Origin of the sequence: Sphingomonas sandaracina (assembly GCF_036663695.1) — a bacterium.
GTDB lineage: Bacteria > Pseudomonadota > Alphaproteobacteria > Sphingomonadales > Sphingomonadaceae > Sphingomonas.
In genome coordinates this window covers 112,383-168,738 of the sequence record NZ_JAXOJK010000002.1, presented here as the reverse complement: position 1 = coordinate 168,738, position 56,356 = coordinate 112,383, and the positions used below count along the sequence as shown (strand labels likewise).

Below are 56,356 nucleotides of genomic sequence, written 5' to 3'. Positions count from 1 at the left end.
ATGCAACGGCCCCAAGCAAGGCTAAGATATTGCCCGCCCCCCTTCGTCACGCCATAGCGCGACCGTGACCCGCTTCCCTGCCCTTGCCTGCCTCATCCTTGGTGCGCTTGCCGCGACCGGGTTTGCCCCGCTCGATCTCTGGCCGCTGACGCTGATCGCGTTCGCGCTGTGGATGAAGATCGTCCACGACGCGCCGACGCTGCGCGCGGCGCTCTGGCGCGGGTGGGTGTTCGGGGTCGGGCATTTCACCGTGAACAACAACTGGTTCCAGCACGCGTTCGATTTCCAAGACGTGATGCCGCCGGTGCTCGGCTATTTCGCGGCGGTTGGCCTCGCACTGTATCTCGCCGTCTTCCCGATGCTGGCTGGCGCGCTGGCTTGGCGGATTGCCAGGCGGCCGGGCGCTCCCGATGCTACGTTCGTACTGGTCTTCGCTGCCGCCTGGATCGCGACCGAGTGGCTGCGCGCGACGCTGTTCACCGGTTACGCCTGGGACCCGCTGAGCGTCGTCTGGCTCCCCGCGATCGGTGTCGCGCGGCTGTCCGCGTGGATCGGTACCTATGCTTTGTCGGGCGTCACGATAGTGGCCGCCGGCGCGTTGCTGATGCTCGCAGTACGGCGCTTGATCCTGCCGTTGGTCGCCATCCCTGCCCTCGGCCTTGCCGCACTGTCCGCACTCTGGACCAACGCGCCGCCCCCTGCCCCCGGCACGCCTTTAGTCCGCGTGGTCCAGCCCGACATCGGCCAGGAGGACCGTAGCGAAACCGACGGCGAACGTGTTCTCGCTGCTCTAGAAAAGCTGTCCGGAGAAGGCGGTCCCACCCCGCGCCTCGTCGTCTGGCCCGAGGGCGTCGTCCGCGACTATGTCGAGGACGGCTATCCGTTCTACGCCTATGGCTGGTCGAGCCCGCTCTACCTCCGCCGCCGCATGGCGCGGTTGCTCGGCCGCGACGACATCCTGCTGATCGGCGGCACCGCGTTACAGTTCGACGGCCAGGACCGTATCTCGGGCGCGGCGAATTCGGTGTTCGCGCTCGATGCGCAGGCACGGCTGCGGGGCCGGTACGACAAGGCGCACCTCGTTCCCTATGGCGAATATCTGCCGATGCCGTGGCTGCTGAAGCCGCTGGGCCTCGCGCGGCTCGTGCCGGGCGATATCGACTTCACCTCGGGCAAGGGCCCTGCGAACCTGACGCTGCCCGGCTTCGGCTCGATCGGCATGCAGATCTGCTATGAGATCATCTTCTCGGGCGAGGTCGTTGATCGGGCGCATCGGCCGCGTATCCTGTTCAATCCCTCCAACGACGCGTGGTTCGGCAAATGGGGGCCGCCGCAGCATCTCGCGCAAGCCCGGATGCGGGCGATCGAGGAAGGCCTCCCGATCCTCCGCGCCACGCCGACCGGTATCTCCGCGATCATCGCCGCGGATGGGCGCCTCGTCGCGACCGTGCCGCACGAGACCGCCGGTGCGATCGAGCAGCCGATGCCCTCCGCTTTGCCCCCGACCCTATTCTCGCGCATGGGCAATGCGATGGCGGCGATCGTTGCGGCGCTCATGCTCGTTACCGCGGTTGCCCTGCGTCGTCGCCAACGCTAGAAGGACATATAAAGCTTTCCTTATATGCCGCTCCCCGGACTTTCCTGGGCGAGCCTTTGCGAAGAGGTTTCATGCGCAAGTCCTTTCTCTTCACCTCCGAATCGGTCTCCGAAGGCCATCCCGACAAGGTCGCCGACCAGATCAGCGACACGATCGTCGACCTGTTCCTCGCCAAGGACCCGCAGGCGCGCATCGCCTGCGAGACGCTGACGACCACGCAGCTCGTCGTCCTCGCCGGTGAAATCCGCGGCAAGGGCATTTACGAGAACGACCAGTGGGCCGACGGCGTGCTGGAAGAGATCGAGGCCGCGGTGCGCAACACCGTCAAGGAAATCGGTTACGCGCAGACCGGCTTCCACTGGGAGACGTTCCGTTTCGAGAACAATCTCCACGGCCAGTCCGCGCACATCGCGATGGGCGTCGACGAGAGCGGCAACAAGGACGAGGGCGCCGGCGACCAGGGGATCATGTTCGGCTATGCGACCGACGAGACCCCCGGCCTGATGCCTGCGACGCTGTATTACAGCCACAAGATTCTCGCCAAGATGGCTGAAGACCGCCATTCGGGCGCCGCGCCGTTCCTCGAGCCCGACGCCAAGAGCCAGGTCACGCTGTCGTACGAGAACGAAGTGCCGGTCGGCGCGACCGCATTGGTGGTCTCGACCCAGCACGCACCGGGCTATTGCGAAAAGGGCGACAACGCCGATCCCGCCAAGTACGCCGTGCTGCGCGACTATGTCATGGGCGTGTTCCAGGACGTGCTGCCCGACGGCTTCATCACCGACGAGACCGCGATCTACATCAACCCGACCGGCCAGTTCGAGATCGGTGGCCCCGATGGCGACGCCGGCGTGACCGGGCGCAAGATCATCGTCGACACGTACGGCGGCGCGGCCCCGCATGGCGGCGGTGCGTTCTCGGGCAAGGATCCGACGAAGGTCGATCGTTCGGCGGCCTATGTCGCGCGGTATCTGGCGAAGAACGTGGTTGCCGCGGGTCTTGCGCGTCGCTGCACGATCCAGCTGAGCTACGCGATCGGCATCGCCGAGCCGCTGTCGGTGTATGTCGACACGCATGGCACCGGCACCGTTGACGAAGCCAAGCTCGAGGCGGTCCTGCCGAAGCTCGTTCGTCTGACGCCGAAGGGTATCCGCGAGCACCTCAAGCTGAACGCTCCGATTTACAAGAAGACGGCGGCGTACGGTCACTTCGGTCGCGAGCCCGAGGGTGATACCTTCACCTGGGAAAAGACCGATCTGGTCGACGCACTGAAGGCGGCCGTCGCCTGATAGCGGGGCTTTAGACGCTCACAAAAAAGCCTCCCGCGGACAGGTCTGCGGGAGGCTTTTTCTATTGTTAGCAACCACTTTGCCTGAGCCAGGCTAGTCCCTCTCCCCGCTGGGGAGAGGGAGGGAGGAGCCGCTTGGCGACGGAAGGGTGAGGGGCTTTGGGGAGACGTGCCGAGCCTCACTCCCCCTCACCCTCCCCTTAGGGAGAGGGGCTACGCAGAGCGAGACGCACAGGTCCCGCTAACCCATCCTTCGTTACGCCGCTTCGAAAAGCTCGGCAGCTAGTCGGGACGAAAGGGATGATCAGGGCGAGCGGGAACAGGCACGCGCTCGGCCGCCTGGGCATGGCGCTGCTCGGTCAGTATCTGCCACGCCGTCAGGAACAGCGCCGCGACCAACGGACCGACGACGATACCGCTGAGCCCGACGATCTCGATCCCGCCCAGCGTCGTCACCAGCACGATGTAATCCGGAATCCCGGTATCGCGCCCGACCAGGATCGGCCGCAGGATGTTGTCGGCCAGGCCGATCACCACCACGCCCGAGACGATCACGACCACACCCTGCCATATCGCGCCCGTCGCCAGCAGATAAACCGCGACCGGGACCCAGACGAGCGCGGGGCCCAATGCGGGCAGTAGCGACGTCAGCGCCATCAACAGACCCCACAGCAACGCCGCCGGCACGCCGACGATCCAGAACGTCACCGCGCCGAGCGCACCTTGGACGAGCCCGACGATCACCGATCCCTTGATCGTCGCGCGCACCACCGCGACGAACTTGTCGACCAGTTTCACCGCCACCGAATGCTCGAACGGCAGCGCGCGGCGGATTGCCGGGCCGACCTTGTCGCCGTCGCGCAGCAGGAAGAACGTCACGTACAATCCGATCCCGAACGACAGCACGAACGCCGCCGTGTTGCGACCGATCGACAGCGCTTGGCCGGCGATCGACCGGACGCTGTTGCCGAGAAGGCTCGATACTCGCGACTGCGCCTGCTCGAAGCTGTTCAGTCCGGCCTTGTCGAGCATGCCCTGGAAGCGGTTCGGCAACGCGTCGTGCATCTGCTGAAAATACGCACCGAAGTTGATCTGGCCGCTTTGCAGCTTGGCGTAGACCGACGCGGACTGGTCGATCATGAGGCTGCCGATGAACAGCGTCGGCACGATGACGGCAACAAAGATGATCAGCAACGTCAACGCAGCGGCTAGATTGCGCCGCTCCGGCCAACGCTTGAGCAACAGTTGAAACAGCGACTGGAACAGGATCGCCGCCAACGCGCTCCACAGCAGGGCCGCCGCGAACGCCGACACCACGACGCACAGCGCGATCGTGATCGCGATGAGGAAGGTGATGAAGCCTCCCGTTTCCAGTCGACGCCTGTCGATCATTGTCGTGTCCCCTGTCGTCGTCTCGACCGAATCGTAACCCGGTCCGTTTCAAAACGTCAAAACCGCCCCCCGGTGCGTACCGGAAGGCGGCCAGGACGCCGGCGCTGATGCGCGCCTAAAAGATCAGCGGAGCTTTTCGCTGCCGTTGACCAGTGCATCCTTCTGCGCCTGCGGCATCGCCTGTGCGTTCACGTCGGCATCGTCGATGGCGTCCGACTGGTGCTCCGCGTTGTCGCGGACCGCTTCGGCCTGATCTTCAAGATTGTCGGCAGTTGCTTCCAGCGCGTCGGCGCGGTTGTCAGCGGACTTCTCGACTTGGCTGCCGAGCTTGTCGTCGCCCTTGCCGCCGCAGGCTGCGAGCGAGACGGCCATGGCGGCGAGCGTGACGGCGATGGAAAGCTTCTTCATGAGGATAGTCCGTTCTTGTTACGATGCGGGCGAAACCGTCACGCCGCCGTAACGGTTCCGCTATCCCCTTGCGTATCCTCACAAATATGTAATTTCGCCCTGACCTGTGTTCATGAGGCCACACACCACCCGATGGGTCGGTCTACGCTTTGACGTGCTCAATCAGTAAGGGCGCTCTTGCCGCCACCGCCGTTTCGACAACCGGTGCGACCCGGTCGAACACGGCGCTGACGAGGGCCTCGGAGATCCAGCCGACCGCGGCACCGACGACGAGATCGGATAGATAATGCTTGCCGTTGACGGGTTGAGCCACGGCGACCACTCCTGAGATCAGCGCGGCCGGGCCGCCGGCACCTTCGATGTCGCGCGCGGCGGCACGCGCCACTGCGACCGCGCCGGCGGTGTGACCGGACGGGAACGACGTCTGATCGTGATCGTCGCTGTCGCCCCGCTCGAAGCGCGGCTTGCCGTCTTCGATGGCCTTTTCGGGACGCGTGCGGTCGACGGACGCCTTGATCGCCGACTTGACGAAGGTCGCTGCCGCATGCGCCGCCAACATCCGCACCCCGCCGCGGATCACGTCCGGCCGGCGCGCGATCAGGCCAATGACGACCGTGCCGATCGAAGTCGCGACGAGCTGCGGCTGATCGCCGATCTCAGCGAGGAACCCGGTTGCCTTAGCCAGCGGTTCGTCGCGGTGCTCGGCCGCCTTGTACGTCGCCGCGCGGTCCGCCTTTGCGACCGCGTTCACGGCTTTGTCGGTCTTGCCCATCAGTTCTCGCCCTGTCCGTCCATTTCGCCGCGTACCTGTGCATGCGCCAGCAAGGCGAACAACCCTGCGCCGCCCAACAGGTTGCCAAGCACAGCCGGCAGTATCAGTTCGATAAGCGCTTGCCAGACGCTCGCATGGCCGGAGAACAGCAGGAGGAACGCCTCCACCGAGCCGACGATCGAATGACTGAACCCGCCGATCGCGACGACATAGGTGATCGAGACGATCACCATGAACGCCTGTTGCCGCGCATTAGGCAGCGACCAGGCGAGGATCGCGATCATGAACCCGGCTGGGATCGCATTGACGAACGTCGCCCATGCCGAGAGTTCGATGATCCGCATCGATACGTCAATCATCGCGCCGCGCAACTCGCTGCCGCCGAGCAATCCCGCCGCAATCGCGCCGCCGGTGATTGCCGTTCCGATCAGGTTGGCGAGAAGCACCACGCCCCACAGCCTGAATGTCCGCTTCAGCGCCCAGCCGGACGGCTTGGTCACCAGCGGCAGCATCGCGCTGATAGTGCTTTCGGTGAACAGCTGCATCCGCCCCAGGATCACGACAAGGAAACCGATCGGATAGCCAAGCGACACGATGATCGTCCGCCACGGCGTGTCGGGCAGCGCCTGGTGCAGCGCACCTTCCGCGATCAGTGAACTGGCGATCGCCATGCCTGCCGCAAGCCCGGAAAAGAACAGCGACCACGCGGGCCGATCGAGTTCCTCTTCGCCTGCCTCGCGGACGGCCTTATGCAGATCCTGCGCATCGGCGGCCTTGAGTTCCTCGACGTCTTCGCCGGGCGGATTTGACGTGTTCTCGACCATGACGAGTTTGCAACGTTCCGCACGATGCTTTGCTCCGGGCCAATCGCCCGCTAGAGCGCGCGGCGATGAACGATCCTTCAGTTATCCGTCGCCTCTATGGCCGTCGCCAGGGCCACAAGCTGCGCCTTGGCCAGGCCGCGCTTGTCGAGGAGACGCTCGCCGACCTGTCCGTGCCCGAAGAAGGGCTTATCGATGCGATGACCTTGTTCGGCGAAGATCGCCCCCTGCACGTCGAGATCGGTTTCGGCGCGGGCGAGCATCTTGCCGGGCAAGCGATGATGAACCCCGACATCGGCTTCATTGGCTGCGAGCCTTTTCTCAACGGCGTCGTCGGCGCGCTCGCGCACATCCGCGACGGCGCGCTGACCAACGTGCGCCTGCATATGGGTGACGCGCTGGAGGTGATCGAGCGCCTGCCCGACGCCAGCCTGGATCGGCTCTACCTGCTGCATCCCGATCCGTGGCGCAAAGCGCGGCACGCCAAGCGCCGCATGGTCAATCACGGTCCGCTCGACACCATCGCCGCCAAGCTGAAGCCCGGCGCCGAGTTCCGCCTCGGCACCGACGACCCGACCTATTGCCGCTGGTCGATGATGATCATGAACGCGCGCCGCGATTTCGAATGGCAGGCGGAAACGCCGCACGACTTCCTGACGCGCCCCGACGACTGGCCCGAAACCCGGTACGAACGCAAAGCCCGACGGCAAGGTCACGAAGTCTGGTATTACCGTTACCTGCGGGTGTGACGCCCGCTTCGGCGCCAAAGCCAACCGAATAGCCGCCCGGCCTGCGCCGGCAAGCCCGGCCTGAGCAGGATCCAATCGCGGACCGGCGCATCGATCTGCGCGCCGATCAGCCGCTTGTAGCCGCCGTCGCCGACGCCCCAGTCGATGCGGCGCGTTCCCCGAGCGAGCGCGGCGGCGATGTTGCGCCAATAGAGCAGCTTGCCCGGTGACTGCTTGGCAAAGCGTGGATCATAACTGTTGGCGATGGCGTACAGCAGGTCGCCTGTGTCGACATCGAATGAAAAGGCGGCGGGCTTGCCGTCGACGCTGAGCAGCGCGGCGCGGAACATGTCGGCCAGAACCGGGTCGGCGACGGCGGCCTGCCAAAAGGCGCGGTGACCATCGCGGGTGAACTTCATGCCCGTGCGATCGGTCGCGTGCGCGATCCAGCTCGTCTCCTCGATGGTGCCGAGCGTGTCGAACGCCGCGGGCCAATCGCCGCCGGACAGAAAACGCCATTCGGGTACACCATGCTCGGCAAGATGCTTTTCATGGAAACGGTTTTTGCGCAGCGTCGAATTGCGCGGCCAAGGCTGGCCGTCGACGACGGGATGGAGGTCGATCGCCCAGCTATCGCCGATCGGCCGATCGATCGCGGTCCAGCCGTTGGCGCGGGCGGCTGCGATCAGTGGGGCGACGGCAGGGTCGGTGTCGTAGACTGGGCCGATGCGCAGGCCGTTCAAATGCCCCGCCAGCGTCGACAAGGCGGTTTTCAGTACGATCTCGCTGCCTTCCAGCGCCAGGCCGAAGCTGCGAAATGGCCAATAGCATCCGGGGATTGCAGCCAGCCGCAGCATGGCGGGGCCGCGATGTATGAACGGCAGCGTCAGGACCGGCGCGTCATCCTGTTCGACGACCAGCGTGCGCGCCCGTCCTCCATACGCTGCGAGGGCCGCCGCGTACCAGCCGAAGCGGAGGAAGCGGTGGCTCTGCGCGCCGCGCTCAGCGACGATGTCGATCGCGGCGGCAAGCCCCTCGACAACGTCGCCGCGGACGATGGGAGGCAGCCGGACGAAGTCGGCCAGGAGCATCGGCTTGGACATTGCCAGCCAGATACCGCGCGAAAGGTTACGATTGCATCCTCTTTTGCAATCGCCCCCTTTTGCAACCGGGCATTCCCCACCATGGTGTCGCCATGCCGACGATCCCCGCCATTTCGACCATCGCCCAGACGATCCAGCTCTCGCTGGCCCCGGTATTCATGCTTGCAGGCATCGGCCAGCTGCTGAACGTGCTGGCGGGACGCCTTTCGCGGGTCATCGACCGGGCGCGCAAGCTGGAGCAGCTGCACCCCAATTTCTCGGCTGTCGAACGGACCCGCTACGGCTGGGAGTTGCGTTTGCTCGATCGGCGGATGACGATCATCAACGCCGCCTTGTTCCTCGCGGTGTCGAGCGCGATCATGACCTGCGTCCTGATCGCGTTGCTGTTCATCGCCGAGCTCGCCAAGCTTCATTTCGGCACGGCGGTAGCCTTGTGCTTCATCCTCGCGATGATCCTGCTGATCGCGGCGCTGGTTTCGTTCATTTTCGAGGTCAGGATGTCGTTGAGAGCCTTCCGGATCCGGCCTGAATTGCTGAAGGACCTGTTGTGATCGAGAAACGCCTGCTGCAAGCGGTGATCGCGGTCGCGTGCCTGTTGCCGCTGATCGTTGGCGGCCAGGGCGTGCTGCACGGGCCGGCACCGTTCGGGCATCTGGCCGAGGTGCCGCGCGATCTGGACAGCCATTTCCGGTACATCTCGGGGATTTTCTTCGCGACCGGGTCGGGGTTTTTAAGCTGCATCCCGGATATCGAGCGCAAGGGGCCGCGGTTTCGGCTGCTTGGCGGGTTGATCTTCGTTGGAGGCGTATCGCGCGGAATTTCATTAATGGCCGTCGGCGTGCCGTCGCAGGGGCATGTGCTGGGGTTGGTGATGGAGACGGTGGTCGTGCCGTTGCTGATGCTGTGGCAGTGGAATTTCGCGAAGCGGACTGCCAGTTCGCCGTCATCCTGACGAAAGTCAGGATCCAGGGTCACGCAGTGCGGACCTCCTGGCTCTGGATCCTGACTTTCGTCAGGATGACGGGCCGTGTGCGGCATTGGGGTTTGGCGGCTAGTAGACCAGCCGGGTCATACTAGCGAGCAGCCTCCATCCCCGCCCCGACGTCGGCGGTCGGAAGATACTTTGGCGCAACCCGCGCCTTCGCCCGCTGCTCGTACGCATAGCCGGCCCCCAGCACGGTCGCATCGCTGTACTTCGTCGCGATGAACGACAGCCCGACCGGCAACCCACGGACGAGGCCCATCGGCACGGTCAGGTTCGGATACCCTGCGACTGCCGGCAGTCCGCTCGAACTTGGGCCGCCATATTGATCGCCGTACACCGGTTCGCTGAGCCATGCCGGGCCGTAGGCCGGTTCGACCAGCACTGTCGCCCCCGCTGCCTTGAGCATCGCGTCGATCCCCTCCGCACCCGCCAGCCGCAGCGATTTCGCGCGCGCTGCCTTGTACGCCGGATCGTTCAACCCCTTGGTCTTCGCCGCAGCCTCGAACGTCTCCTGCGCGAAGAACGGCATTTCGGTCGCCGCGTTGGCCTTGTTGAACGCGATGACCTGATCGAGCGTCCTTGTGCGGGCCGCCGCTGGCGTGGTCGCGAGATAGGTGTCGAGATCGGCCTTCAACTCGGTCTGGAGCACCAGCAGTTCCGCTTCACCGAGCCCGTCGAGCTTGGGCTGCTTCACCTCGACCAGCACCGCGCCCGCAGCCTTCAGCACATCAAGCGAGGCCTGGTATTTCGCGGCAAGGTCCGCGGTCATCTCCGGCCGGATCACGCCGATGCGCAGGCCCGACAGCGCGCTGGTCGACAGCCCCGCCGCATAGTCGCGCTTGTAAGCCCCTGCCCCCGCGGTCGCGGCATCGGCAGGATCGGCCGCGATCATCGCCGAGAACAGCGTCGCGACATCGCGGACGCTGCGCGCCATCGGCCCCGCCGTATCCTGGCTGTGGCTGATCGGTACGACATGCGTGCGGCTGACGAGGCCCAGCGTCGGCTTCAACCCGACCAGCCCGTTGATCGACGACGGACACACCACCGAACCATCCGTCTCCGTCCCGATCGCGGCCGCCGCGAAGCTCGCCGCGATCGCCGCGCCCGAGCCGCTCGACGATCCGCACGCGGTACGGTCGAGCGCGTAGGGGTTCTTGACCAGGCCACCAACCGCGCTCCAGCCGCTCATCGACCGCGTCGAGCGGATGTTCGCCCATTCGCTGAGATTGGTCTTCCCCAGGATCACCGCCCCCGCAGCGCGGAGTTGCGCCACGACGGGTGCGTCGCGGCGGGTCATGTTATCCTTCAGCGCGAGGCTGCCGGCCGTGGTCGGCATAGCGTCGGCGGTCTCGACATTGTCCTTGATCAGCACCGGCACGCCGTGGAGCGGCCCACGGATGCGCCCGGCCTTGCGTTCGACGTCGAGAGCCTTGGCCTGCACCAGCGCTTCGGGGTTGAGCGCGATGACGGCGCGGAGAGTAGGGCCCTTGCGGTCCATCGCGGCGATCCGCGCGAGATAGGCGCGGACGAGGTCAACGCTGCTCGCTTTACCCGTGGTCATCGCCGCCTGGAGCTGGTCGATCGACTGTTCCTCGACCGCGACCGTCTTGGCGCTAGCGACGGCTGGAACAGCGGTTGCGAGCAATAGCCCGATGATAAACTTACGCATTTCGCGAATCCCCTTCGGCGCGAGGCTATCGGCGTTGCGGGCCTGCGCCAAGCGGTCTGAACGATGCTCGACACGATGCGTTACGGACCAGCAACGGATAGGGGAATGGCGTGCGTCTCGTGTTGAAGATCGTCGGGGGCGTCGTGCTGCCGGCGGTCGTGGTCGTCGCGCTGGCGGTGACGATCCTGCCGCGCTTCCTCGACCGCCTCTACTACCGCGGACCGGCGAGCGGCCATTTCGACGGCGCGCACTTCGCCAATCCCGACAACGACGCCGACACGCAGCAGATCCAGCCAGCCGGTGGTGGTCGCGCGAGCTTCTTCTGGCGCTATTTCACCGGCAGCGATGGGCGACCTGCGTGGCCGAAGTCGATCGCGGTGAACCGGATCGCGCCGCCCGCCCGCGTCGAGGGCAAACGGATGGTCGTGACCTGGGTCGGCCATGCCAGCGTGCTGATCCAGACGCAGGGTCTCAACATCCTCACCGATCCGGTCTGGGCGGAGAAGGCGGGGCCGCTGGGCACGGGCCCGCGTCGTGTCGCCGGGCCGGGGATCGCGTTCGATGCGCTGCCCAGGATCGACCTCGTGCTGGTCAGCCACAATCACTACGATCATCTCGACAAGGCGACGTTGCAGCGGCTCTGGCAGCGCGATCGGCCGCGGATCGTCACGAGTTTGGGCAATGACAGCGTGATCGGCCAGACCGGCGCGAAGGCGACCGCACTCGACTGGGGGCAGCGGGTGGCGATCAAGCCGGGCGTCGATGTCGTCGTGACGCGCAACCATCATTGGGGCAGCCGCTGGTTCACCGATCGCAATCGCGCGCTGTGGTCGAGCTTCGTCGTGACGCTGCCGGGCGGGAACGTGTTCTTTGCGGGTGATACCGGGATGGGCGACGGCCAGTGGCCGGTCGAAGCGGCGGCGCTGGGGCCGATCCGGCTGGCGCTGATCCCGATCGGTGCGTTCCGGTTCGTCGACGGGCAGATGGAGTCGGGGAGCCATATCGGGCCGGTCGATGCGGTCGAGGTCTATCGCCGACTGGGCGCGGCGCACGCGATCCCGATTCACTGGGGGACGTTCCGGCTGTCGTTCGAGGGGTATGATACGCCGCCGAAACTGCTGGCGGCGGCGATGCGGTGCACGGGGCAGACTGGGTTCGCGCCCGTGACGATCGGGCGGCCGACGGAGGTTGCGGGGTATGTAAAGCCGGTGACGGTAACGCCGATGGCTCGGGCGGCTTTGTTGCAGTGTCTCGATACGCCGACGGTGCGGGACTTGCGCTAAATTCTCCGTCACCCCGAAGCTGTTCGTCGGGTATCCCCTTCGACCGAGTAAGCCTGTTTCCCCGCAAAGGCGGGGACCCAGACTGGGCTCCCGCCTTCGCGGGAGAACAAGGAGGATCAAGGGTAACGCCGGCAACACATCCGACCACCCCGGCGAAGGCCGGGGCCCAATTGGGGAAGACTGCTGATGGTGAACAGCCCCTCGTTACTGCCACCTTTCCAATTGGGTCCCGGCCTTCGCCGGGGTGGTATCTAAGTCGGGGTAGTGCCTGTGATGATGTGATACCGCCGCAGTTGCCGGCGCGGTGATGCTCAATCGTGCCCGCACCTCACCCCATCTTGAACACGCAGAGCTTGTTGCCGTCGGGATCGCGGAAATACGCGCCGTAGAAGCCCATCTCCTCGGGTCCACGCGTGCCGGCAGCGCCTTCGTCCGCTGCACCCAGTTCGATCGCCTTGGCGTAAACCTGATCGACCTGCTCGCGCGAATCCGCCGCGAGCGCGACCATCGTACCATTGCCCGCGGTCGCGGCCGCGCCGTCATAGGGCTTGCCGATCACGAGCATCGGCTTGTCGGGGCCCGCGCCGTAGAAGGTCAACTGGCGGGCGTCGGGCATCTGCATGAGGCGCTTGCCGCCGACCGTCGCGAACAGCGCGTCGTAGAACGCCAGCGCCGAGTCGATGTCGTTGGTGCCGAGCGTCGCGTAACCGATCATGGGTCTCTCCTCTTATGAATAAGGAGCGATATCGGCGGGTTACGCGGGGGACGCAACTAGCTGTTCCCCCGCGAAGGCGGGGGTCCAGGCCCGAACCCTCCTGGCATGCGACGGTGCAGTAATCCCTGGCCCCCCGCGTTCGCGGGGGAACCCAAAGCTCAACGCCATCAGCCGACGAAGGCGCGCTCGATCACGAACGTACCCGGCTTCGAATTCGCGCCCTCCTCGAAACCATTCGCCTCGAGCATCACCGCGAACTCCTTGATCATCTCGGTCGAGCCACACAGCATCGCGCGGTCGGTTTCGGGGTTGAGCTTCTGCTCGCCACGGACCGGATGGCCGAACAGCGACGCATCCTCGATCAGCGCACCGATCCGCCGCGTGGTACGGAACGGCTCGCGCGTCACGGTCGGGATGTAGTGGAACTGCGTCTGCGCTTCGTCGGCGATCAGCGGATCCTCCGCCAGCAGCCCGACCATTTCGTCATGATAGGCAAGATCGCTCACGCGGCGCACGCTGTGCACGACGATCACCTGCTCGTACGCCGCATACACGTCAGGATCGCGCATCAGGCTGAGGAACGGCGCGAGGCCGGTACCGGTCGAGAACATGAACAGGCGCTTCCCCGGCAGCAACGCGTCGAGCACCAGCGTGCCCGTCGGCTTCTTGCCGAGATACACTTCGTCGCCCGGCTGGATCAGCTGGAGCTTCGAGGTCAGCGGGCCATCCTCGACCTTGATCGACAGGAACTCGAGCTCTTCCGAATAATGCGGGGACGCGATCGAATAGGCGCGCATGATCGGCTTGCCGCCTTCCTGCGGAAGACCGATCATCACGAACTCGCCCGAGCGGAAACGGAACGTCGAGGGCCGCTCGATCGCGAAGCTTAACAGATGTTCGTTCCAGTGACGCACCCACAGCACCTTGGCGTTGAGGAACGCGGGGGTCTCGGGGATCAGCGCGGGCGCGCGGGTTGCTTCGACGGTCGGGGCGGTCATGCGTCTATTCCTTGGCCTACGCGCGGGCGCTGGCGGATTTATGGCTTGCGAAACGGTCGCATTATGGGCGCGAGCCGGACGGGTCAACAACAGCTAAACTTGGCATCGGCCAAACAGGTCCCGCGGCCGTTGCCGACTCACGCGATGTTCCCCATATTCCCCCTCGATGGCCATTCAAATCCGCACCAGCCTCGCCGAGCCCGAAACCGGCGACACCTTCGTGCCGCACCGCCCGACCGCGCGTCCCGACAAGGTCGAGGGCGGCAAGCGGTTCAACCTTGTCAGCGAATACGAACCCGCAGGCGACCAGCCGACCGCGATCGCCGAACTCGTCTCCGCGATCGGCGACGGCGAGAAGGACCAAGTGCTGCTCGGCGTCACCGGCTCGGGCAAGACCTTCACGATGGCCAGCGTCATCAATCGCGTCCAGCGGCCCGCGCTGATCCTCGCGCCGAACAAGATCCTGGCCGCACAGCTATACGGCGAGATGAAGTCGTTCTTCCCCGACAACGCGGTCGAATATTTCGTCAGCTATTACGATTATTACCAGCCCGAGGCGTATGTCGCCCGTTCGGACACCTACATCGAGAAGGAATCGTCGACCAACGAGTCGATCGACCGGATGCGGCATTCTGCAACCCGCGCGCTGCTCGAACGCGACGACGTGATAATCGTCGCGTCGGTATCATGCCTGTACGGCATCGGCTCGGTCGAGACCTATTCGGCGATGATCTTCGACCTCAAGAAGGGCACGACGGTCGACCAGCGCGAGATCGTGCGCAAGCTCGTCGCGCTCCAGTACAAGCGCAACGACGCGGCGTTCCAGCGTGGCAATTTTCGCGTGAAGGGTGACACGCTCGAGATCTTCCCGTCGCATTACGAGGACAGCGCGTGGCGCATCTCGTTCTTCGGCGACGATATCGAGGAGATCATCGAGTTCGATCCGCTGACCGGCAAAAAGGTCGCATCGCTGAATTCGGTGCGAGTCTATGCGAACTCGCATTACGTGACGCCCGGCCCGACGCTCAAGCAGGCGGGCGAGGCGATCAAGCACGAGCTGGCCGAGCGGCTGAAGGAGCTGGTGCTGGAGGGCAAGCTGCTGGAGGCGCAGCGTCTGGAGCAGCGCACGAACTTCGACTTGGAGATGATCGCCGCGACCGGCTCCTGCGCGGGGATCGAGAATTACAGTCGCTTCCTCACCGGCCGCATGCCGGGCGAACCGCCACCCACGTTGTTCGAATATCTCCCCGACAACGCGCTGCTGTTCGTCGACGAGAGCCACGTCACGATTGGCCAGATCAACGGCATGTCGCGCGGCGATCACCGTCGCAAACTGACGCTCGCCGAATACGGCTTCCGCCTGCCGTCGGCGATCGACAACCGTCCGCTGCGCTTCAACGAATGGGACGCGATGCGCCCGCCGACGACCTATGTCTCGGCGACTCCGGGCAGCTGGGAAATGGAGCAGACCGGCGGCGTGTTCGCCGAACAGGTCATCCGCCCAACCGGGCTGATCGATCCGCCCGTCGAGATCAAGCCGGTCGAGGAACAGGTCCAGGACCTGATCGTCGAAGTCGGCAAAACGACCGCGCTCGGCTACCGCACCCTAGTCACCACCCTGACCAAAAGGATGGCCGAAGATCTGACCGAATACATGCACGAAGCGGGCATAAAAGTCCGCTACATGCACAGCGACGTCGAGACGCTGGAGCGCATCGAGCTGATCCGCGACCTGCGGCTAGGCGTCTACGACGTCCTGATCGGCATCAACCTGTTGCGCGAGGGATTGGACATCCCGGAATGCGGGCTGGTCGCGATCCTCGATGCGGACAAGGAAGGCTTCCTGCGCTCCGAGACCTCGCTGATCCAGACGATCGGTCGCGCGGCGCGCAACGTCGACGGCCGCGTGATCCTGTACGCCGACCGCGTCACCGGATCGATGGAGCGCGCGATGAACGAGACGTCGCGCCGCCGCGAGAAGCAGGTCGCGTACAACACCGAACACGGCATCACCCCGACGACGATCCGCCGCAACATCGGCGACATCATCGCGCACGTGGCGAGCCAGGATCAGGTGACGATCCCGATCGACGAGGACCGCCCGCACATGGTCGGCCACAACCTGCGCGCGTATATCGAGGACCTCGAGAAGCAGATGCGCAAGGCTGCGAGTGACCTGGAGTTCGAGACCGCCGGGCGTCTTCGCGACGAGATCCGCCAGCTGGAGAACGAGGAACTGGGCCTGCCGGTCGACCAGCAGAAGGCACCGGTCATGGGGCGGTCAAACGAGGGCAAGCCCGGCACGCGGAAAACGCGTTACGGGAAGAGCCAGAAGATGCGAATGGGAGGATCGAGGTCGCGATAACGCTTGCGTGCTTTATGCTGCCCCAGGACACTAACGGATCGCCTATGCCTATTTGATGGTGGCCTATGATCCGCGGTTTTTTTCGATCATGAGACTGAGCGCGTTTCCGTCGGACGGCGGAGTCGCAAACTGCCGCCTGACGTTCAGCAGGCTGTCCGACGCAAACTTCGCCAGCTAGAAAATGCAGGTCGCTTGGACGATGTCCGGATCGAGGATTACCATCGCGGATGATGACCGGTTGGACAACGTCCACCCGGGCGATATCCTGCGCGAGGATTTTCTGATCGGGAGCGAAATTTCGTTTGAAGATGTCGCTCGGGACGCTCTGATCGAGCCCGCTCTTCTCCGTGAACTCGTAGCAAGCGAACGGGACATCGACCCTTCTATCGACGCACGCCTGACCCGATATTTCGGGATGTCAGACGGGTTTTTCCTTCGCCTCCAGGTCAGTTACGACGTCGAAGAGGTCAAGCGCAACGAGGCCGATGCGCTCGACCGGATCATTCCTCGCGCGGCTTAACCGACGACGAGGTCTTCGCTGCTCGACCCGTAATAACTGGCAACGCGATCGGCATAGGCTTGGTCGAACACCGGCGCGTTGTTCGCCCAGCTTGGGCCGCCTTCGAGGACGCGCTTGTCAATCGTGACGACGTAGAGGTCGCGGACGGCGTCGAACTGGAGCAGCGAGAACGGCAGCGGGTAGAAGCTCTTGCCCATGCCGAGGAAGCCGCCGAGGCTGAGAACGGCATGCGTGACGCGGCCGGTGCCCTTGTGGACCATGAACGCATGGACCGAGCCGACAGCATCGCCATCGCGGCTCTCGACCTTCATCGTGCCCGAAATGTTCGACTGGACGAGCAGCTGGGTCGGGGTCTGGGCGGCAGTGTCGGACATGAACGTTCTCCTGATTTCTTCCGTCGCTGAACCGGTATCACCGTGCGGCGGTTCCCGCCTAGACCGCTTCGTCGTACTTGAGCAGCAGCCGGGCGTGCCGCATAGCAATGCGATGCGCACTCCGTCTCCTCATCTCGTCGGCTTCCGATCGCTCGCCAGTCCCATCGCTCTAGCGCGACTTGCCAGTCTGGCGACGCTCGCCTCGATCGCCGGCTGCGTCCCGCCGCCTCGTGCGGAAGCGCCGCCGCCGCCGCGCGCCGTGGCCCCCGCCCCTGTTGCGGCGCCGCGTCCGGTACCGATCGCCGCAGACTGGCGCGACTGGCCGTATTCGCCGGGGACGTGGGTGTATCGCCGCGATGCGCGCGGCTCGATCGCGTTGTTCGGTCCCGCAAATGCCGATGCGTCGCTGACTCTGCGCTGCGACACTGCGGCGCGTCAGGTCTATCTGTCGCGTGCGGGCAGCACACCGACGCCGCTGACGATCCGCACATCGAGCGTTACGCGAGCCGTGTCCGTCCAGCCAACCGGAGGCACGCCACCCTACGTCGCCGCCGCCCTTAGGCCGAACGACTCGTTGCTAGAGGCGATGGGGTTCAGTCGCGGGCGGTTCGTCGTCCAGCAGGCCGGATTGCCGCCGCTGGTGGTGCCCGCCTGGGCCGAAATCGAGCGTGTTACCGAGGATTGCCGCGGCTGACATCGACGAAGCGGCAGTCGGACAAGATCGGCCGAAAACTTCCGTAAAACAAGGCTTGTATCGCGGGCGTGCTCGGCACACATTGGCGTTGCGGTCAGGCTTGGCCGCGTTGTTTCAACAAGCGAAAGGAGGTGATCCGATGTCTCATGGTTCAGCAGTGAGTTCGGTTCGGTTCGTTCGGGGGACGCACCGCTAAGGCCGTCGGCAGGCGTGGGGAGTATCCTCTCCCAGTCAACACGCGGGCCATAGGATGAAGCGGTACGCATGGTCCTCCGGGCTGGAGCTCTCCGGCCGCTGACCATGTCAGGGGGTTGTCGGTTCGTCGGGAGACGACCCGGCAACCTCTTTTCATTTGTAGGGTGTTTGGTTGGCCGAGTGGTCAGTCCAGATGCTGTTGACGTCGGCAATATATTGAGTTGAGGACGTGAGGAGTCGCTGAAGCCGCCCCCAGCCTATTCCGGCTGCTCAAGCTGGCACGCCGCGGCTGAGTGGGTGTTCAGCTTTCCCGCGGCGCCGGTTATCTCTGATGTTCTGCCTTATGGTGAAGACCTAAGGACCGAGCGTGCATCAGACTGACGCCTAAGCAGCCGAGGGGTACGAATGCATGCCACCCCACCGCCCTCGCCGTCATCCTGACGAAAGTCAGGATCCAGGATCGCACAGGGCAGTACCCGGCTATTCTGGATCCTGACTTTCGTCAGGATAACGTGAAATAGGCACGACGAAGTGTGTGGCTTATGCCCGCCGCTCTAGCCGCCGTGCTACTTGCGCCTCGGCTACCCTTATCCCGTCATTCTCTTCCTTACAGGAACGCCTTCGCCCGATTGAGGACGATGCTGCACATCCGCGTCTTCACTTGTCCGCCGAGATCGTCGAGCGAGAACGCCTGGCCGTTCGGGGCCTGCACCTCGCCTTCCCGGCCCGCCGCATAGCCTGGCGACGTCTGCACGTCCTGCCGCCCGGTCAGTCGCTGGAGGATCGACTGCGCGCCGGTGGCAGGCGCATTTGTCGAATTGCCCGCTCGCCGCGTCGTAGTCCGTCCACCGGTGAGTGCGCCCAGTGCGCCACCCTGGCCGAGCAGGTTGTTCTTCAAGCAATAGCCGAGCAGGCCGGCGGCATTGCCCGCGCCGATCGATCCGACGTTCGGCAACGCACCGCCGAGCAGGCCACCGAGGCCGCCTAGATCGCCAAGCCCGCCCAGAGCATCTTGCGTCGATGGCGATTGCGGCGCGCTAGTCTGTGCCGAGGCGGTGGTTGCCAGCGCGAAGGCTGTCACGAGGGCGATTGCGGTTCTTGGCATGATAGGGCGCTCCGATAGGGTGGTGGTACCAACGGGACAGGCCGGGCTCCGTTCCGATCGCAATGCGTTCACCGGCCGGCGAACAGCGTGTCGACCGATCCGCCATTGGCGCGCAACGCCGCCGCGACCTGTCGCCGCGCGTCGTAATAGGCCAAGGGCGCGGCTGAGGGATCGGTCCGGCGGAGACGCGCGGCCTCCACATCGGTGAGGCTGCTTTCGCCCGCGACATGATCCGCATACCCCTCCTGCTGCCAGGTCGGAAGCATCTCGCTACGTACTTCGCCAAGATGGTCGGCGATCATGATGTGGGTCGTCTCGTGCGCGATCACCCCGGACAGGGTTCGGGTGCCGCCGATCGGCCGAGCGTTCGTCACGCGATCGGCGGCGGTGTCGCTGTGGTTGAAGACGATCGCCGAACTGAACGGCCGGCGGAATGCGAAGGCACCCGGCGACTGGACCGCCAAGAGCCGCCAGCGCCAGCCGCCGTCCGTCAGGAACAGCGAGCGAGCGATCGGTCCGGTGTAGATCGGGCTCGATCGCAGTAATCCCTCGGCACGCGTCAGTTCGCTGCCGATCCGCGGATCGATCGGTCGCTCGGCATAAACGGTGACGGTGCCGATGCGTTGCTTGTACGGAAACGCGAGCAGCTGCGGCGCGTAGACGATCGCCACGGCAGGCAGAAGGAAGGCGGCCAGGATCCACCGGACGGGCCCACGCCCCCTTCTGCGTGCGCGCGTCGTCATGCCGGAGTGAGCAGTCCCTCGCGGGCGATCTTCTCGCGCCAGACGAGCGGCGCGAGCTGGTGGACGTTCTCACCCGCGGAATCGACTGCGACGGTCACCGGGAAGTCGACGACCTCGAACTCGTAGATCGCTTCCATGCCGAGATCGGCGAACCCGACGACCTTCGATCCCTTGATCGCGCGCGCGACGAGATACGCAGCCCCGCCGACCGCCATCAGATAGGCGGACTTGGCCTCGGCGATCGCCTGGGTGGCATCGCCGCCGCGCTCGGCCTTGCCGACCATCGCCAGCAGGCCCTGATCGAGCATCATCCGCGTGAACTTGTCCATGCGCGTGGCGGTGGTGGGGCCGGCGGGGCCGACGACCTCCGCGCCGACCGGATCGACCGGCCCGACATAATAGATCACGCGACCTCGGAAATCGACCGGCAGCGGTTCGCCCGCATCGAGCATGTCCTTGATCCGCTTGTGCGCCGCATCGCGTCCGGTCAGCATCTTGCCGTTGAGCAGCAGGCGGTCGCCATGCTTCCACGTCTGCACGACTTCGGGCGTCAGCGTATCGAGATCGACGCGGATCGCCGCCTTGTCCGGCGTCCAGTTGACGTCGGGCCATTCCTCCAGCTTCGGTGCCTCCAGATACACCGGGCCCGAGCCGTCGAGCACGAAATGCGCGTGGCGCGTCGCGGCGCAGTTCGGGATCATCGCCACCGGCTTCGATGCGGCGTGCGTCGGCCAGTCGAAGATCTTCACGTCGAGGATGGTGGACAGCCCGCCCAGCCCCTGCGCGCCGATGCCGAGCGCGTTGACCTTGTCGTAGATCTCGATCCGCAGCGCCTCGACGTCGTTCTTCGGCCCGCGCGCCTTGAGCTGCGCCATGTCGATCGACCCCATCAGCGACTGTTTGGCGAGGATCATCGACTTCTCGGCAGTGCCGCCGATGCCGATGCCGAGCATCCCCGGCGGGCACCAGCCCGCGCCCATCTGCGGGATCATCTCGAGCACCCAGTCGACGATCGAGTCGGATGGGTTCATCATCTTGAACTTCGACTTGTTCTCGCTGCCTCCGCCCTTCGCCGCGACATCGATCGAGACGGTGTTACCGGGCACCATCTCGACATGCATCACGCTCGGCGTGTTGTCCTTGGTGTTGCGGCGGGTGAAGGCGGGGTCGGCGAGGATCGACGCGCGCAATTTATTTTCAGGATTCAGATAGGCTTTTCGCACACCCTCATCGACGACCTCCTGCAAGCTGCGGGTCGAATCGAGACGGCAATCCTGGCCCCATTTGACGAAGATCGTGACGATGCCGGTATCCTGGCAGATCGGGCGGTGGCCCTCGGCGCACATCCGGCTGTTGGTGAGGATCTGCGCGATCGCATCCTTGGCGGCGGGGCTCTGCTCGGCCTCGTACGCGACGCCCAGCGCGCGGATATAGTCCATCGGGTGGTAGTAGCTGATGAACTGGAGTGCGTCGGCGACGCTTTCGATCAGGTCGGCTTCGGTGATGACGGTCATGCAGCGCCTTTACGGATGCGGGGATGCGCGCGTCTTAACCGCGTTCCGGCGATTTATGAAGACGGGGTTGCGCGACTGGCAGAGTGGGCGGGGGCCAAAGGTTACGATAAGGTCACACCAACGCGCGCGTTCGCGACGGGGCTAGAAGGCCAGTCGGCGTGCAAAGGACGGTCGACTTTGCAGCAGGGCTGTGATCGACAGTTTGAAAGAACCGAGAATCGAGCGTGACACCAAGGTCGCGTGTAGGACAGCGAAAACTGGTGGGCTTTGGCGGCAATGGGTTGACGGGTTTCGCCCAATTGCAGGCATTCGCAGCTGGCTGATCGAGCGGGATTTACGGGAGCAGGTAGGCGTAAGCCACGAAGAACGAGATCGTCATAGTGACAAGGACGATGCCTATGCCGAGCCAACCATTGAGAGGTGGCTTCTTCGAAGTGCTGGCTCCGCGAGGTAATTTTGTCATGCGGTGTCTATAGGCTCAAGCGGTTCCGAGCGAAACCCGAACCGACTGTCACCGGCTGGTCCATCCTGTCGGGAAAGCCGGATCGGCAGAAACCGCCCAAAGTTGGCCGTTGGAGGCGGCCTTTGTGCTTCCCGATTGCCGCCGTTCGTTCATGGAGGCATCATAGCGACATGGCCTTCCACACCAAACTGACGCTTATTGTCATGACAGTGATTCTTGCCGGTTGCGGCCCGGTGACGGCCGTAAGGAACGACACGAAGGCAAGTGTCTACATTGACTTTGTATCGCAACAGGTTCCGCGTCCACCATCGCCGCAAAAGTTAGCTTCCGGCGATGTCTACAGCGGCCCTTGGTCGCCAAAACAGGCAGGCACTCTTTATCTTGGAGGCAGCCCGGACCATCTTCGACAGTTCCCCGTCGCGACGCTCTGCAACATCGAAAAGCGAAGTTGCGATTTGCACGTTTCGCAGCTGCCAGCCTTCTCCGGGAACGGCAGCTAACCTCCCCATTCCGCTTTCGCCCACAACATCGCCATCCAAAGCCCCTCCACTGCTGCCCAACTTCTGCCATTCGTATAGCTTTCCACTTTGGCATGGTCTGGCCAATACCCGACTTGCAACTCTTGGCTTGGTGGCTTGATTTAGCTCCCGTTCGGGATGCTCGCAGCCGAAACCGGCCTGATCTAGCGGCCCCCACGATTTGATTTTAGGCCGCTACTTCCGCGGGCGTTCCGGCGTCGCGGCCTTCGGGTTCGGCTGGCGCACGCGGAATGTAGGGTTTAACGCGCATGGCGTTCAGCCGGCTTTCCGCGCCAATTGTTTTCAGGGCGGCGATCGTCTTCTCTCCGACCGTCCGATAGACAGGTTCGGCATCGACAATTCGACCGATGCGTAGCGCTGCTTTCAGGACATGAGGAAATTCAGGCCCTTGCAGCCCGCGCAGCAGGTTTACGTAGTCCTGCTCGGACAAGGATGCGAGAAACTCGATATCTTCAGGGTTCCAGCTGGCGTCGCGATCGATCTTCAGCAACAGCTCCTTTGGATCGCGCTCAAGCTTTATCGCGTCGCGTTTGGTTTCGAACGCCGTTGCCAGCTTCTGGTCAGGGACTTGGCGCAGGTTATGCTCGTCTATATTGAAGAACTGCCGTGTTTGTCCTGCATTTTGAAGAATATAATGCTCTATGAGGCGATCAGCTTCAGCATCATCGTCGAGCTCACGCAATGTACTAATAACGTTGTCAGCGTCGTGCAAACTCATGTCCTTCGCATGCGCCTCAAGCGAGTCAATCAATGCTTTCTTGAACTCGGCCTCGTCATTGGCAAAGCCTCTGCCAAGTATTTTCCATGGCTCGGTGATCACCCGGCGTATCTCGGTGCGATCCTGATCGTGGGCCAACCTCTTGGCCTCATTCCTCAAACGCTCGTCGTCGAACCCGCCCGACTGAAGTCCCGCAAGCAGGATCTCATCATATGCGTCGAAGTGCGTGAAGCCATAGGCATCGAGGACGGTGTTCCAGCGCACTTCGTCCTCAGAAGGGTCTTCTTTGAGCAGGTACGCCGCATAACCACTATGCTTTTTGATATGCTCGATATTAGGCGCGAGCTTCGGCTCGAAAACGGCCCATCCAAGTAACGCCATCGCTGAGATCGTATCGCCCAGAACGTTGGGATGGAGCGGTGTTACGATCGGCTCGACGAATGACAGAAAGCGTTTGATTCGACCGATCACCCGAATATTCGTAATGCCCAATTTGATGGTCGACTGGGCAAGAAGCCGTTCGGTCGGAAGCGCGTCGTCAAGCGCCGCCGCGGCGGACTCGGCGGGTGTCGGGCTGTAGCGTACTGCCTGATCGACGACCTTTTCCAGATGGGTCCTGAACGTTTCCCGTTCATCGCCCAGGCCCTCCTCATTGAGAAGAAGCAAAACTTTGCAGTTCTTCTCCTCGCGCAGCGACGAGACGAAGCCCAAGATATCCGAAACCGCCAGACCTTCACCGGCACGCTCGATGTCGTCGATGCATATGATCTGATTCTTGATTAGCAGCGATGCGCCGGGAACGATCAGGTCGGACGCCTTGTCGATCCAAGGGAGCGCAGAAACGATTGTCTTTAAAACGTTTACGCCTTTGCGGCCGCCCTGCTCGGCAATTGTCTTGATGCCTGCGCTCGATGACAAGAGCTCTTGGAACGATTGTAGCGTCGGCTCCAACGTTGGCGCATCGAGCCGTACAGTTGACTGGAAGATCGCAGCCTTAAGCGCATCGATACTTCGCACTCCGAAGGCCGACACATAGGCGTAGCGGTCCCGCGGCAGCTTCCCGGCCGCGCGGGCCGCTGTGAGCGCCGCACGCCAACCATAAGTTTTGCCGACGCCCCAACGCCCACTAATGCTCAACACCTCAGCGTCCTCGTTGCCGAGGAACCGGCGCATTTCCTGCTGAGCTAACAAAGTCGACATCATGTTTCTCCCAGACGGGCCACGGCGCTCATTCCCTCGATGTGCCCGACGCAACGATCGGGACCGTCCTGCGATACGACAACAAATGTCCGCTTACCTCAAGCCGCTGCTCCAAAGCGGCCAGTCCGCTTTCCTTCCCTTTCCGGAGATAACGAACGCAGTTTATCCTAGGTTGATGCATGACATCAGAAACATCGTCGTTCTTACCGGGGCTGGCATTTCGGCGGAGAGCGGGATTGCGACGTTTCGGGGGCCGGGCGGATTTTGGGAGGGGCACCGGGTCGAGGATGTGTGCACGCCTGAGGCGCTGGCGGCGGATCCTGAACTGGTGCACCGGTTCTACGATCTGCGTCGCGCGGCTCTGGCGACGGTCGAGCCTAACGCGGCACATCATGCGCTGGCGCGGCTGGACGCGGCCTGGGACAGCGAGTTGCTGATCGTCACGCAGAATGTCGACGACCTGCACGAGCGGGCGGGGGCGACGCGGATGCTGCACATGCACGGCGAATTGTTATCGGCCTTGTGTGCCGTGTGCGGTGCGCGCGAGCCCTGGACGGGCGCTTTGCCCGAGGGGTCGGTGTGTGGCGCGTGCGGGTCTCGGGCGCTGCGGCCGGACATCGTGTTCTTTGGGGAGATGCCGTACCAGATGGCACGGATCGAGGCGGCGTTGGCGCGGTGCGATCTGTTCGTGTCGATCGGGACTTCGGGCGCGGTGTATCCGGCGGCGGGGTTCGTGCAGACCGCGGCGTATCACGGGGCCGGTACGCTGGAGTTGAACCTTGATCCGTCGATGGGGAGCGTGTTCTTCGAGGAGACGCGGATCGGCGCGGCTGGGGTGTTGGTGCCGGCGTGGGTTGACGAGGTGCTCGGCTAGTTACCCGGCATCCACCCCGGCGGAGGCCGGGGGCCAAGAGGACAGGTCAGAGTAACTGAGCGCCCTCCGCCGTTAGAATCGTCCCCCGATTGGGCCCCGGCCTTTGCCGGGGTGGTTGTGGGTTGGGCGCGGTTGGTGCTGACCGAGGGCGGACAGATTGTTCTCCCGCGAAGGCGGGAGTCCAGGCTGGGCCCCCGCCTTCGCGGGGGAACACAGTGATGCGGGACCGGGCTTGGGGTCAGTCGACCCAGTCGAGGCCCATGTCGCGGTAGACTTCGCGGTCTTCGTCCCAGCCGGGTTTGACCTTTACGTGCAGATACAGGTGGACCGGCTTGCCGGTGATCGAGGCGAGTTCGATGCGCGAGCGGGCGCCGATTTCCTTGATGCGGACGCCGCCCTTGCCGAGGACGATCGCGCGTTGCGTCGGGCGTTCGACTAGGATCTGCTGATGGATCTCCAACGACCCGTCCTGGCGTTCGATATACTGCTCGGTCTCGATCGTGCTCGCGTAGGGGAGTTCGGCGTGGAGCTGGAGATACAGCTGCTCGCGCGTCACTTCGGACGCCAGCGCGCGCTCGGTCGAGTCGGACACCTGATCTTCGGGGTAGTGCCACGGACCCTCGGGCATCGCCTTGGCGAGCTGCGTCTTGAAGTGGGCGAGGCCGTCGCCGGTGCCGGCGCTGATGAAGAACGTCTCGGCGAACGGCAGCAGCGCGTTCAGTTTCTCGGCATGGATCAGCAGCTTGGTCTTGTCGGCGAGATCGACCTTGTTGAGGATCAGCCAGATCGGCTCGGTGCGGCCGATTAGCGACTCGACGATCGTCGTAACCTTGCCGCCGATCCCGCCCTTCGCGTCGACCACCAGCGCGATGATGTCCGACCCTTCCGCGCCGCCCCAGGCGGCGGCGACCATCGCCCGGTCGAAGCGGCGCTTGGGCTCGAAGATGCCGGGGGTGTCGACGAGCAGGATCTGCGTGTCGCCTTCGATCGCGACGCCCATCAGCTTGGCGCGCGTGGTCTGCGCCTTGGGGCTGACGATCGCGACCTTCTGGCCGACGAGCGCGTTGACGAGCGTCGACTTGCCCGCGTTGGGGGCGCCGACGATGGCGACGAGGCCGCAATGCTTTGGGGCGGAGATTTCAGGGGTAGTAGGTTCGGTCACTTAGGCTCTTTTCGGCATCGGGATATTCGGGGCCGGTCATACAGATAAAACGCTGTCGCGTCATTCCCGCCAAACTGTGGCGCTGTCGCCGCGTCGAGCGCAGTTTTAGGAAGGCAGTTGTTTCGCGCAGAGGCGCAGAGGACGCGGAGATGATGCGAATGAGGCGCCTGACCGCCGCGATAACACGCCGCCGAATATCTCGGTGTCTTGCCGGGCACTACCTTGCCCCGATCGCACCATCTCCGCGCTCTCTGCGCCTCTGCGCCTCTGCGCCTCTGCGCGAAAAAATCCTTTTTAGCCCAGCTTCTCCAGTAGCGCCTTGGCCGCGGCGGTCTCGGCTTCCTGTTTGCTGGAGCCGGTCGCGGTCGCTTCGGCGAGTTTGCCGACCGAGACGAGCATCGTGAATTTGGGCGCGTGGCCGGGGCCGGTGCGTTCGACGATGGTGTATTCGGGGGGCTTGCGGTTGTGGGCGGCGGCCCATTCCTGGAGGGCGGATTTGGGGTGTTGGGGGGCTTTTGCGCCGGCTTGGACGCGATCCCCCCAGGCGCCGCGGACGAAGGTGCGGGCGGCGTCGAGGCCGGCTTCCTGATACCAGGCGCCGATCAGTGCCTCCATCACGTCGCCTAGCACGTTGTCGCTGTCGCTGGCGCCATCGTCGCGCGCCTGCTTGCCGAGTTTGAGGTGCGCGCGGACGCCGAGTTCTCGCGCGACGTCGGCGCAGACGGGGCCGGTCACGAGCGCGTTGAGGCGCTTCGACAGCGAACCTTCGGGATCGGTGGCGAACAGTTCGTACAGCCACTCGGCGATGATCAGGCCGAGGACGCGGTCGCCGAGGAACTCGAGCCGTTCGTAGTTCGCGGCGGCCTGGCTGCCGTGAGTCAGGGCACGCTCGTACGGGGCGAGGTTGGTCGGTGTGCGGCCGAAGAGCGTCTTCAGCCAGCCGGCGAGGTCGCTCAAAAGCCTTCCCCGATACGGCTCCAGCGCGCGGCACTGACCCAGGTCCACGGCTTAAGCCATTCGGCGTCGCCGTCGGTGGAGAAGAAGTTGACGACTGCCTTGCCCTCGACGTTCTCGAGCGGGACATAGCCCATGCCGCTCGGCGCCGGGAAACGGCTGTCGCCGCTGTCGTCGCGGTTGTCGCCCATCACGAAGATGTGGCCGGCGGGAATGGTATAGAGCCCGGTGTCGTCGCGGTCGGGGAGTTCGGCCTGGTCGAGGACTTCGTAGCTGCGGCCGCCGGGAAGCGTCTCACGGAAGCGGGGGTAGCGGCAGATCTGCACGCCCTTGAGGACGTCGACGAACGGCGCGCCGCATTTTTCGGCGTTGAAATTGGCGGTCAGCGGGATCGTGAAGTCGGCGATGCGGAGCTTCGGGATCGCCTTGCCGTTGAGGTAGACGGTGCCCTGCCGCATCTGGATCGTCTCGCCGGGCAGGCCGATGACGCGCTTGATGACGTCGTGGTCGAGCACTTCGGGCGCACGGAAGACGACGACGTCGCCACGCGTCGGCGTGCTGCCGAAGATGCGGCCGGGGATCAGCGGCACGCCGCCGGGAAGCGACCAGCGCGAATAGCCGTAGTTCCACTTCGACACGAACAGATAGTCGCCGATAAGGAGGCGGGGCAGCATCGATTCGGACGGGATGCTGAACGGCGCGAAGATGAAGCTGCGCAGGATCAGCACGACCACGGCGAGCTTCAGCAGGAAGCGGAACGTCTCGCCCACTTCAGAACGGGGCGTTTCGGACCGCTGCGATTTCGTCTTCACGTCTTTTGCCATGCTCGCGGGTTTGCTCAACCTGCGCGCGTCGTCAAGCGTATGCGGGATACCTGTCACCGAAAGAGCGTTGTCGCGGTCTCGCGCTTGCAGCATGACCGGCGCGCACGTCTATTCGGAGAAGTAGCATGACCGCCGACTGGTCCAGACTCGAAGCCCTGCCCGCCACCAAGCTGACCGACCTGTTCGCAGCAGATTCGGAGCGACTGTCCAAGCTGAGCCTCGACGTCGCGGGCATCCATTTCGACTGGTCGAAGACGCATCTGACGACGGAGGCGATCGCGGCTTTCGAGGAGATGGCGAAGGCGCAGGACCTGTCGGGCAAGCGCCAGGCGATGTTCTCGGGCGAGATCGTCAACGTCACCGAGGGCCGCGCGGTCGAGCACACCGCCGAGCGCGGCGAGGGCAAGCCCGAGAGCGTCGCGATCGCGCAGGCGAGCCACGCGCGGATGCGGACGCTGATCGATGCGATCGAGGCGGATGCGCTGGGGCCGGTGCGGCATATCCTGCACGTCGGGATCGGTGGGTCGGCACTTGGGCCGCAGCTGCTGGTCGATGCGCTGGGGCGTGACGACAAGCGCTACGACGTCGGGATCGTCGCCAATGTCGACGGCGTCGCGCTGGAGGACATGTTCGCGAAGTTCGATCCGGCGGCGACGTTGCTGGTGGTCGCCTCGAAGACCTTCACCACGACCGAGACGCTGATGAACGCCGAGTCCGTCCTGCAGTGGATGACCGAGCATAATGTCGAGGATCCGTATGGCCGCGTGGTCGCGCTGACCGCGGCGCCCGAAAAGGCGATGGAATGGGGCGTCGACGAGACGCGCATCCTGCCGTTCGCGGAGAGCGTCGGCGGGCGGTATTCGCTGTGGTCGACGATCGGGTTCCCGGCGGCGATCGGGCTGGGCTGGGACAAGTTCGAGGAACTGCTGGAGGGTGCGGCCGAGATGGATCGCCACTTCCGCCTTGCCGCGCTGCATGAGAACGCGCCGGCGCTCGCGGCGTTCGCCGACCTGTATTACACGCAGGTTCGCGGGGCCGAGACGCGCGCGACGTTCGCGTATGACGAGCGGTTGCGGTTGCTGCCGAGCTATCTGCAGCAGTTGGAGATGGAGTCGAACGGCAAGGCAGTGACGGTCGAGGGCGAGCCGCTCGGGCGCCCGTCGGCGGCGATCACCTGGGGCGGGGTCGGCACCGAGGCGCAGCATGCGGTGTTCCAGTTGCTCCACCAGGGCACGCATCTGGTACCGGTCGAGTTCGTCGCGGCGATCGAGCCGGGCGACACGCTGCCCGAGGAGCATCACCGTGCGCTGTTGCTGAACGCGTTCGCGCAAGGGGCGGCGTTGATGGCGGGCAAGCAGGTCGAGGATCCGGCGCGGAGCTATTCGGGCGATCGGCCGTCTTCGACGTTGCTGCTGGACGATCTGGATGCGCGGACGCTGGGGGCGCTGATCGCGTTCTACGAGCACCGGGTGTTCGTGAACGGCGTACTGCTGGGGATCAATTCGTTCGACCAGTTCGGGGTCGAGCTGGGGAAGGAAATGGCGAAGGCTGCGGAGAAGGGCGGGCAGACGTTCGATCCTTCGACGGATGATCTGATCACGCGCGCGTTTGGGTAAATAGAGAAGGGAAGCGCCCTACCCTTCTCGTTCCCCCACGGAGGCGGGGGCCCAGGATACCACCCGCAGCGCTTGCGACCCTGGGCTCCCGCCTTCGCGGGAGAACTAGGAGGGCTAAGGCGTTATCTCCTTATGCCCCTCCTCCTCGCTGTCGCGCTCGCCGCCTCGCCCACCATCGCGCAGATGAAGTGGGAGCGGCGCGTGTTGATCGTTGCGGCGCCTTCGCCCGAAGACGCGTCGCTTGCCGAGCAGCGCCGCATCCTCGCGGTCTGGAAAACCCGGGCGGACGCGCGCGACCTCTCCGTTGTGGAAGTCGTGGGTGATCAGGTCCGCGGCGCAGGCGACACGGCCGCGCAGATCCGGCGCAAATACCGCCTCCCCCCCGCGTTCACCGCGATCCTGATCGGCAAGGACGGCGGCGAGAAGCTGCGCAGCGCGAAGCCCTTTCCCGCCGCGGGGCTGGAGGAAACGATCGATGCGATGCCGATGCGCAAGGCGGGGCAGCGATAGACCGCGCCACTCACACTCATCGTCATGCCGGCCTTGTTCCGGCATCCACCGTGCCCCAAGTGGCACCCGAACCCGTGGCACGGTGGACCCCGGAACGAGTCCGGGGTGACGACGAAGGATGACGCGTGACCGATACTCAATTCGACTATGACCTCTTCGTCATCGGCGCAGGCTCAGGCGGGACGCGTGCGTCGCGCGTCGCCGCCGCGCATGGCGCACGCGTTGCGGTTGCCGAGGAATACCGGGTCGGCGGCACCTGCGTGATCCGCGGCTGCGTACCGAAGAAGCTGCTGATCTACGGCGCGCATTTCGCCGAGGATCTGAAGGACGCCAAGCGCTTCGGCTGGCAGGTGCCCGACGACTGCGCGTTCAGCTGGCCGACGCTCCGCGACAACGTCATGGAGGAGGTCGACCGGATCAACGGCGCCTATACGACCACGCTCCAGAACAACCATGTCGACATCATCCACCAGCGCGCGGTCATCTCCGGGCCGAACGAGGTGACGCTCGCCGATGGCACCGTGAAGACCGCGGCCAAGATCCTGATCGCGGTCGGCGCGCATCCGCTGGTGCCAGACTTTCCCGGCGCCGAGCACGGCATCACCTCGAACGAGGTCTTCCACCTCGACGACGTGCCGAAGCGCGTCCTGATCGCGGGGGCGGGTTACATCGCCAACGAGTTTGCCGGGATCTTCCATCAGTTCGGCGCGCACGTGACCTTGGTCAATCGCACCGATGTGATCCTGCGCGGCTATGACGAGTCGATCCGCGACCGCCTGCTCCAGATCTCGATGAGCAAGGGCATCGATTTCCGGTTCAATGCCGCGTTCGAGAGCATCGAAAAGGGCGATGACGGCTGCCTGACCGTCAGCATGAAAGGCCATGATCCGATCACCGTCGATCTGGTCATGTTCGCGACCGGCCGCCTGCCGAACACCAAGGGGCTCGGGCTGGAAACCGCTGGCGTCGAGATGGACGCGGCCGGCGCGGTGATCGTCGACGAAGATAACATGTCGAGCTGCGACTCGATCTTCGCGGTCGGCGACGTCACCAACCGCATCCAGCTGACCCCGGTCGCGATCCGCGAGGGGCAGGCGTTCGCGGACACGTTCTTCGGCGGCAAGCCGACGCGGGTCGATTACGCCAACGTGCCCGCCGCGGTGTTCAGCCACCCGCCGATGGCCGGCGTCGGCATGACCGAGTCGCAGGCCAAGCAGGCGCTTGGCTCGGTCAAGGTCTACACGTCGGACTTCCGTCCGATGAAGAACGTGCTGGCGGGGCGCACCGAGCGGTCGCTCTACAAGATGATCTGCGACGGCGAGACCGACCGCGTGGTGGGTATCCACATGATCGGCCCCGACTGCCCGGAGATCCTGCAGTCGGCCGCGGTGGCGGTAAAGGCTGGGCTGACCAAGGCAGACTTCGATGCGACGGTCGCGCTGCATCCGACGATGGCGGAAGAGTTGGTCCTTATGAGATAAGGGTATTCTCCGTTCGTCCTCTTGAGAGACCGTTTGGAGTACCGCCTCCGCACTTCGCGATGCGGCGGCATCCCCCGGCGCCACAGGTATTGTTGCGGAAAAGTCACGACGCGTCGCGCAATGATACCGACGTACAGCAGGGCACTGGCTGCCCGGCATAACGCGGCGTAAGCCCCCCCTCCCGGCGCCATACGCAAACATGCGCGTCGCCGGGACCGTCTCCATGAGGAGCGGTTCGCGGGAGTGGATCAGGGCATGGAAGTGCGGCGATCGCGACGCAGGATACCGACGGTCGGCACGAGTGCTGACGAGACGGTGCGACGCGCGATCCGTCTGTCCCGATGCGCCTTCCCAACAGGGGACATTGGGACATGAAGACGATAATGGCCACGGCGCTGCGCGCCGCACTGGCAACGACGACGATACTCGGAACGACCGCGACGCTGATCGCACCCGCATCGGCGCAGACCACGACCGCTGCGATCCGCGGCCAGGTACGTGACGCCGCCGGTGCGACGGTCGCGGGGGCCACCGTAGTTGCGGTCAACGACGGGACCAACCAGACCTTCCGCGCGACCACCAGCGCGACGGGCAGCTATGTGCTGAATGGCCTGCGCCCGGCGACCTACACGATCACCTTCACCGGCCCCGACGGCGCGATTTCCGCGCAGCGCATCTCGGTCGGCGTCGGCCAGTCCGCAACACTCGACGCGGTGCTCGCCGCGCCAACCGCGGCGGCGCCTGCCGGAACTACCGGCGCGACTGCCGAGGGTGGCACGACTAGCGGCGGCGCCAATGAAGGCGGCGAGATCGTCGTCACCGCGGGCAAGCTGGTCGAGACCAAGACCTCCGAAGTCGCCACCAACGTCAGCCAGAACCAGATCCGCATCCTGCCGCAGGGCGATCGCAACTTCCTGACCTTCGCCGCGCTCGCGCCGGGCGTCCGCTACAACGACAGTGAGACCAACAAGGGCATCACCGCGGGTGCGTCGCCGGCGAGCCAGGTCAACGTCTTCATCGACGGCACCAGCCTGAAAAGCCAGACGCTTGGCGGCATCGCCGGCCAGACCGACAGCCGCGGCAACCCGTTCGGGCAGCTTGCGGTCGGCGAATTCCGCGTGCTGACGCAGAACTACAAGGCCGAGTACGAACAGGCCGGGTCGGCGATCATCACCGCGATCACCAAGTCGGGCACCAACGATTTCCACGGCGAGATGTTCGGCCAATATACCGATCGCAGCCTGACCGCCGCCAACATCATCGACGAGCGCGCCGGCCGCGGCAAACCGAAGTTCGAGCGCAAGCAATACGGCATCTCGCTCGGCGGCCCGATCATCAAGGACAAGCTGTTCTTCTTCGGCGCGTACGAAGGCAACGACCAGGATCGCGCGTCGAGCGTGACCGTCGGCCAGCGTACGCCGGAAAACCTTGCCCGGTTCGGACAGTATGAAGGCACCTATGTCAGCCCGTATCGCGGCGATTTCTACTTCGGAAAGCTGACCTTCACCCCCGACGAGCGCCAAGTGTTCGACCTGTCGTTCAGCCGCCGCCAGGAGACCGACATCTCCGGGTTCGGCGCCAATTTCGGCTCGGCCAACATCGCGTATTCGGCGGCAGTCAACAAGATCAACAAGACCGACACCTATACGTACAAATGGACCTATACCGGCGACAGCTTCGTCAACGAATTCAACGCGACCTATCTCGACACGGTCTACAACCCGTCGTCGCTCAACCCGGACGATCCGAGCTTCCAATACGAGGGCGTCATCACCTTCGGCGGAAAGGATTCGACGCAGCGGATCAGCCAACAGAGCTACACGCTGCGTGACGACCTGACGTATAACGGCCTGGACAACCACGTGATCAAGGGCGGCATCCGCTTCGCCTTCCAGGATTACGACTTCACCAAGAACTTCTACGTCCAGCCGAACTACTTCTTCCAGAGCGACGCGGCCAGAGGCCTCGATTTCAGTTTCCCGGCGACCGCGCAGCTCGGCGTCGGCAATCCGCGGATCATCGCGTCGAATTCGCAGCTTGGCGTCTATCTTCAGGACGATTGGGATATCACCAGCAAGTTGCAGCTCAACCTCGGCCTGCGCTGGGACTATGAGAGCAACCTGTTCAACAACAAGTATCGCACGCCGGCCGCGGCGGTCACGACGTTGAATGCGCTACCCAAGACCGATTATTTCGATCCCGCGAACTACATCACCGACGGCACCGATCGCCCGACGCGCAAGGACATGTTCCAGCCGCGGATCGGCTTCAGCTATGATTTCAACGACGACCAGCGCACCGTCTTGTTCGGCGGCTACGGCAAGTATTTCGACCGCAACGTCTTCAACAACACGCTCGACGAGCAATTCCGGCTGCAATACCAGACCGGCGTCTTTTACTTCTCGCGCGATGGCCAGCCACGCGACGGCAACCCGACGGTGGTGTGGAACGAAAGCTATCAGACCCGGGAAGGCCTGCTCGCACTGCGCCAGACCGCGCAGACCGGCTTGCCGCAATTGTTTGCCGTGAAGAACAACGCGAAGGCACCGTCGACCGACCAGTTCAGCCTTGGTCTCCGCCAGAAGTTCGGGATCTTCCGCGCCTCGGTGACCGGGTCGTATGTCCGCGGGCAGAACGGCTACACGCACCTGTTCGCGACGCGCAATGCGGACGGATCGTGCTGCGACACGACGATCCCGCGCGAGAACGGCTTCAGCAACGTGCTGATCGGCTATGACGGCTTGCGGACGCGCTACAAGGCGCTGCTGGTAACGATCGACAAGGACTATACCGTGTCGTCTGGCTGGGGCTTCAACCTTGCCTACACGCTGTCGAAGGCCGAGCAGGACGGCGGCGACCTGTTCAGCCTCGATAAGGTGACGCCCGATCGATACGGCTGGCGGCCGATCGCCGATCAGGACGAGCGTCACCGGATCGTCCTGTCGGGCATCGTCGACCTGCCGGTCGGGTTCCAGTTCTCCACGCTGACGACGCTGGGCAGCGGCACCGCATTCCAGCTGCTCGACCAGTCCGCCGGTACCAGCGTCAACCAGCAGACCATCCGATCGCTGTACCGACCGAAGAACTGCCTCGGCAGCGTGTTCGCGTTCTGCGAGGTCAATCTGACGCTGCAGAACAACATCAAGGTGTTCAACACGCACAACATCAACGTCGCGGTCGACCTGCTCAACGCCTTCAACAACAAGAACTATACCGGTTATTCCGGGAACCTCGGCGTCGGCCAGACCTATAACTTCGGTGACCCGACCAACCTGCCGACCGGGCTGCTCACCCTGCCCCGTCGCTTCCAGTTCAGGGTCGGATATCGTTTCTGATGCGTTAATCGGCGGGCGGCCATGTTGGTCGCCTGCCGCCATCGGCGGTCCCCGATCAGGAGTATCCATGCTCGACAGACGGCAGTTACTGGGCGCCGGCGCACTATCACTCGGCGGACTGACGGCAGGGTGTACATCGGTTGGACGACCGATCGTCAAAGCGTTTCAAGACGTTACGGGTTTCACCCCCGCCCCGGCACCGTCCGCCAACCCGCTGATCGACAATCTCCAGGAGCGCGCGTTCCTGTATTTCTGGGATACGACCAACCCTGCGACCGGGCTCGCGCTCGATCGCTGGCCTACGCCGTCGTTCTCGTCGGTCGCGGCGGTCGGCTTCGCGCTGACCGCCTACCCGATCGGCGTCGTCAACGGCTGGATCACGCGCGAACAGGCCCGCAGGCGGACGCTTGCGACACTGGCCTTCTTCGCCGATGCGCCGATGGGACCGGAGCCGACCGGCAACAGCGGCTACAAGGGATTCTTTTACCACTTCCTCGGCATCACCAAGGGCCAGCGGTTCGCCCGCGCGGAAGTGTCGACGATCGACACTGCGCTGATGCTCGCCGGCATGCTGTTCGCGCAAAGCTGGTTCGATGACGATCATCCCGAAGAACAGCGGATCCGGGCGCTGGCGGACCAGATCTACGGCGCGGTCGACTGGACCTGGATCACGCCGCGCGCGCCGTTCCTGGCAATGGGCTGGCACCCCGAGAAGGGTTTCATCCCGAGCGACTGGAACATCTATAACGAGGGGATGCTGATGTACCTCCTCGCACTAGGCTCGCCGACGCATCCGCTGCCGCCGTCGACCTGGGGCGCGCTGACCCAGAAGTTCGAGCCGAGCTGGACCGATCGCTACGGCGCTCCCTATCTCCATTACCCGGCGATGTTCGTGCACCAGTACAGCCATGTCTGGGTCGATTTCCGCGGCATCCGCGACGCGTATATCGCGACCAAGGACATCGATTATTTCGAGAACAGCCGGCGGGCGACGATCGCCCAGCGCGACTATGCGATCGCCAACGGGGGTACCAATGGCGCCGGTTTCGCAGGCTACGGTCCCGACGTCTGGGGCCTGACCGCATGCGACGGGCCGGGCGATTTCAAGGCGACCGTCAACGCGCGGCAACGCGAATTCTTCAGCTATTCCGAACGCGGCCCCGGCGCGCGCGACGACGGGACGCTCGCGCCGACCGCCGCCGTCGGCTCGATCGTGTTCGCGCCGGATATCGTGATACCGGCGATCACCGCGATGCACGATCGCTACGGCAAGGGCATCTACGGCAAATACGGCTTTTTCGACGCGTTCAATCCGACGCTGACGGAAATGGGGGAGCCGCTCAAGCATGGCCGCATCGTTCCCGGCATCGGCTGGGTCGATTCGGACTATCTCGGGATCGATCAGGGGCCGATCGTCGCGATGATCGAGAACTGGCGGACCGGGATGGTGTGGAACACGATGCGGAAGAACCCGCATATCCGCCGTGGGCTGGATCGTGCCGGATTCACCGGAGGATGGCTCGCTCGCGTCCCCTGACGGGGGTTTCGCGAACACGCGGGACGGCTTAGAGGAACGACATACCCGATCCTCGAAAGGTTCCAGCATGCGTGAAGCCGCCATTGTCTCGACCGCCCGTACCGCCATCGGCAAGGCGTATCGCGGCGCCTTCAATGCGACCGAGGCGCCGGTGCTGGCGGGCCACGTGATGAACGCGGTCGTCGAGCGGGCCGGGATCGATCCGGCGCGGATCGACGAGGTCTTCTGGGGCGTCGGCAACCAGCATGGTACGCAAGGCGGCAATGCCGGGCGGATGGCGATCTTCTCGGGTGGGCTGCCCGAGTCTGTGCCGGCGTTCACGCTCGACCGGAAATGTGGGTCGGGGCTGACCGCGGTGGCGCTCGCGGCGCGGACGATCATCTGCGACGAGGCCGATGTCGCGCTCGCCGGCGGCATGGAGTCGATCAGCTACACGGTGACCAAGGATACGCCACGCTACGTCAACGCCAGCGTGATCGCGAAGGAGCCGGCGGCGTATATCCCGATGATCGAGACTGCGGAGATCGTCGCGGAGAAATACGGCATCACGCGCGAGGCGCAGGACGCCTATGCCGCGATGAGTCAGCAGCGTGCGGCGGCGGGAGTCTCTAACGGGGCGTTCGCCGAGGAGATCGTACCGATCACGGTCGAGAAGGCGCTGTACGACAAGCAGGGCGCGCATGCCGGGATCGAGAGCGTCACGCTGTCGCAGGATGAGGGTATTCGCGCGGGTACAACGCTGGAAGGTCTGCGGGGGTTGAAGACGGTCTGGCCGGGTGGCGAATTTTCGGGGCCGGGATCGAGCGTGACGGCGGGCAATGCGAGCCAGCTGTCGGACGGCGCGTCGGCGCAATTGCTGATGGACCGCAAGACCGCAGAGGCCGAGGGCAAGGACATTCTCGGCATCTATCGCGGGTTCCAGGCCGCGGGGTGCAGCCCGGCCGAGATGGGCATCGGGCCGATCTTCGCGATCCCCAAACTGCTTGAACGCGCCGGGCTGTCGGTTGGTGATATCGGGCTTTGGGAACTGAACGAGGCGTTTGCGTCGCAGTGCCTATATTGCCGCGACCATCTCGGCATCGATCCAGAGAAGTACAACGTCAACGGCGGCGCGATTGCGGTGGGGCATCCGTTCGGCATGACCGGTTCGCGTCTCGTCGGTCATGCGCTGATCGAGGGACGCAAGCGCGGCGTGCGCTACGTCGTGGTGTCGATGTGCACCGCCGGCGGAATGGGTGCGGCCGGCTTGTTCGAGATCGTTTGAGCCGCGCAGGCCCTCGCCATTGCCAAGCCCTTCGGCCCGGCGCACTCTCGACACCCCGGTGCGAAAGCCCCCGGCGTTTGATGGGGAAGCGGTCCGGGCGGAGGCAGACGGCGATGACCACGGCATTGATTACCGGCGCGTCCGCCGGACTGGGCGAGGGATTTGCGCGCGCCTTGGCGGCTAAAGGTAGCGACCTGATCCTGACGGCGCGACGTATTGATCGCCTCGACGCGCTCGCCGTCGAACTGCGCGAGCGCCACCGCATCGCGGTCCATGTCTTCGCAGGCGACCTTGCGGACCCGGCTGCACCCGATCGGCTGATCGCATCCATCGCCGACGCGCGACTGCCGATCGACATGCTGATCAACAATGCGGGCTTCGGTCTGCGCCAGAGTTTCGCCGACGCCGACGTCGCCGCGCAGGTCGGCATGATCGACGTCAATTGCCGCGCGCTGGTCGCGCTGTCGCACGCCGTCTTGCCGCAGATGATCGCGCGGGGTGACGGCGGCATCCTCAACGTCGCGTCGACCGCAGCCTTTCAGCCCGGGCCGTGGATGGCAGTCTATTATGCGAGCAAGGCGTTCGTGCTCAGCTTTTCGGAGGCGCTTCACGAGGAAGTAAAAGCGAAGGGCGTGCGCGTCGCAGCGCTGTGCCCTGGCCCCACCCGCACCGAGTTCGCCAATGTGGCGGGCTTGGCCGACAGCGCGCTGTTCGAACGGTTCGCACGCGCACCCGACGCGGTGGTCCGGGACGGCCTTGCCGCGTTGCAAGTCAATCGGGCGGTCAAGATCTCGGGGGCGATCAATGCGGCGATGGTCCAGGGCATTCGCCTGACGCCGCGGGCGATCGCCCGACGCATGGCCGGCGCGTTGCAGAAGGCACGGTCCTGAGTATTGTGTCCGACCACGCTGGGACGTAGCTGCGCACGAGGGTCCCGATGTGAGTAACCGACGTGCGTCCTGTGTTTCCCATGCTCGCGCTGATCGCGACGCTATCGATGCCCACCCCTGCTCTCGCTGCAGCGGGCCAGCCGGTGAAAGCGCAACGCGGCACCGCCCCGAAGCCGGGGATCGTCCGGGTCCGCACGGTAACGTCGGAAGGGCCGATCGTGCTGGCGCTCGACACCCGTCACGCGCCCAAGACGACCGAGAACTTTCTTGCTTACGTCGATGACGGGCGGTTGGACGGGACCGACTTCTATCGCGCGTCGCGCAGCAAGAAGGCGCCGAAATTCGGCTTTATCCAGGGCAGCATACGCACCGACGCGCGCCGCATCCTGCCGCCCTTCCCCCTCGAGACGACGACGCAGACGGGGATCCGCCATCTCGATGCGACGATCGCGATGGCGCGCGGCAGCAACCCGGGTTCGGCGGGTGGCAGTTTCTTCATCACCGTCGGGCCGACGCCGGCGATGGACGCACGACCCGGCTATCTCGGCTATGCGGCGTTCGGCCATGTCATCGGGGGGATGGACACGGTCCGCCGCATTCTCGCCAAGCCGACCGGCGGCGGGATGGACGCGTTCAAGGACCAGATGATCCTCCAGCGCGTCAGCCTAATCAGCGCGAAACGCCTCGACGGCACGCCCAAGCCGACACGCTATCCCAGACCGTGGCTGATGAAAACGCGTCCCGATACGCCGCCGGCACGGCGCTGACGATCGGAGACCTTTCCTTCAGCCGACCATGCCGGTCACGACGATGCTGCCGCCGCGATCGACAATGTCGCCGTGGATCATACCGCTGACGATCACCGATGCCCCCTGCTCGACGATCAGCGTACCGTCGATCTTGCCGGCGATCTCGGCGGTTGCGCCGGCCGGCACGATCGCGGTGCCGGCGAGCATCCCTCGAACCTGCCTTCGATCGTCAGGTCGCCACGATGGATGCCCTTCACGCGCGGTCAGTCCGCGAACAGCAGGACGGGGGTCTCGAGGTATTTCTTGAGGCCCTGGACGAAGCTTGCCGCGTCCCAGCCGTCGACGACGCGATGGTCGCAGCTGATCGACAGGTTCATCAGCTTGGCGCGGACGACCTCGTCGCCCTTGAAGACGGGGCGTTCGACGATCTTGTTGGGGCCGATGATCGCGACTTCGGGGCGGTTGATGACCGGGGTGGTCGCGATGCCGCCGAGCGGGCCTAGCGAGGTCACGGTGATCGTGCCGCCGCCCATCTCGTTGGGGGCGAGCTTGCCGGCGCGGGCGGCTTCGGCGAGGCGGGTGATCTCGGTTGCGAGCTGCCAGACGTTGCGGTCCTGCGCGTCGCGGATCACGGGAACGGTCAGCCCCGCATCGGTCTGCGCGGCCATGCCGAGGTGGATGGCGCCGTGGCGCGTGACCACGCCGGCTTCGTCGTCGTAGCGCGCGTTGAGCATCGGGAAGTCGGGGATCGTCTTGCAAATCGCGACGATCATCAGCGGGAGCATCGTGAGCTTGGGGCGGCCGCCGCGGTTGGCGTTGAGGTCGGCGCGCATTGCCTCGAGGGCGGTGACGTCGATCTCGTCGACATAGGTGAAGTGCGGGATCGCGCGCTTCGACGCGGCCATGTTCTCGGCGATGCGGCGACGCATGCCGATGACCTTGATGGGCTGGTCTTCGCGGGCGCGTGAGGCGTGCGGGGGGTAATAGCCTTCGTTTGAGCCGTAGCGGAGGTAGGCGTCGAGGTCGGCGTGGCGGACGCGGTCTGAGCCGGTTTTTACCGAGGCGAGGTCGATGCCGAGGTCGCGGGCGCGGGCGCGGACTGCGGGGGATGCGAGCGCGTGTGCTATTTGCTCGTGAGGAACGGAGCGTTCCTGCTGCTCCCTCTCCCCTGCGGGGAGAGGGCTGGGGTGAGGGGTTGGGGCAGTTGCCGGCGTTTCCGCCTGGGGCTGCCCCTCACCCCGACCCTCTCCCCGGAGGGGAGAGGGAGTCGCCTCCACCACTTCTTCGACGCCGGGGTTCTCGGCTTCGTATTGTTCGGCGGTTTCGGCCTGTGCCGAAGTCAGCGGCGCGGCAACGACTTCGTCCGCGGCGTCCACCGCGTCCGTCTCGATCACCACCAGCGCGGCGCCGATCGAGACCTGGTCGCCGACTTCGCCCGCGAGTTCGACGACCACGCCGGTCACCGGCGATTCCATCTCCACGGTGGCCTTGTCGGTCATCATGTCGGCGATCGGCGAATCCTCCTCGACGCGGTCGCCGATGGCGACGTGCCATGCGACGATCTCGGCCTCGGAAATGCCTTCGCCGATGTCCGGCAGCTTGAAGGTGAAGCGGGCCATTATGCGTCCTTCATGATCTTTTTCAGGGCTTCGCCGATGCGAACCGGCCCCGGGAAATACGCCCATTCGAGGCTGTGCGGGTACGGTGTGTCGAACCCGGTCACGCGCTCGATCGGCGCCTCGAGATGGTAGAAACAGCGTTCCTGGACGATCGCCGACAGCTCCGCACCGAAGCCGCTGGTGCGAGTCGCCTCATGGACGATCATGCAGCGGCCGGTCTTCTTCACCGACGCCTCGATCGTCTCGATGTCGAGCGGCACGAGCGTGCGCAGGTCGACGATCTCGGCATCGATCCCGGCTTCGGCGACGACGGCCGCGCAGACATGGACCATCGTGCCGTAGGCGAGGATAGTGAGCGCCTCGCCGGCGCGGACGATCTTCGCCTTGCCGAGCTCGATCTTGTAATAGCCGGTCGGGACTTCGCCCGCGGGGTGCTTCGACCAGTTCTGCGACGGGCGATCCCAGTATCCGTCGAACGGGCCGTTGTAGATGCGCTTGGGTTCGAAGAAGAGCGTCGGATCATTGTCCTCGATCGCGGCGATCAACAGGCCCTTCGCGTCGTACGGCGTCGACGGGATGACCGTCTTGATACCCGACATGTGGGTGAACAGCCCCTCGGGCGACTGGCTGTGCGTCTGGCCGCCGAAGATGCCGCCGCCGAACGGCGAGCGCACCGTGATCGGCGAGGTGAACTCGCCGGCGGAGCGGTAGCGGAGGCGCGCGGCTTCGGAGACGAGCTGGTCGAGCGCGGGGTAGATATAGTCGGCGAACTGGATCTCGGGGACGGGGCGCAGTCCGTACGCGCCCATGCCGACCGCGACGCCGATGATGCCGCATTCGGTGATCGGGGTGTCGAACACGCGGGTCTTGCCGTGCTTGGCCTGGAGCCCGGCGGTCGCGCGGAACACGCCGCCGAAATAGCCGACGTCCTCGCCCATGACGATCACATTGGGGTCGCGCGTCATCATGATGTCCATGGCGGAGTTGATCGCCTGGATCATGTTCATGCGGGTGGTGGGTTCGGCTCCGGCAGCGCCCTGGTCTTCGGAGTTTTGTTCGATCACTTCGCTCATAACACCCACTCCGTCATGCCGGGCTGGTTCCGGCATCCACCGTTCCGCACAATCAATGGCCGGCGAGTTCGCGGGACCGTGGCCCCCGGAACCAGCCCGGGGTGACGGACGTGTGGGGCAACCACCCGGCTCATGCCTTGTGGTCCCATGGGCGACCTGACGCAGCTTCTTCATCGAGCATCTGCTGGCGTTGCTCCTTCAGATGCCACGGCAGTTCCTCGAACACGCCGTCGAACAGCGACTCGAGTGGCTGGTGCAGGCCGTGGCCGAGGATGCCGTTCTTCTCGGCTTCCTTCTGCGCGGCCTTCACCTGCTCGGCGAGTTCCTTGTCCTGCGCGGCGTGGCGCTCGTCGTCCCATTCGCCGATCGCGATGAGGTGGTCCTTGAGGCGCTTGATCGGGTCGCCGAGCGGCCACGCGTTGGGTTCACCCTCGCTGCGGTACTGGCCGGGATCGTCGGAGGTCGAATGGCCTTCCGCGCGGTAGGTGAAGTGCTCGATCAGCGTCGGGCCCTGGTTGGTCCGCGCGCGTTCGGCGGCCCATTCGGTCGCGGCATAGACCGCCAGCGCGTCGTTGCCGTCGACCCGAAGCCCGGCGATGCCGTAGCCGACCGCGCGCGCCGCGAAGGTCGTCGCTTCAGCGCCGGCAAACCCGGAGAAGCTGGAGATCGCCCACTGGTTGTTGACGACGTTGAAGATGACCGGCGCGCGGTAGACCGCGGCGAACGTGCAGGCCGAGTGGAAATCGCCCTCCGCGGTCGAGCCCTCGCCGCACCAGGTCGCGGCAATCCGCGTGTCGCCCTTGGCTGCCGACGCCATCGCCCAGCCGACGGCTTGGGGATACTGGGTCGTGAGGTTGCCCGAGATCGAGAAGAAGCCGGCTTCCTTGACCGAATACATGATCGGCAGCTGCTTGCCGCCGAGCCGGTCGGCGGTGTTCGAATAGATCTGGTTCATCATGTCGACGAGGCTCCAGCCCCGTGCGATCAGCAGCCCCTGCTGGCGGTACGAGGGGAAGCACATGTCCTCGTAATCGAGCGCATAGGCCGCCGCGACGGCGACCGCCTCCTCGCCGAGCGCCTTCATGTAGAAGCTGGTCTTGCCCTGACGCTGCGCGCGAAACATGCGTTCGTCGAACGCGCGGAGCAGCGCCATGCTGCGCAACATGCGGCGCATCACGTCGGGCGAAAGCTTGGGGTCCCAGGGGCCGACCGCGTTGCCGTCGTCGTCGAGGACGCGGACCAACGTGTAGGCAAGATCGATGAAGTCGGACGCTTTCTCGGCGGTGTCGGGACGGCGTGCCTGACCTGCGGGCGGCACATCGACTTCCGCGAAGTCCACCGCGTCGCCGGGGCGGAACTTCGGCTCGGGGATATGCAGCGTGAGCGGCTGCAAATTGGCGCGCGGATGCTCGCTTGCCATCGTCATTCCATCTCCATGAGGCCGCTGTGACCGCGGAACACTCTTACCGAGGCTTGTTATTAAATTTCAACGGCGATTGCGAGGGGGAGTTGCGCATTCGCGGCGTGCCGCGCGAATTTTTCTCCCCCTCCGCAGAATTCAGCCGCCGACAGTCTGTTCGATCACGCCGAAGATCGGATGGTGCTTGTCGTCCTCTGCCCAGATGCGAACGGTGTCGCCGTTCTTGAGGAAAGGCGTGACCGGCTTGCCGCCGGTGATCGTCTCGATCGTCCGGACTTCGGCGAGGCACGAATAGCCGACGCCGCCCTCCGCGATCGACTTGCCGGGGCCGCCATCGGGGCCGCGGTTCGAGACGGTGCCCGATCCGACGATCGTCCCCGCGCCGAGCTTGCGGGTCTTCGCAGCGTGCGCGACCAGCGTTCCGAAATCGAACGTCATGTCTTCGCCAGCTTCGGCGCGACCAAGCGGCTGCCCGTTCAGGTCGACCATCAGCTTGCGGTGCAGCTTTCCGTCCCTCCACCAGTCGCCGAGCGAGTCGGGCGTGACGAACACGGGCGAAAACGCGCTCGCCGGCTTCGACTGGAAAAAGCCGAAGCCCTTGCTGAGTTCGCCGGGGATCAGGTTCCGCAAGCTCACGTCGTTGGTCAGCCCGACCAGCAGGATTGCCGCCAATGCTTCGTCACGGCTCGCGCCGAGCGGCACGTCGCCGGTCACGACGACGACCTCGGCTTCCATGTCGCAGCCCCAGGTCTCGTCGCCGAGCGGGATCGGATCGCGTGGCCCCAGAAAGCCGTCCGAGCCCCCCTGATACATTAGTGGATCGTGCCAGAAGCTGTCCGGCATGTCCGCCGCGCGTGCCTGCCGTACGAGCGCAACATGGTTCACGTACGCAGAGCCGTCGGCCCATTGATACGCACGCGGCAAAGGCGACTCGGCGTCATGCTCGTGAAAGCGCCGCATCGGGATCATCTCGTGTTCGAGATCGGTCGACAGGTTCTGGAGATCGAGCGACAACCGGTCCCAGTCGTCAAGTGCAGCCTGCAGCGTCGGCGCGATGTGGCTTGCATCGGCATACCAAGCGAGATCGTTCGAAACGACGACGAGCTTGCCGTCTCGCCCCCGCGTCGCGTTGGCGCGGGCGGCATCGGAATGCTTCAGGCTGGCCAGTTTCATGCGGCAGATCCTCTTCGTGTTTGCAGCCATCCTACGCCCGCAGACGCGTTCAAGTCGAGCATGCACCGCCGGAGGAAACTGATTTTGGTAAGAGCGGAGCGCCGTTCGGCCTGTTAGGAACAGGCCTGATCATCGGTCGAGGAAGTCTAGCATGCCCAGATACTTCTTCGACATCGATACCGATAAACATTTCGGCGACGACGATGGCACCGATCTGGCTGACGACGAGGAGGCCCGCGCTCAAGCGGTGATCTTCACCGGCGATTATCTCAGCGATCATCCGGCAATGGCACGCGACAGCGCGCGCCTTCGCGTGGCGGTACGAGACGGTCAGGGAAACGTGCTGCTCACGGCGACCGTCACGATCGAGGAGCCCCGAGCGCCAGCCTAACTAGGTTGCTCACGATCAAGAGGGGCTGAAACGGCAAAGCGCCTCGCCGCAGCCCCACCATGTTCATAACATGGGTTTTGTCACGATATTCCATCAAGGGATAAGGTGCGTCGTTTTAGGACGCGCTATCCTAGCAAGGGTGACAGCGAGAAACGTGCTCCTGCCCTGGATGCGGAGAGTGCACGTGGATATGTCCACCGTGACTGAACAGGTGATACGCAAGTTCGAGTCGCGCGTGGCGATGAGTGCGGACGATCGCGCCAAGATCGCCGCCTTGCCATTCAAGGTGCGGACGATCGATGCGTCGACCTATATGCTACGCGAAGGCCAGCGGCCGACGCGCTGCGCTTTCATCCTCGACGGGCTGGCCTATCGCCAGAAGCTGACGCCGAATGGCGAGCGGGAGATCGTGTCGATCCTGATGCCCGGCGAGTTCGTCGACCTGCAGAACCTGTTCCTCGACGAATCCGATCACGACATCCAGGCGCTGACCCGGCTGACGATGGCCGAAGTGCCGATCCCCGCGCTGCGGCTGTTCGTCGACGCTTGCCCGGCAGCGGGCCAGGCCTTGTGGATCGACGCGCTCATCGAGTCATCGATCCACCGGGAGTGGCTGCTCAACGTGGGGCGGCGTAACGCGCGTAGCCGGTTGGCGCATCTGCTCTGCGAGTTCTCGGTACGGTTCAAGAAATCGACGCTCGGCGATGCGATGGCGTATGAGTTGCCGATGACGCAGGAACAACTCGGCGACGCGCTCGGGTTGACGCCGGTCCACGTCAACCGTGTGCTGAAATCGCTGGAAACCGAAGGGCTGATCGCACGCAAGAAGCGACAGGTAAGGGTAACCGATTGGCCCCGCCTGCGCGACGCCGCAGAGTTTAACGAGCGCTATCTGCATCTCGACCAGGTTCGCAAGTAACGCTGCTATCGGACGCGCCACGGGGTGGAGGTTGACTTTTTGGCGGTGATACGCCAGATGGCGCTCATCGAAGCGTAATGCAGCGTGATTGGACCTTTGCAGGTCTTGGCTCCGCCTCGGTCGTTTCCAACGGGCTTCCCTTTTCACGCGGGGTGTCAAAACACCACCGCCCCTCGCGCGTCCTTGTGTGGATTCGCGAGCCCGGCATCTATTGAGAGACTTACATGTCATTTGCAAACCTCGGCCTTGCCGAGCCGCTCGTCCGTGCGCTCGAAGCCAAGGGCTATACCGAGCCGACGCCGATCCAGGCTCAGTCGATCCCGATCCTGCTCGAGGGCGGCGATCTGCTCGGCATCGCGCAGACCGGCACCGGCAAGACCGCCGCATTCGTGCTGCCGTCGATCCAGCGCCTGACCGAAAACCAGAAGCGCGTCCTGCCGACGCATTGCCGCATGCTGGTGCTCGCGCCGACGCGCGAACTCGCCAGCCAGATCGCCGACAGCGCGCGCGCCTACGGCCAGTTCAGCAAGATGTCGGTGACGACCGTGTTCGGCGGTACCAGCATCAACAAGAACCGCCAGGACATGAGCCGCGGCGTCGACATCCTCGTCGCCACGCCGGGCCGCCTGATCGATTTAATCGAGCAGGGCTTCGTCAACCTATCGATGATCGAGATCCTCGTGCTCGACGAAGCCGACCAGATGATGGACCTCGGCTTCATCCACGCGCTGAAGAAGATCGTCCGCATGCTGCCGAAGAAGCGCCAGACGCTGTTCTTCTCGGCGACGATGCCGGTTGCGATCCGCGAGCTGGCGTCGCAGTTCCTGCTCGACCCTAAGACGGTGTCGGTGAAGCCCGCTGCGACGACCGCAGAGCGCGTCGATCAGTATGTCACCTTCTGCAACCAGTCGGAAAAGCAGGCGCTGCTGACGATCACGCTGGCCGATCCGGCGATCGACCGCGCGCTCGTCTTCACGCGCACCAAGCATGGCGCCGACCGCGTCGTGAAGCTGCTCGCGGGCAACGGCATCGCCTCGAACGCGATCCACGGCAACAAGAGCCAGGGCCAGCGCGAGCGGGCACTCGGCGAGTTCAAGCAGGGCAAGGTCAAGGTCCTGATCGCGACCGACATCGCCGCGCGCGGCATCGACGTCTCGGGCGTCAGCCACGTCATCAACTTCGAGCTGCCGAACGTCGCCGAGCAGTATGTCCACCGCATCGGCCGTACCGCACGTGCGGGCGCCAGCGGTATCGCCGTCGCGTTCTGCGCGGATGACGAGAAGGCGTATCTGCGCGACATCGAGCGGATCACCCGCCAGAAGGTGCAGGTCCGCGCGTTGCCGGACGATTTCGTCAACCTGTCGAACCAGATCAAGCAGACGCGCGTCAAGACGATGGGTGCTGATCCCGAAGTTCGGATCGACCGTCCGCGCGATCCGGCACGTCCGCGTGCGACGCATTCGCCTAGGGCAACCGGCACCACCGGTCGCAACTATGCGGGTGCCAGCCGTGGTGGCCAGGGTGGCGGCCAAGGTGGCGGCCAAGGTGGCGGCGGTCGTCCGCAGGGTGGCGGTCGTCCCGGCGGCCAGGGTGGCGGCGGTCGTCCGGCTGGTGGCGGCGGCGGTGGCCGTGGTCCGAGCCGCGGCGCGGGTTCGGGCCCGGCACGCTAAAAGGAGCATTCGTTCGCCTCGCGGGTTTGGTGTAGACCAGTCCCGCGAGGAGAATGCTCATGGACGTTTCCACTACCCCCGTCGCCGAACGCGTCGCGCGCGTCTTGGCGGGACAGCGGATCAGCGCGAATGCCGGCGGCGATACCGAGTCGGCGTCGCGATTGATCGATGCGGCCTGGGCGGATTATCTGCCTGATGCGCTGGCGGTGCTGAAGACGCTACGCGAGCCCGACAAGGCGATGGCCGCGGCGGGAGATCCTGCGGTCTGGGAGGCTATGATTCTTGCGGGGATCAAGGGCGCGAAGCCCCAGACGGTAATCCTCTGAAAACTTGTTTCCCCGCGAAGGCGGGGACCCAGTCTGGGCACCCGCCTTCGCGGGTGAACAATGCCGCATACGCCACCACCCCGGCATACGCACCACCCCGGCGGAGGCCGGGGCCCAATTGGCAAGGCCGGCATGACTGCGCGCGCGCTTCACCGCAAGCGTTTCCCAATTGGGCCCTGGCCTTCGCCGGGGTGGTGCTCTGTTTCGTGGCGACGGCGTAAATCAGCCGATCGTCGTCAGCCATTCCGTTTCGTCTGCGCGCTCGGTGCGGAGTTGGTTGGCTGGGGCGGCCTTGTCCTCGTAGCCGATCGCCATGCCGCAGAAGAGCATGCGGTCTTCGGGCATTCGAAGGAACGTCCCGATCGTTTCCGGATACATCGCCCAGCATTCCTGCGGGCAGGTGGCGAGGCCGGCTTCCACCGCGAGCAGCATCAGGTTTTGCAGGTACATGCCGAGGTCCGACCATTGCGGCGGGCCCATCCGCCTGTCGACCGTGCAGAAATACGCGGCGGGGGCGCCGAAGAAATCGAAGTTTCGGGCGAACCATTTCTGCCGCGCCGCCTTGTCGTCGCGGGGGATGCCGATGTGGGCGTACATCGCTTCGCCGACGGCGTAGCGGCGGTCTCGGTAGGGGGCGACGAGTTCGTTGGGATAGATGTCGTAGGCTGGGGTTTCGGTGGCGCCGGTGGCGAGCTTTTCGGCCATTATGGCCTTGAGGCGGGTCATGGCGTCGCCCTGGACTATGGCGATGTGCCAGGGCTGGAGGTTGCCGCCGGTTGCTGCTCGGGATGCTTTTATCGCGAGGTCGCGGAGGAGTGCGGGATCGACCGGGGTGTCGAGGAAGCCTCGGACGGAGCGGCGAGCGGCTATGGCTTCGGTCACGTCCATGGTTTTCTCCTCATAGTCCCCGCCTCCACCCCGTTCGCCCTGAGCGAAGTCGAAGGGCCTCAGACCCATGTGCTTCGACTTCGCTCAGCACGAACGGATGGGAAGGCTTGCCTTCCCCTAGTTGCTTACAGCACGAACCGGCTCAGGTCCGTGTTGCGGGCGATTTCCTTTAGCTGGCTGTCGACGTACGCGCCGTCGATGACGAGGTTCGAGCCGCCGCGGTCTTCGGCGTTGTAGCTTACCTCTTCCAACAGCTTTTCCATCACCGTCTGCAGACGCCGCGCGCCGATGTTCTCGATCTCCGAGTTCACTTCGGCGGCGATGCGCGCGATTGCGGCGATGCCGTCTTCGGTGAATTCGATGCCGACGCCTTCGGTGGCGATCAGCGCCTTGTATTGCAGCGGCAGCGACGCCTTGGTGTCCGACAGGATCGCGACGAAATCGGCTTCGGTGAGGCCCTTCAGTTCGACTCGGATCGGCAGGCGGCCCTGCAACTCTGGCAGCAGGTCGCTCGGCTTGGCGACGTGGAACGCGCCCGACGCGATGAAGAGGATGTGGTCGGTCTTCATCGGGCCGTACTTCGTCGCGACGGTCGTGCCCTCGATCAGCGGGAGCAGGTCACGCTGGACGCCTTCCCGGCTGATCGAACCGCCGCGGCCGTCCGAAACCGCGATCTTGTCGATCTCGTCAAGGAAGACGATGCCGTTGGCTTCCGCGTCGGCCAAGGCTGCGCGGCTGACCTCGTCCTGGTCGAGGCGCTTGTCGGCCTCTTCCTCGACGAGCTTGTCCCAGGCCGCGTGAACCGTCAGCTTGCGGCGCTTGAGCTGCTGGCCGCCGCCGAACGACTTCATCATTTCGCCGAGGTTGATCATCTGCGGCGCGCCGCCGGGGATGTCGAACGGCATGGCCGGGGCCTGCTCGATCTCGATCTCGACCTCGGCGTTGTTGAGATGGCCGTCGAGGAAGCGCTGCTTGAAGCTCTCGCGCGTCGCCTCGCTGGCGCCCTTGCCGGTGAGCGCGTCGAGCAGGCGGGACATCGCGGCCTCCTCCGCCTTGTCCTTGACGGCGACGCGGCGGCGTTCCTTTTCGAGGCGGATGGCTTCCTCGACGAGGTCGCGGGCGATCTGTTCGACGTCTCGGCCGACATAGCCGACCTCGGTGAACTTGGTCGCCTCGACCTTCACGAACGGCGCGTCGGCGAGCTTGGCGAGACGACGGCTGATCTCGGTCTTGCCGCAGCCGGTCGGTCCGATCATCAGGATGTTCTTGGGCGTGACCTCGTCGCGGAGGTCTTCGCTCAGTTGCTGGCGGCGCCAGCGGTTGCGCATCGCGACGGCGACGGCGCGTTTCGCGGCGGCCTGGCCGATGATGTGGGCGTCGAGCGCGGCGACGATGGCCTTGGGGGTGAGCTGGTCGTTCATGGAGCTACTCTGCTCCCCTCCCTGGAAGGGAGGGGTTGGGGGTGGGTCGGTATGGGGCGCGGACGGCGATTCCTCTCGGGCCGACCCACCCCCGGCCCCTCCCTTTCAGGGAGGGGTGAAGACAGATCAGGTCGTGCTGTCCATCGTTTCGACCGTGAGGCGGTCGTTGGTGTAGACGCAGAGCTCTGACGCGATGCCCATTGCCTTGCGGCAGAGGACTTCGGCGTCGGTCTCGTATTCTACCAGCGCTCGGGCCGCCGCCAACGCGTAGTTGCCGCCGGAGCCGATCGCGGCGACGCCGTTCTCTGGCTCCAGCACGTCGCCGTTGCCGGTCAGGATCAGCGTCACGTCCTTGTCGGCGACGATCATCATCGCTTCGAGGTTGCGGAGGAACTTGTCGGTGCGCCAGTCCTTGGCGAGCTCGACCGCGGCGCGCAGCAGCTGGCCCTGGTGCGCTTCCAGTTTGCGTTCGAGGCGTTCGAACAGCGTGAACGCGTCGGCCGTCGCACCGGCGAACCCGCCGATGACGCTGCCGTCGCCGAGGCGGCGGACCTTGCGGGCGTTGGGTTTCATGACGGTCTGGCCCATCGAGACCTGGCCGTCGCCGATGACGACGACTTTGCCGCCGCGGCGGACCGAGAGGATCGTGGTGCCGTGCCATGTCGGCATGGCGTGGGGGTCGTTGCTCATGGTGGCGATGTAGGGTGCGGTTTCGGGGGTGCAACGCCCTGCCCCTCCTCCGTGATCCTGACGAAAGTCAGGACCCAGGGTTCCAGACGGCCCGCCCGTGGCTCCGGGTCCTGACTTTCGTCAGGATGACGGGAGGAGAAAATGACGGAGGTAGGGGATGACGGGAGCGTGAGACTACCGCCCCTTCCCCCATTCCCTGGCAACCGTGTAGCCGAGATAGCAGGTGCCGAAGAGGGCGTAGAGGGGTTCGGGGATCGCGTTCAGGTATGCCGCCATGCCGGCGGCGATCGCCTGCGCCATTTGCGGGCGGACCGCGGCGATCAGGCCTGCGGGGATCGCGCCGAGCAGCAATGTGTACATCACGTAGAGGAAGGTCGGACGGGCTCGGGTGATCCAGGGGTCTGATGCCGGATCAAGGGGTTGCGGGGTCATGAGCGGTCTCCGTCGGAGTGAAGTTCACAAAGTTCACACGCTGGGAGCGTTTTCGCCGAGGCGTCATGTGCGGTTCGCGAGCCAACCGTAGAGGAAGGCTTCGTTGGCGGGGCGGGTCTCGGCGAGGGCGACGTAGCGTTCGCCCTGCAGCGCCTCGATCGCCTTCAGGAGCACGGTTTCGCCGCCGGGTTTGCGGCGGGCGAGGAAGGCGTCGAGCGCGGTGAGCGTGGCGGGGCCGATGCGGCCGTCTAGGTTCATGTCGGGGTAGTCGGTGGCGCCCCGGTTCAGCGCGTTGAGGGCGCGTTGGAGGAAGGTGGCGGCCACGCCGGGCCCCATGTTGACGCCGGTGTCGAAGAGTTCTTCGGCGATTTTCGGGGCTCGGGGGGCGATCTGGTCGAAGGCGGGGCGGGTCCAGTAGAGGCGGCGGTAGATGTCTTCGGCCTGGTCGCGGGGGAAGGCGCGCATGTCTCCGGTGTAGCCGTTGGTTCGGGCTACGCCTTGCGTGATGCCGTAGCGGGTGGGTCCGCCGCGGTCTGCGGGGTGGTTGGTGTAGCCGCCTTCGCGGTCGATTACGGCGTCGATCAGGGTTTCGATGGTCATGGCTGGCTCCCGGTTTTGTTGCGAGAGCGAACCATATTGGTTCGTTGTAGGACAGGGGATACTTGTGTTCGCTACCGGCTGATCAAGCGAGACATGCTCCCCTCCCTGGAAGGGAGGGGTTGGGGGTGGGGGTGGCCTGCTTGGGTCTCTCTCGCGTGCGTATGCGGAAGCCGACCCACCCCCTGCCCCTCCCTTTCAGGGAGGGGTGAAGACTAGGAGCGGAGGTTTAGCGATCTGACCGCAGGTCGCTCGCTTGGGTTGCACCTCCCCGGCGGAGGCCGGGGCCCAATTGGGAGACGGGGATAATTGAGGATCGCACTTCAATTATGTCCGACGTTCCAATTGGGCCCCGGCCTTCGCCGGGGTGGTGCGGTGGTTGGGGGTCGGCTCATCAATCCGCCGCTACGTCCGCGCGGGGTTGGCGGATCGGTGCGCCTAAGGCTATGCGCTGCCTTGAACATGCGCCGCGAGCTTTGCCCGCGTGCCCCACCCGGTCGCCGCCGCGGCCGACAGGTTAGGAAGACCATGGAAGACGATTTCCGCAAAGCCGCGCTCGATTATCACCGCTATCCAAAGCCCGGGAAACTCTCGGTCGAGGCGACCAAGCGGATGGCGACGCAGCGCGATCTCGCGCTCGCCTATTCGCCGGGCGTCGCGGCTGCGTGCGAGGAGATCGCCGCGGATCCAGACAAGGCGCGCGACTATACCGCGCGCGGTAATCTCGTGGCGGTCATCACCAACGGGACCGCGGTGCTGGGCCTGGGCGCGATCGGCGCGCTGGCGTCGAAGCCGGTGATGGAGGGCAAGGCGGTGCTCTTCAAGAAATTCGCAGGCATCGACTGCTTCGATATCGAGATCGACCAGCTCAACCCGCAGGCGTTCATCGAGGCGGTCCGCGTGCTCGAGCCGACGTTCGGCGGGATCAATCTCGAGGACATCAAGGCGCCGGAATGCTTCGAGATCGAGACGAAGCTGCGCGAGGTGATGAACATCCCGGTGTTCCACGACGACCAGCATGGCACCGCGATCGTGTGCGCCGCCGCGGTCCGCAACGTGCTCGAACTGCGCGGCAAGCGGCTCGACCAGATGAAGCTGGTGACGTCGGGCGCGGGCGCGGCGGCGCTGGCAACGGTCGACCTGCTGGTGTCGATGGGGCTCAACCCCGAGAACGTGACGCTGACCGATATCAAGGGCGTCGTGCACGCCGGGCGCGACGAGAACATGCCGCCGAACATGGCGCGCTATGCCCGGACCACCAACGCGCGGACCTTGCCGGACGTGCTGGAGGGAGCGGACATCTTCCTCGGGCTGTCGGCGCCGCGTGTGCTGAAGCAGGAATGGCTGCATCTGCTCGCGCCCGATCCGCTGATCCTCGCGCTGGCGAACCCCGAGCCGGAAATTCAGCCCGCGCTGGTCCATGCGACCCGGCCCGATGCGATCATCGCCACGGGCCGCTCGGATTTCCCGAACCAGGTCAACAACGTGCTGTGCTTCCCGTTCATCTTCCGCGGCGCGCTCGACGTCGGCGCGACCGAGATCAACGAGGCGATGAAGGTGGCCGCGGTCGACGCGATTGCGGCCCTCGCACGCGCTACGGCTTCGGATGTGGTCGTGTCGGCCTATGGCGGCGCGACGCCGGTGTTCGGGCCGACCTACATCATTCCCAAGCCATTCGATCCACGGCTGATCCTGCATGTCGCGCCCGCTGTGGCGAAGGCGGCGATGGATTCGGGCGTGGCGACGCGGCCGATCGAGGATTTCGACGCGTATCTGCGCGATCTCGAAGTGTTCGTGTACCGCTCGGGCCAGCTGATGCGGCCGATCTTCGCGCGCGCCAAGCAGGCCGGGCGCTCGATCGCGTACGGCGAAGGCGAGGACCCGCGGACGCTACGCGCGGTGCAGACGGTGATCGACGAGGGTATCGGCCGGCCGGTGCTGATCGGGCGGCGCGAGGTTATCGCCGAGCGGATCGAGGCAAGCGGATTGCGCATGACGATCGGCACCGATGTCGAGGTGCTCGATCCGGGCACCGACCGCGACGTGTTCGATCCCCTGCTCGCCGGGTACAGCGCGCTGGTCGGCCGCCGCGGCACGCCGCCCGATAGCGCCGAACGGGCGCTGCGGACGCGGCCGAGTGTGGCGGCGGCGATGCTGCTGCGCGAAGGGCGCGTCGATGCGGCGTTGTGCGGCGGGATCGGCGACTGGTGGACGCAGATGACGTACATCATGCCGCTGCTGCCGCGGATGCCGGGCGTGTCTCGACTGTACGCGATGTCGGCGGTGATCCTGCGCACCGGCAGTCTGTTCTTCTGCGATACGCACGTGACGGTCGATCCGACCGCCGAGCAGATTGCTGAGATGACGATGCTGGCGGCCGAGGCGGTGCGCGCGTTCGCGATCGAGCCGAAGGCGGCGTTGCTGTCGCATTCGAGCTTCGGCGCATCGCGTTCGCCGTCGGCGCAGAAGATGCGCGCGGGGCATGCGTTGCTGAAGGAGATGGCGCCCGAGTTCGAATTCGACGGCGAGATGCACGGCGATGCGGCGTTGTCGGAGGCGCTGCGACGGCGCCTGGTGGACGACAGCCCGCTGACGGGGTCGGCGAACCTGCTGGTGATGCCGAACATCGACGCGGCGAACATCGCGGTGTCGCTGCTGTCGGCATCGACCGAGTCGGCGCCGCTGGGGCCGATGCTGCTGGGGCTGGCGAAACCGCTGCAGATGCTGGTGCCGAGCGTGACCGCGCGCGGGATCGTGAATTTGAGCGCGATCGCGGTGGGTCACGCGGCGACGGTGCGCGAGACGGCGTAAGCGTTCGGCTCCTCCTCCTTCTGCCCCCCTCCCTGGCAGGGAGGGGTTGGGGGTGGGTCGGGTTCCGCATGTTCGGACCGGTGGGGCTCAAGCCGGCCTACCCACCCCCAGCCCCTCCCTTTCAGGGAGGGGAGCGCGGTTGTGGGCAGGGCGAACGTCGCGCAAGAACCAACGGCAATACTGCTCCCTGAGCAGCGCCGCGTCTCTTCATTGCTACAAGAAAATGGTCGGAGCGACAGGATTCGAACCTGCGACCCCCACACCCCCAGTGTGGTGCGCTACCGGGCTGCGCTACGCTCCGACCGAACGGGCCGCAGAGCGACCCGAGGGGGGCGCACTACGCGGGGTCGGGGCGGGATGCAAGTGCCAACACGGCGCACCGATCGTCGCGGCCGGTCGCCCGTGCGCCCCGTCTCATCCTGCGGCGATCTGTTGCGCGGGACCCCAAGCGATGATAGCGGGCGGACCAATGCGACCGGCCGCGCGGCGCGCGACCTGAACCCCTTCAGCCAGATACGGAACTTCATGTTCATTGCACCAGCTTATGCCCAGGCCGCAGACGGCGCCGCCACAGCCGGAGGCGGGCTCGCCTCGTTCCTGAGCCTCGCGCCGCTCTTCCTCGTGTTCGTCGTGTTCTACTTCCTGATGATCCGCCCGCAGCAAAAGCGGATGAAGGCGCTGCAGGCGTCGGTCGCCGCGGTGAAGAAGAACGATAGCGTCGTGACCTCGGGCGGGATCCTCGGCAAGGTGACGAAGGTCGAGGATAACGTCGTCGAGGTCGAGATCGCGCCGAATGTCCGCGTGCGGGTCGTCAAGTCGACGCTGACCGACATCACCAGCCCCAACACGAAGCCGGCCAACGACTGATGCTGGATTTTCCGCGCTGGAAGGTCGGGTCGATCATCGGGTTGCTGGTGGCATTGTGCCTGCTGGCGATCCCGAGTTTCCTCCCCGAGAGCACCACGAGCAAATGGGGCAGCATTCCCCATCCGCACATCAACCTCGGGCTCGACCTCGCTGGCGGCAGCTATCTGCTGCTCGAGGCGGATACCGCCGACCTTGCCGCGACGCGGATCGAGGCGATGCGCGACAGTGTCGCGGGCACGATGCGCAATGGGACTCCGCGGATCGAGATCGGGGACATTTCCACGCGCGGCGGCCAGCTGAGCTTCCTGTTGCGTGACCCGAGCCAGGTCGATGCGGCGCGTGAGCGTCTGTTGGCGATCACCGGTGGTGGTGCAGGCATGAGCGGCCAGCGCGAGTGGGACATCAACGTCGTCGACACGAGCCGGTTCGTGCTCAAGCCGACCGAAGCGGGCCTGACCCAGGCGGTCGACACGGCGATGAAGGACGCGACCGAAGTCGTCCGCCGCCGCATCGACGAACTCGGCACCAAGGAGCCGACGATCGTCCGCCAGGGCGCGACGCGGATCGTCGTCCAGGTGCCGGGGTTGAAGAACCCGCAGGCGCTGAAGGAATTGCTCGGCAAGACCGCCAAGCTCGAATTCAAGCTGGTCGACCAGACCGCGAACCCGGCCGAC

General features: G+C 65.0%; 52 protein-coding genes and 1 tRNA gene (1 of these 53 running past the window's edge). 26 read left to right on the top strand and 27 right to left on the bottom strand.

Annotated features, from left to right (window positions below; translation table 11 throughout):
- The first annotated feature begins 64 nt into the window (after positions 1–64).
- Together lnt and metK are read left to right on the top strand one after the other, a co-directional pair.
- The gene (gene lnt / locus U1707_RS06110) at positions 65–1,597 is read left to right on the top strand and encodes an apolipoprotein N-acyltransferase (RefSeq protein WP_332799212.1); all 1,533 of its coding nucleotides are present in this window, start codon (positions 65–67) and stop codon (positions 1,595–1,597) included.
- 71 nt (positions 1,598–1,668) lie between these two features.
- Positions 1,669–2,886 (top strand): methionine adenosyltransferase, encoded by a 1,218-nt coding sequence (metK, locus tag U1707_RS06105; RefSeq protein ID WP_332799211.1) that lies wholly within the window; start codon positions 1,669–1,671, stop codon positions 2,884–2,886.
- Between the two features lie 281 nt (positions 2,887–3,167).
- Here metK and U1707_RS06100 read toward each other — a convergent pair whose 3' ends face one another.
- The 4 genes from U1707_RS06100 to U1707_RS06085 all read right to left on the bottom strand — a co-directional run bounded on the left by U1707_RS06100 (position 3,168) and on the right by U1707_RS06085 (position 6,281).
- On the bottom strand, positions 3,168–4,277 hold the full coding sequence (locus tag U1707_RS06100) for an AI-2E family transporter (RefSeq protein ID WP_332799210.1): 1,110 nt from the start codon (positions 4,275–4,277) through the stop codon (positions 3,168–3,170).
- A 123-nt stretch (positions 4,278–4,400) separates the two neighbouring features.
- Complete coding sequence (locus U1707_RS06095) at positions 4,401–4,685, bottom strand: LptM family lipoprotein (RefSeq protein WP_332799209.1); 285 nt, start codon at positions 4,683–4,685, stop codon at positions 4,401–4,403.
- A gap of 142 nt (positions 4,686–4,827) precedes the next feature.
- A complete protein-coding gene (locus tag U1707_RS06090) occupies positions 4,828–5,457 on the bottom strand; it encodes a phosphatase PAP2 family protein (protein ID WP_332799208.1) in 630 nt (209 codons plus the stop codon).
- Positions 5,457–6,281 (bottom strand): formate/nitrite transporter family protein, encoded by an 825-nt coding sequence (locus U1707_RS06085; protein ID WP_332799207.1) that lies wholly within the window; start codon positions 6,279–6,281, stop codon positions 5,457–5,459. Before U1707_RS06085 ends, U1707_RS06090 begins: the two co-directional genes overlap by 1 nt.
- 65 nt (positions 6,282–6,346) lie before the next feature.
- Between U1707_RS06085 and trmB the strand changes: the two genes are divergently transcribed.
- Positions 6,347–7,027 (top strand): tRNA (guanine(46)-N(7))-methyltransferase TrmB, encoded by a 681-nt coding sequence (trmB, locus tag U1707_RS06080; protein WP_332799206.1) that lies wholly within the window; start codon positions 6,347–6,349, stop codon positions 7,025–7,027.
- Here trmB and U1707_RS06075 read toward each other — a convergent pair.
- Positions 7,012–8,109 (bottom strand): GNAT family N-acetyltransferase, encoded by a 1,098-nt coding sequence (locus U1707_RS06075; protein ID WP_332799205.1) that lies wholly within the window; start codon positions 8,107–8,109, stop codon positions 7,012–7,014. The two genes, trmB and U1707_RS06075, sit on opposite strands and share 16 nt — an antisense overlap.
- A 92-nt stretch (positions 8,110–8,201) precedes the next feature.
- Here U1707_RS06075 and U1707_RS06070 point away from each other — a divergent pair, with 92 nt between their 5' ends.
- Positions 8,202–8,660 carry a DUF2721 domain-containing protein gene (locus U1707_RS06070; RefSeq protein WP_332799204.1) on the top strand — a complete coding sequence of 153 codons (459 nt, stop codon included), beginning with the start codon at positions 8,202–8,204 and terminating at the stop codon, positions 8,658–8,660.
- On the top strand, positions 8,657–9,061 hold the full coding sequence (locus U1707_RS06065) for a DUF4345 domain-containing protein (protein WP_332799203.1): 405 nt from the start codon (positions 8,657–8,659) through the stop codon (positions 9,059–9,061). Before U1707_RS06070 ends, U1707_RS06065 begins: the two co-directional genes overlap by 4 nt.
- A gap of 121 nt (positions 9,062–9,182) precedes the next feature.
- On the opposite strand, the gene U1707_RS06060 is transcribed toward U1707_RS06065, so the two are convergent.
- Complete coding sequence (locus U1707_RS06060) at positions 9,183–10,763, bottom strand: amidase (RefSeq protein WP_332799202.1); 1,581 nt, start codon at positions 10,761–10,763, stop codon at positions 9,183–9,185.
- A 119-nt stretch (positions 10,764–10,882) separates the two neighbouring features.
- On the opposite strand from U1707_RS06060, the gene U1707_RS06055 reads away from it, so the two are divergent.
- A complete protein-coding gene (locus U1707_RS06055; RefSeq protein ID WP_332799778.1) occupies positions 10,883–12,046 on the top strand; it encodes an MBL fold metallo-hydrolase in 1,164 nt (387 codons plus the stop codon).
- Positions 12,047–12,374: 328 nt separating this feature from the next.
- On the opposite strand, the gene U1707_RS06050 is transcribed toward U1707_RS06055, so the two are convergent.
- Both U1707_RS06050 and U1707_RS06045 read right to left on the bottom strand, forming a co-directional pair.
- The gene (locus U1707_RS06050; RefSeq protein WP_332799201.1) at positions 12,375–12,761 is read right to left on the bottom strand and encodes a VOC family protein; all 387 of its coding nucleotides are present in this window, start codon (positions 12,759–12,761) and stop codon (positions 12,375–12,377) included.
- 167 nt (positions 12,762–12,928) lie between these two features.
- A complete protein-coding gene (locus U1707_RS06045) occupies positions 12,929–13,759 on the bottom strand; it encodes a ferredoxin--NADP reductase (RefSeq protein WP_332799200.1) in 831 nt (276 codons plus the stop codon).
- 166 nt (positions 13,760–13,925) lie between these two features.
- Here U1707_RS06045 and uvrB point away from each other — a divergent pair, with 166 nt between their 5' ends.
- Together uvrB and U1707_RS06035 are read left to right on the top strand one after the other, a co-directional pair.
- The gene (gene uvrB, locus U1707_RS06040) at positions 13,926–16,124 is read left to right on the top strand and encodes an excinuclease ABC subunit UvrB (protein ID WP_332799199.1); all 2,199 of its coding nucleotides are present in this window, start codon (positions 13,926–13,928) and stop codon (positions 16,122–16,124) included.
- A gap of 238 nt (positions 16,125–16,362) precedes the next feature.
- Positions 16,363–16,644 carry a HigA family addiction module antitoxin gene (locus tag U1707_RS06035; RefSeq protein ID WP_332799198.1) on the top strand — a complete coding sequence of 94 codons (282 nt, stop codon included), beginning with the start codon at positions 16,363–16,365 and terminating at the stop codon, positions 16,642–16,644.
- On the opposite strand, the gene U1707_RS06030 is transcribed toward U1707_RS06035, so the two are convergent.
- A complete protein-coding gene (locus U1707_RS06030; RefSeq protein ID WP_332799197.1) occupies positions 16,641–17,018 on the bottom strand; it encodes a PRC-barrel domain-containing protein in 378 nt (125 codons plus the stop codon). The two genes, U1707_RS06035 and U1707_RS06030, sit on opposite strands and share 4 nt — an antisense overlap.
- A 112-nt stretch (positions 17,019–17,130) precedes the next feature.
- Between U1707_RS06030 and U1707_RS06025 the strand changes: the two genes are divergently transcribed.
- Complete coding sequence (locus U1707_RS06025; protein ID WP_332799196.1) at positions 17,131–17,712, top strand: hypothetical protein; 582 nt, start codon at positions 17,131–17,133, stop codon at positions 17,710–17,712.
- A gap of 802 nt (positions 17,713–18,514) precedes the next feature.
- On the opposite strand, the gene U1707_RS06020 is transcribed toward U1707_RS06025, so the two are convergent.
- The 3 genes from U1707_RS06020 to U1707_RS06010 all read right to left on the bottom strand — a co-directional run bounded on the left by U1707_RS06020 (position 18,515) and on the right by U1707_RS06010 (position 21,269).
- Positions 18,515–19,012 carry a DUF2501 domain-containing protein gene (locus U1707_RS06020; RefSeq protein WP_332799195.1) on the bottom strand — a complete coding sequence of 166 codons (498 nt, stop codon included), beginning with the start codon at positions 19,010–19,012 and terminating at the stop codon, positions 18,515–18,517.
- 68 nt (positions 19,013–19,080) lie between these two features.
- A complete protein-coding gene (locus tag U1707_RS06015; protein ID WP_332799194.1) occupies positions 19,081–19,755 on the bottom strand; it encodes a hypothetical protein in 675 nt (224 codons plus the stop codon).
- Complete coding sequence (locus U1707_RS06010) at positions 19,752–21,269, bottom strand: fumarate hydratase (RefSeq protein WP_332799193.1); 1,518 nt, start codon at positions 21,267–21,269, stop codon at positions 19,752–19,754. The genes U1707_RS06015 and U1707_RS06010 overlap by 4 nt, the downstream gene beginning before the upstream one ends.
- A gap of 633 nt (positions 21,270–21,902) precedes the next feature.
- On the opposite strand from U1707_RS06010, the gene U1707_RS06005 reads away from it, so the two are divergent.
- On the top strand, positions 21,903–22,232 hold the full coding sequence (locus U1707_RS06005; RefSeq protein WP_332799192.1) for a hypothetical protein: 330 nt from the start codon (positions 21,903–21,905) through the stop codon (positions 22,230–22,232).
- Positions 22,233–22,437: 205 nt separating this feature from the next.
- On the opposite strand, the gene U1707_RS06000 is transcribed toward U1707_RS06005, so the two are convergent.
- Positions 22,438–24,192, bottom strand: a complete 1,755-nt coding sequence (locus U1707_RS06000) for a hypothetical protein (RefSeq protein WP_332799191.1) — start codon at positions 24,190–24,192, stop codon at positions 22,438–22,440.
- Positions 24,193–24,364: 172 nt separating this feature from the next.
- On the opposite strand from U1707_RS06000, the gene U1707_RS05995 reads away from it, so the two are divergent.
- Entirely contained in the window at positions 24,365–25,063 is a 699-nt protein-coding gene (locus tag U1707_RS05995; RefSeq protein ID WP_332799190.1) for an NAD-dependent deacylase, read from the top strand.
- 238 nt (positions 25,064–25,301) lie between these two features.
- Here U1707_RS05995 and era read toward each other — a convergent pair whose 3' ends face one another.
- From era to lepB, 3 genes are all read right to left on the bottom strand, one after another.
- The gene (era, locus tag U1707_RS05990) at positions 25,302–26,225 is read right to left on the bottom strand and encodes a GTPase Era (protein WP_332799189.1); all 924 of its coding nucleotides are present in this window, start codon (positions 26,223–26,225) and stop codon (positions 25,302–25,304) included.
- Positions 26,226–26,519: 294 nt separating this feature from the next.
- Entirely contained in the window at positions 26,520–27,182 is a 663-nt protein-coding gene (gene rnc, locus U1707_RS05985) for a ribonuclease III (protein ID WP_332799188.1), read from the bottom strand.
- On the bottom strand, positions 27,179–28,003 hold the full coding sequence (lepB, locus tag U1707_RS05980; protein ID WP_443025659.1) for a signal peptidase I: 825 nt from the start codon (positions 28,001–28,003) through the stop codon (positions 27,179–27,181). Before lepB ends, rnc begins: the two co-directional genes overlap by 4 nt.
- A 125-nt stretch (positions 28,004–28,128) precedes the next feature.
- Here lepB and pgi point away from each other — a divergent pair, with 125 nt between their 5' ends.
- The 8 genes from pgi (at position 28,129) to U1707_RS05940 (ending at position 39,403) form a co-directional block, all read left to right on the top strand.
- Entirely contained in the window at positions 28,129–29,619 is a 1,491-nt protein-coding gene (gene pgi, locus U1707_RS05975) for a glucose-6-phosphate isomerase (RefSeq protein WP_332799186.1), read from the top strand.
- Between the two features lie 132 nt (positions 29,620–29,751).
- Positions 29,752–30,129, top strand: coding sequence for a DUF4174 domain-containing protein (locus U1707_RS05970; RefSeq protein ID WP_332799185.1), 378 nt, complete (start codon positions 29,752–29,754; stop codon positions 30,127–30,129).
- A gap of 125 nt (positions 30,130–30,254) precedes the next feature.
- Complete coding sequence (gorA, locus tag U1707_RS05965; RefSeq protein WP_332799184.1) at positions 30,255–31,610, top strand: glutathione-disulfide reductase; 1,356 nt, start codon at positions 30,255–30,257, stop codon at positions 31,608–31,610.
- A 371-nt stretch (positions 31,611–31,981) separates the two neighbouring features.
- Positions 31,982–34,945 carry a TonB-dependent receptor gene (locus U1707_RS05960; protein WP_332799183.1) on the top strand — a complete coding sequence of 988 codons (2,964 nt, stop codon included), beginning with the start codon at positions 31,982–31,984 and terminating at the stop codon, positions 34,943–34,945.
- 67 nt (positions 34,946–35,012) lie between these two features.
- Complete coding sequence (locus tag U1707_RS05955) at positions 35,013–36,482, top strand: glucoamylase family protein (protein ID WP_332799182.1); 1,470 nt, start codon at positions 35,013–35,015, stop codon at positions 36,480–36,482.
- A 67-nt stretch (positions 36,483–36,549) separates the two neighbouring features.
- Complete coding sequence (locus U1707_RS05950; protein WP_332799181.1) at positions 36,550–37,746, top strand: thiolase family protein; 1,197 nt, start codon at positions 36,550–36,552, stop codon at positions 37,744–37,746.
- Between the two features lie 113 nt (positions 37,747–37,859).
- Positions 37,860–38,636, top strand: coding sequence for an SDR family NAD(P)-dependent oxidoreductase (locus tag U1707_RS05945; RefSeq protein ID WP_332799180.1), 777 nt, complete (start codon positions 37,860–37,862; stop codon positions 38,634–38,636).
- Between the two features lie 80 nt (positions 38,637–38,716).
- On the top strand, positions 38,717–39,403 hold the full coding sequence (locus tag U1707_RS05940; RefSeq protein ID WP_332799777.1) for a peptidylprolyl isomerase: 687 nt from the start codon (positions 38,717–38,719) through the stop codon (positions 39,401–39,403).
- 18 nt (positions 39,404–39,421) lie between these two features.
- Here the strand turns inward: U1707_RS05940 and U1707_RS05935 are convergent, their stop codons facing one another.
- The 5 genes from U1707_RS05935 to U1707_RS05915 form a co-directional block, all read right to left on the bottom strand.
- A complete protein-coding gene (locus tag U1707_RS05935; RefSeq protein ID WP_332799179.1) occupies positions 39,422–39,592 on the bottom strand; it encodes a hypothetical protein in 171 nt (56 codons plus the stop codon).
- A gap of 56 nt (positions 39,593–39,648) precedes the next feature.
- Positions 39,649–41,004, bottom strand: coding sequence for a dihydrolipoamide acetyltransferase family protein (locus U1707_RS05930; protein ID WP_332799178.1), 1,356 nt, complete (start codon positions 41,002–41,004; stop codon positions 39,649–39,651).
- Positions 41,004–42,011 (bottom strand): alpha-ketoacid dehydrogenase subunit beta, encoded by a 1,008-nt coding sequence (locus U1707_RS05925; RefSeq protein ID WP_332799776.1) that lies wholly within the window; start codon positions 42,009–42,011, stop codon positions 41,004–41,006. Before U1707_RS05925 ends, U1707_RS05930 begins: the two co-directional genes overlap by 1 nt.
- Positions 42,012–42,207: 196 nt before the next feature.
- Positions 42,208–43,497, bottom strand: a complete 1,290-nt coding sequence (locus tag U1707_RS05920) for a 3-methyl-2-oxobutanoate dehydrogenase (2-methylpropanoyl-transferring) subunit alpha (RefSeq protein ID WP_332799775.1) — start codon at positions 43,495–43,497, stop codon at positions 42,208–42,210.
- Positions 43,498–43,635: 138 nt separating this feature from the next.
- Positions 43,636–44,670 carry a fumarylacetoacetate hydrolase family protein gene (locus U1707_RS05915; RefSeq protein WP_332799177.1) on the bottom strand — a complete coding sequence of 345 codons (1,035 nt, stop codon included), beginning with the start codon at positions 44,668–44,670 and terminating at the stop codon, positions 43,636–43,638.
- A gap of 151 nt (positions 44,671–44,821) precedes the next feature.
- On the opposite strand from U1707_RS05915, the gene U1707_RS05910 reads away from it, so the two are divergent.
- From U1707_RS05910 to U1707_RS05895, 4 genes are all read left to right on the top strand, one after another.
- Complete coding sequence (locus U1707_RS05910; RefSeq protein ID WP_332799176.1) at positions 44,822–45,061, top strand: DUF6894 family protein; 240 nt, start codon at positions 44,822–44,824, stop codon at positions 45,059–45,061.
- Between the two features lie 190 nt (positions 45,062–45,251).
- A complete protein-coding gene (locus U1707_RS05905) occupies positions 45,252–45,980 on the top strand; it encodes a Crp/Fnr family transcriptional regulator (protein ID WP_332799774.1) in 729 nt (242 codons plus the stop codon).
- Positions 45,981–46,204: 224 nt separating this feature from the next.
- Entirely contained in the window at positions 46,205–47,650 is a 1,446-nt protein-coding gene (locus U1707_RS05900) for a DEAD/DEAH box helicase (protein ID WP_332799175.1), read from the top strand.
- Between the two features lie 59 nt (positions 47,651–47,709).
- Positions 47,710–47,976 (top strand): hypothetical protein, encoded by a 267-nt coding sequence (locus U1707_RS05895; RefSeq protein ID WP_332799174.1) that lies wholly within the window; start codon positions 47,710–47,712, stop codon positions 47,974–47,976.
- A 222-nt stretch (positions 47,977–48,198) separates the two neighbouring features.
- Here the strand turns inward: U1707_RS05895 and U1707_RS05890 are convergent, their stop codons facing one another.
- The 5 genes from U1707_RS05890 to U1707_RS05870 form a co-directional block, all read right to left on the bottom strand.
- Positions 48,199–48,864, bottom strand: a complete 666-nt coding sequence (locus tag U1707_RS05890) for a nitroreductase (protein WP_332799173.1) — start codon at positions 48,862–48,864, stop codon at positions 48,199–48,201.
- A 125-nt stretch (positions 48,865–48,989) separates the two neighbouring features.
- Positions 48,990–50,285 carry an ATP-dependent protease ATPase subunit HslU gene (gene hslU, locus U1707_RS05885; protein ID WP_332799172.1) on the bottom strand — a complete coding sequence of 432 codons (1,296 nt, stop codon included), beginning with the start codon at positions 50,283–50,285 and terminating at the stop codon, positions 48,990–48,992.
- A 126-nt stretch (positions 50,286–50,411) separates the two neighbouring features.
- Complete coding sequence (hslV, locus tag U1707_RS05880; protein WP_056066793.1) at positions 50,412–50,954, bottom strand: ATP-dependent protease subunit HslV; 543 nt, start codon at positions 50,952–50,954, stop codon at positions 50,412–50,414.
- Positions 50,955–51,149: 195 nt separating this feature from the next.
- A complete protein-coding gene (locus tag U1707_RS05875) occupies positions 51,150–51,407 on the bottom strand; it encodes a 3TM-type holin (RefSeq protein WP_332799171.1) in 258 nt (85 codons plus the stop codon).
- A 63-nt stretch (positions 51,408–51,470) separates the two neighbouring features.
- Positions 51,471–52,007 (bottom strand): glycoside hydrolase family 108 protein, encoded by a 537-nt coding sequence (locus U1707_RS05870; RefSeq protein ID WP_332799170.1) that lies wholly within the window; start codon positions 52,005–52,007, stop codon positions 51,471–51,473.
- Between the two features lie 525 nt (positions 52,008–52,532).
- On the opposite strand from U1707_RS05870, the gene U1707_RS05865 reads away from it, so the two are divergent.
- The gene (locus tag U1707_RS05865; RefSeq protein WP_332799169.1) at positions 52,533–54,815 is read left to right on the top strand and encodes an NADP-dependent malic enzyme; all 2,283 of its coding nucleotides are present in this window, start codon (positions 52,533–52,535) and stop codon (positions 54,813–54,815) included.
- A gap of 224 nt (positions 54,816–55,039) precedes the next feature.
- On the opposite strand, the gene U1707_RS05860 is transcribed toward U1707_RS05865, so the two are convergent.
- Positions 55,040–55,116: transfer RNA gene (locus tag U1707_RS05860), tRNA-Pro, on the bottom strand.
- Between the two features lie 224 nt (positions 55,117–55,340).
- Here U1707_RS05860 and yajC point away from each other — a divergent pair.
- On the top strand, positions 55,341–55,682 hold the full coding sequence (gene yajC / locus U1707_RS05855; protein ID WP_332799773.1) for a preprotein translocase subunit YajC: 342 nt from the start codon (positions 55,341–55,343) through the stop codon (positions 55,680–55,682).
- Positions 55,682–56,356, top strand: the 5' end (the start) of a protein-coding gene (gene secD / locus U1707_RS05850; RefSeq protein WP_332799168.1) for a protein translocase subunit SecD. The gene runs 930 nt beyond the window's last position; the window shows 675 of its 1,605 coding nt (coding positions 1–675); the start codon lies at positions 55,682–55,684; the stop codon falls past the right edge of the window. Before yajC ends, secD begins: the two co-directional genes overlap by 1 nt.

Excerpts from the sequence above, each read along its gene's own strand:
- U1707_RS05890 (WP_332799173.1), bottom strand. The coding sequence starts at position 48,864 with ATGGACGTGACCGAAGCCATAGCCGCTCGCCGCTCCGTCCGAGGCTTC.
- U1707_RS06100 (WP_332799210.1), bottom strand. The coding sequence starts at position 4,277 with ATGATCGACAGGCGTCGACTGGAAACGGGAGGCTTCATCACCTTCCTC.
- U1707_RS05875 (WP_332799171.1), bottom strand. The coding sequence starts at position 51,407 with ATGACCCCGCAACCCCTTGATCCGGCATCAGACCCCTGGATCACCCGA.
- U1707_RS05910 (WP_332799176.1), top strand. The coding sequence starts at position 44,822 with ATGCCCAGATACTTCTTCGACATCGATACCGATAAACATTTCGGCGAC.
- U1707_RS06025 (WP_332799196.1), top strand. The coding sequence starts at position 17,131 with ATGCGCACTCCGTCTCCTCATCTCGTCGGCTTCCGATCGCTCGCCAGT.
- hslV (WP_056066793.1), bottom strand. The coding sequence starts at position 50,954 with ATGCCGACATGGCACGGCACCACGATCCTCTCGGTCCGCCGCGGCGGC.
- U1707_RS06075 (WP_332799205.1), bottom strand. The coding sequence starts at position 8,109 with ATGTCCAAGCCGATGCTCCTGGCCGACTTCGTCCGGCTGCCTCCCATC.
- U1707_RS05940 (WP_332799777.1), top strand. The coding sequence starts at position 38,717 with ATGCTCGCGCTGATCGCGACGCTATCGATGCCCACCCCTGCTCTCGCT.
- U1707_RS05925 (WP_332799776.1), bottom strand. The coding sequence starts at position 42,011 with ATGAACATGATCCAGGCGATCAACTCCGCCATGGACATCATGATGACG.
- U1707_RS06085 (WP_332799207.1), bottom strand. The coding sequence starts at position 6,281 with ATGGTCGAGAACACGTCAAATCCGCCCGGCGAAGACGTCGAGGAACTC.
- U1707_RS05950 (WP_332799181.1), top strand. The coding sequence starts at position 36,550 with ATGCGTGAAGCCGCCATTGTCTCGACCGCCCGTACCGCCATCGGCAAG.
- U1707_RS05900 (WP_332799175.1), top strand. The coding sequence starts at position 46,205 with ATGTCATTTGCAAACCTCGGCCTTGCCGAGCCGCTCGTCCGTGCGCTC.
- lepB (WP_443025659.1), bottom strand. The coding sequence starts at position 28,003 with ATGGCAAAAGACGTGAAGACGAAATCGCAGCGGTCCGAAACGCCCCGT.
- hslU (WP_332799172.1), bottom strand. The coding sequence starts at position 50,285 with ATGAACGACCAGCTCACCCCCAAGGCCATCGTCGCCGCGCTCGACGCC.
- U1707_RS05930 (WP_332799178.1), bottom strand. The coding sequence starts at position 41,004 with ATGGCCCGCTTCACCTTCAAGCTGCCGGACATCGGCGAAGGCATTTCC.
- U1707_RS06030 (WP_332799197.1), bottom strand. The coding sequence starts at position 17,018 with ATGTCCGACACTGCCGCCCAGACCCCGACCCAGCTGCTCGTCCAGTCG.
- U1707_RS06070 (WP_332799204.1), top strand. The coding sequence starts at position 8,202 with ATGCCGACGATCCCCGCCATTTCGACCATCGCCCAGACGATCCAGCTC.
- metK (WP_332799211.1), top strand. The coding sequence starts at position 1,669 with ATGCGCAAGTCCTTTCTCTTCACCTCCGAATCGGTCTCCGAAGGCCAT.
- trmB (WP_332799206.1), top strand. The coding sequence starts at position 6,347 with ATGAACGATCCTTCAGTTATCCGTCGCCTCTATGGCCGTCGCCAGGGC.
- U1707_RS05905 (WP_332799774.1), top strand. The coding sequence starts at position 45,252 with ATGTCCACCGTGACTGAACAGGTGATACGCAAGTTCGAGTCGCGCGTG.
- yajC (WP_332799773.1), top strand. The coding sequence starts at position 55,341 with ATGTTCATTGCACCAGCTTATGCCCAGGCCGCAGACGGCGCCGCCACA.
- U1707_RS05955 (WP_332799182.1), top strand. The coding sequence starts at position 35,013 with ATGCTCGACAGACGGCAGTTACTGGGCGCCGGCGCACTATCACTCGGC.
- U1707_RS05915 (WP_332799177.1), bottom strand. The coding sequence starts at position 44,670 with ATGAAACTGGCCAGCCTGAAGCATTCCGATGCCGCCCGCGCCAACGCG.
- U1707_RS05960 (WP_332799183.1), top strand. The coding sequence starts at position 31,982 with ATGAAGACGATAATGGCCACGGCGCTGCGCGCCGCACTGGCAACGACG.
- U1707_RS06010 (WP_332799193.1), bottom strand. The coding sequence starts at position 21,269 with ATGACCGTCATCACCGAAGCCGACCTGATCGAAAGCGTCGCCGACGCA.
- U1707_RS06095 (WP_332799209.1), bottom strand. The coding sequence starts at position 4,685 with ATGAAGAAGCTTTCCATCGCCGTCACGCTCGCCGCCATGGCCGTCTCG.
- U1707_RS05870 (WP_332799170.1), bottom strand. The coding sequence starts at position 52,007 with ATGACCATCGAAACCCTGATCGACGCCGTAATCGACCGCGAAGGCGGC.
- U1707_RS05920 (WP_332799775.1), bottom strand. The coding sequence starts at position 43,497 with ATGGCAAGCGAGCATCCGCGCGCCAATTTGCAGCCGCTCACGCTGCAT.
- U1707_RS06005 (WP_332799192.1), top strand. The coding sequence starts at position 21,903 with ATGGCCTTCCACACCAAACTGACGCTTATTGTCATGACAGTGATTCTT.
- U1707_RS06020 (WP_332799195.1), bottom strand. The coding sequence starts at position 19,012 with ATGCCAAGAACCGCAATCGCCCTCGTGACAGCCTTCGCGCTGGCAACC.
- U1707_RS06090 (WP_332799208.1), bottom strand. The coding sequence starts at position 5,457 with ATGGGCAAGACCGACAAAGCCGTGAACGCGGTCGCAAAGGCGGACCGC.
- U1707_RS06015 (WP_332799194.1), bottom strand. The coding sequence starts at position 19,755 with ATGACGACGCGCGCACGCAGAAGGGGGCGTGGGCCCGTCCGGTGGATC.
- U1707_RS06050 (WP_332799201.1), bottom strand. The coding sequence starts at position 12,761 with ATGATCGGTTACGCGACGCTCGGCACCAACGACATCGACTCGGCGCTG.
- uvrB (WP_332799199.1), top strand. The coding sequence starts at position 13,926 with ATGGCCATTCAAATCCGCACCAGCCTCGCCGAGCCCGAAACCGGCGAC.
- U1707_RS05995 (WP_332799190.1), top strand. The coding sequence starts at position 24,365 with ATGCATGACATCAGAAACATCGTCGTTCTTACCGGGGCTGGCATTTCG.
- U1707_RS05865 (WP_332799169.1), top strand. The coding sequence starts at position 52,533 with ATGGAAGACGATTTCCGCAAAGCCGCGCTCGATTATCACCGCTATCCA.
- U1707_RS05970 (WP_332799185.1), top strand. The coding sequence starts at position 29,752 with ATGCCCCTCCTCCTCGCTGTCGCGCTCGCCGCCTCGCCCACCATCGCG.
- U1707_RS05895 (WP_332799174.1), top strand. The coding sequence starts at position 47,710 with ATGGACGTTTCCACTACCCCCGTCGCCGAACGCGTCGCGCGCGTCTTG.
- U1707_RS06000 (WP_332799191.1), bottom strand. The coding sequence starts at position 24,192 with ATGATGTCGACTTTGTTAGCTCAGCAGGAAATGCGCCGGTTCCTCGGC.
- U1707_RS06045 (WP_332799200.1), bottom strand. The coding sequence starts at position 13,759 with ATGACCGCCCCGACCGTCGAAGCAACCCGCGCGCCCGCGCTGATCCCC.
- pgi (WP_332799186.1), top strand. The coding sequence starts at position 28,129 with ATGACCGCCGACTGGTCCAGACTCGAAGCCCTGCCCGCCACCAAGCTG.
- U1707_RS05935 (WP_332799179.1), bottom strand. The coding sequence starts at position 39,592 with ATGCTCGCCGGCACCGCGATCGTGCCGGCCGGCGCAACCGCCGAGATC.
- U1707_RS06060 (WP_332799202.1), bottom strand. The coding sequence starts at position 10,763 with ATGCGTAAGTTTATCATCGGGCTATTGCTCGCAACCGCTGTTCCAGCC.
- U1707_RS05945 (WP_332799180.1), top strand. The coding sequence starts at position 37,860 with ATGACCACGGCATTGATTACCGGCGCGTCCGCCGGACTGGGCGAGGGA.